The organism is Facklamia sp. P12945 (assembly GCF_050409485.1).
Taxonomy (GTDB): domain Bacteria; phylum Bacillota; class Bacilli; order Lactobacillales; family Aerococcaceae; genus Facklamia.
Genome location: NZ_JBNUPJ010000010.1, coordinates 1 through 57,671, shown reverse-complemented (window position 1 = coordinate 57,671; position 57,671 = coordinate 1). Strand labels below are relative to the sequence as shown.

General features: G+C 35.7%; 51 protein-coding genes and 1 pseudogene (1 of these 52 running past the window's edge). 46 read left to right on the top strand and 6 right to left on the bottom strand.

Going from position 1 to position 57,671, the window contains the following annotated elements; all coding sequences use genetic code 11:
- From pepA to ACQV2X_RS04595, 19 genes and pseudogenes are all read left to right on the top strand, one after another.
- Positions 1 to 385 carry the 3' end of a glutamyl aminopeptidase gene (pepA, locus tag ACQV2X_RS04685; RefSeq protein WP_428885022.1) on the top strand. The gene continues 689 nt to the left of window position 1, outside the view, so the window shows 385 of its 1,074 coding nt (coding positions 690–1,074); its start codon lies off the left edge, out of view; it ends in the stop codon at positions 383 to 385.
- A gap of 13 nt (positions 386 to 398) precedes the next feature.
- Complete coding sequence (gene ytpR / locus ACQV2X_RS04680) at positions 399 to 1,028, top strand: YtpR family tRNA-binding protein (RefSeq protein WP_428873611.1); 630 nt, start codon at positions 399 to 401, stop codon at positions 1,026 to 1,028.
- Between the two features lie 29 nt (positions 1,029 to 1,057).
- The gene (locus ACQV2X_RS04675; RefSeq protein ID WP_428873612.1) at positions 1,058 to 1,726 is read left to right on the top strand and encodes a hypothetical protein; all 669 of its coding nucleotides are present in this window, start codon (positions 1,058 to 1,060) and stop codon (positions 1,724 to 1,726) included.
- A complete protein-coding gene (gene murC, locus ACQV2X_RS04670; RefSeq protein WP_428873613.1) occupies positions 1,726 to 3,060 on the top strand; it encodes a UDP-N-acetylmuramate--L-alanine ligase in 1,335 nt (444 codons plus the stop codon). The genes ACQV2X_RS04675 and murC overlap by 1 nt, the downstream gene beginning before the upstream one ends.
- A 63-nt stretch (positions 3,061 to 3,123) precedes the next feature.
- Entirely contained in the window at positions 3,124 to 5,799 is a 2,676-nt protein-coding gene (gene polA, locus ACQV2X_RS04665; protein ID WP_428894279.1) for a DNA polymerase I, read from the top strand.
- Between the two features lie 214 nt (positions 5,800 to 6,013).
- Positions 6,014 to 7,168 (top strand): DUF819 domain-containing protein, encoded by a 1,155-nt coding sequence (locus ACQV2X_RS04660; RefSeq protein ID WP_428874854.1) that lies wholly within the window; start codon positions 6,014 to 6,016, stop codon positions 7,166 to 7,168.
- A 225-nt stretch (positions 7,169 to 7,393) separates the two neighbouring features.
- Positions 7,394 to 7,795, top strand: a complete 402-nt coding sequence (locus ACQV2X_RS04655) for a GtrA family protein (protein ID WP_428873616.1) — start codon at positions 7,394 to 7,396, stop codon at positions 7,793 to 7,795.
- Positions 7,792 to 8,733, top strand: a complete 942-nt coding sequence (pgfS, locus tag ACQV2X_RS04650; RefSeq protein WP_428891864.1) for a glycosyltransferase PgfS — start codon at positions 7,792 to 7,794, stop codon at positions 8,731 to 8,733. The genes ACQV2X_RS04655 and pgfS overlap by 4 nt, the downstream gene beginning before the upstream one ends.
- Positions 8,730 to 11,510: a YfhO family protein gene (locus ACQV2X_RS04645; RefSeq protein ID WP_428891865.1), complete on the top strand. Its 2,781-nt coding sequence runs from the start codon at positions 8,730 to 8,732 to the stop codon at positions 11,508 to 11,510. The genes pgfS and ACQV2X_RS04645 overlap by 4 nt, the downstream gene beginning before the upstream one ends.
- An 8-nt stretch (positions 11,511 to 11,518) precedes the next feature.
- Positions 11,519 to 13,534 (top strand): DUF2079 domain-containing protein, encoded by a 2,016-nt coding sequence (locus ACQV2X_RS04640; protein WP_428891866.1) that lies wholly within the window; start codon positions 11,519 to 11,521, stop codon positions 13,532 to 13,534.
- Between the two features lie 128 nt (positions 13,535 to 13,662).
- Entirely contained in the window at positions 13,663 to 14,514 is an 852-nt protein-coding gene (gene mutM, locus ACQV2X_RS04635) for a DNA-formamidopyrimidine glycosylase (RefSeq protein WP_428876501.1), read from the top strand.
- A gap of 37 nt (positions 14,515 to 14,551) precedes the next feature.
- On the top strand, positions 14,552 to 15,145 hold the full coding sequence (coaE, locus tag ACQV2X_RS04630; protein ID WP_428873621.1) for a dephospho-CoA kinase: 594 nt from the start codon (positions 14,552 to 14,554) through the stop codon (positions 15,143 to 15,145).
- A 49-nt stretch (positions 15,146 to 15,194) separates the two neighbouring features.
- Entirely contained in the window at positions 15,195 to 15,686 is a 492-nt protein-coding gene (nrdR, locus tag ACQV2X_RS04625) for a transcriptional regulator NrdR (protein ID WP_428876502.1), read from the top strand.
- Entirely contained in the window at positions 15,670 to 17,205 is a 1,536-nt protein-coding gene (locus ACQV2X_RS04620) for a DnaD domain protein (RefSeq protein WP_428876503.1), read from the top strand. Before nrdR ends, ACQV2X_RS04620 begins: the two co-directional genes overlap by 17 nt.
- A gap of 1 nt (position 17,206) precedes the next feature.
- Entirely contained in the window at positions 17,207 to 18,136 is a 930-nt protein-coding gene (dnaI, locus tag ACQV2X_RS04615) for a primosomal protein DnaI (RefSeq protein ID WP_428873624.1), read from the top strand.
- Positions 18,137 to 18,161: 25 nt separating this feature from the next.
- A complete protein-coding gene (locus ACQV2X_RS04610; RefSeq protein WP_428894278.1) occupies positions 18,162 to 18,359 on the top strand; it encodes a hypothetical protein in 198 nt (65 codons plus the stop codon).
- 330 nt (positions 18,360 to 18,689) lie between these two features.
- A complete protein-coding gene (gene thrS / locus ACQV2X_RS04605) occupies positions 18,690 to 20,630 on the top strand; it encodes a threonine--tRNA ligase (protein WP_428873626.1) in 1,941 nt (646 codons plus the stop codon).
- Between the two features lie 152 nt (positions 20,631 to 20,782).
- A complete protein-coding gene (locus tag ACQV2X_RS04600; RefSeq protein ID WP_428873627.1) occupies positions 20,783 to 21,031 on the top strand; it encodes an FtsX-like permease family protein in 249 nt (82 codons plus the stop codon).
- A gap of 21 nt (positions 21,032 to 21,052) precedes the next feature.
- Positions 21,053 to 21,588, top strand: a pseudogene (locus tag ACQV2X_RS04595) (ABC transporter ATP-binding protein).
- A gap of 18 nt (positions 21,589 to 21,606) precedes the next feature.
- On the opposite strand, the gene ACQV2X_RS04590 reads toward ACQV2X_RS04595, so the two are convergent.
- The 3 genes from ACQV2X_RS04590 to ACQV2X_RS04580 form a co-directional block, all read right to left on the bottom strand.
- Positions 21,607 to 22,845 carry a D-alanyl-D-alanine carboxypeptidase family protein gene (locus ACQV2X_RS04590; protein WP_428874549.1) on the bottom strand — a complete coding sequence of 413 codons (1,239 nt, stop codon included), beginning with the start codon at positions 22,843 to 22,845 and terminating at the stop codon, positions 21,607 to 21,609.
- Between the two features lie 235 nt (positions 22,846 to 23,080).
- A complete protein-coding gene (locus ACQV2X_RS04585) occupies positions 23,081 to 23,248 on the bottom strand; it encodes a hypothetical protein (RefSeq protein WP_428874550.1) in 168 nt (55 codons plus the stop codon).
- Positions 23,249 to 23,485: 237 nt separating this feature from the next.
- On the bottom strand, positions 23,486 to 23,644 hold the full coding sequence (locus ACQV2X_RS04580; RefSeq protein WP_428874555.1) for a serine hydrolase: 159 nt from the start codon (positions 23,642 to 23,644) through the stop codon (positions 23,486 to 23,488).
- A gap of 600 nt (positions 23,645 to 24,244) precedes the next feature.
- On the opposite strand from ACQV2X_RS04580, the gene ACQV2X_RS04575 reads away from it, so the two are divergent.
- A complete protein-coding gene (locus tag ACQV2X_RS04575) occupies positions 24,245 to 25,423 on the top strand; it encodes an O-antigen ligase family protein (RefSeq protein WP_428874552.1) in 1,179 nt (392 codons plus the stop codon).
- Positions 25,424 to 25,504: 81 nt separating this feature from the next.
- Here ACQV2X_RS04575 and ACQV2X_RS04570 read toward each other — a convergent pair whose 3' ends face one another.
- Positions 25,505 to 26,773, bottom strand: coding sequence for a serine hydrolase (locus ACQV2X_RS04570; protein WP_428892037.1), 1,269 nt, complete (start codon positions 26,771 to 26,773; stop codon positions 25,505 to 25,507).
- Between the two features lie 411 nt (positions 26,774 to 27,184).
- On the opposite strand from ACQV2X_RS04570, the gene infC reads away from it, so the two are divergent.
- The 4 genes from infC to ACQV2X_RS04550 all read left to right on the top strand — a co-directional run bounded on the left by infC (position 27,185) and on the right by ACQV2X_RS04550 (position 36,570).
- On the top strand, positions 27,185 to 27,685 hold the full coding sequence (gene infC / locus ACQV2X_RS04565; RefSeq protein ID WP_258436502.1) for a translation initiation factor IF-3: 501 nt from the start codon (positions 27,185 to 27,187) through the stop codon (positions 27,683 to 27,685).
- Between the two features lie 34 nt (positions 27,686 to 27,719).
- On the top strand, positions 27,720 to 27,917 hold the full coding sequence (gene rpmI, locus ACQV2X_RS04560; RefSeq protein ID WP_258436501.1) for a 50S ribosomal protein L35: 198 nt from the start codon (positions 27,720 to 27,722) through the stop codon (positions 27,915 to 27,917).
- A 21-nt stretch (positions 27,918 to 27,938) separates the two neighbouring features.
- The gene (gene rplT / locus ACQV2X_RS04555; protein ID WP_428874468.1) at positions 27,939 to 28,295 is read left to right on the top strand and encodes a 50S ribosomal protein L20; all 357 of its coding nucleotides are present in this window, start codon (positions 27,939 to 27,941) and stop codon (positions 28,293 to 28,295) included.
- A 2,065-nt stretch (positions 28,296 to 30,360) separates the two neighbouring features.
- The gene (locus ACQV2X_RS04550; RefSeq protein ID WP_428892039.1) at positions 30,361 to 36,570 is read left to right on the top strand and encodes a Spy0128 family protein; all 6,210 of its coding nucleotides are present in this window, start codon (positions 30,361 to 30,363) and stop codon (positions 36,568 to 36,570) included.
- 293 nt (positions 36,571 to 36,863) lie between these two features.
- Here the strand turns inward: ACQV2X_RS04550 and ACQV2X_RS04545 are convergent, their stop codons facing one another.
- Positions 36,864 to 37,526 carry a DsbA family protein gene (locus tag ACQV2X_RS04545; protein ID WP_428874466.1) on the bottom strand — a complete coding sequence of 221 codons (663 nt, stop codon included), beginning with the start codon at positions 37,524 to 37,526 and terminating at the stop codon, positions 36,864 to 36,866.
- 256 nt (positions 37,527 to 37,782) lie between these two features.
- On the opposite strand from ACQV2X_RS04545, the gene ACQV2X_RS04540 reads away from it, so the two are divergent.
- The 5 genes from ACQV2X_RS04540 to ACQV2X_RS04520 all read left to right on the top strand — a co-directional run bounded on the left by ACQV2X_RS04540 (position 37,783) and on the right by ACQV2X_RS04520 (position 42,838).
- Positions 37,783 to 38,427 (top strand): GTP pyrophosphokinase, encoded by a 645-nt coding sequence (locus tag ACQV2X_RS04540; protein WP_428874465.1) that lies wholly within the window; start codon positions 37,783 to 37,785, stop codon positions 38,425 to 38,427.
- Positions 38,428 to 38,448: 21 nt separating this feature from the next.
- The gene (locus tag ACQV2X_RS04535) at positions 38,449 to 39,264 is read left to right on the top strand and encodes an NAD kinase (RefSeq protein ID WP_428874464.1); all 816 of its coding nucleotides are present in this window, start codon (positions 38,449 to 38,451) and stop codon (positions 39,262 to 39,264) included.
- 28 nt (positions 39,265 to 39,292) lie between these two features.
- On the top strand, positions 39,293 to 40,186 hold the full coding sequence (locus ACQV2X_RS04530) for an RluA family pseudouridine synthase (RefSeq protein WP_428874463.1): 894 nt from the start codon (positions 39,293 to 39,295) through the stop codon (positions 40,184 to 40,186).
- A gap of 13 nt (positions 40,187 to 40,199) precedes the next feature.
- A complete protein-coding gene (mgtE, locus tag ACQV2X_RS04525) occupies positions 40,200 to 41,567 on the top strand; it encodes a magnesium transporter (protein WP_428892043.1) in 1,368 nt (455 codons plus the stop codon).
- Between the two features lie 200 nt (positions 41,568 to 41,767).
- Positions 41,768 to 42,838: a M42 family metallopeptidase gene (locus ACQV2X_RS04520; RefSeq protein WP_428874840.1), complete on the top strand. Its 1,071-nt coding sequence runs from the start codon at positions 41,768 to 41,770 to the stop codon at positions 42,836 to 42,838.
- A gap of 30 nt (positions 42,839 to 42,868) precedes the next feature.
- On the opposite strand, the gene ACQV2X_RS04515 is transcribed toward ACQV2X_RS04520, so the two are convergent.
- On the bottom strand, positions 42,869 to 43,111 hold the full coding sequence (locus ACQV2X_RS04515; RefSeq protein WP_428894277.1) for a hypothetical protein: 243 nt from the start codon (positions 43,109 to 43,111) through the stop codon (positions 42,869 to 42,871).
- A gap of 606 nt (positions 43,112 to 43,717) precedes the next feature.
- Here ACQV2X_RS04515 and ACQV2X_RS04510 point away from each other — a divergent pair.
- The 17 genes from ACQV2X_RS04510 to rpmF all read left to right on the top strand — a co-directional run bounded on the left by ACQV2X_RS04510 (position 43,718) and on the right by rpmF (position 57,584).
- Positions 43,718 to 44,377 carry a DivIVA domain-containing protein gene (locus tag ACQV2X_RS04510; RefSeq protein WP_428874480.1) on the top strand — a complete coding sequence of 220 codons (660 nt, stop codon included), beginning with the start codon at positions 43,718 to 43,720 and terminating at the stop codon, positions 44,375 to 44,377.
- 76 nt (positions 44,378 to 44,453) lie between these two features.
- Positions 44,454 to 46,031, top strand: a complete 1,578-nt coding sequence (locus ACQV2X_RS04505) for a peptide chain release factor 3 (RefSeq protein ID WP_428894276.1) — start codon at positions 44,454 to 44,456, stop codon at positions 46,029 to 46,031.
- A 169-nt stretch (positions 46,032 to 46,200) separates the two neighbouring features.
- Positions 46,201 to 46,467, top strand: a complete 267-nt coding sequence (locus ACQV2X_RS04500; RefSeq protein ID WP_428874483.1) for a phosphocarrier protein HPr — start codon at positions 46,201 to 46,203, stop codon at positions 46,465 to 46,467.
- The gene (gene ptsP, locus ACQV2X_RS04495; protein WP_428876604.1) at positions 46,467 to 48,188 is read left to right on the top strand and encodes a phosphoenolpyruvate--protein phosphotransferase; all 1,722 of its coding nucleotides are present in this window, start codon (positions 46,467 to 46,469) and stop codon (positions 48,186 to 48,188) included. The genes ACQV2X_RS04500 and ptsP overlap by 1 nt, the downstream gene beginning before the upstream one ends.
- Before the next feature lie 179 nt (positions 48,189 to 48,367).
- Positions 48,368 to 49,579 (top strand): glycosyltransferase family 4 protein, encoded by a 1,212-nt coding sequence (locus tag ACQV2X_RS04490; RefSeq protein WP_428874485.1) that lies wholly within the window; start codon positions 48,368 to 48,370, stop codon positions 49,577 to 49,579.
- The gene (locus ACQV2X_RS04485; protein ID WP_428894275.1) at positions 49,579 to 50,457 is read left to right on the top strand and encodes an NAD(P)-dependent oxidoreductase; all 879 of its coding nucleotides are present in this window, start codon (positions 49,579 to 49,581) and stop codon (positions 50,455 to 50,457) included. Before ACQV2X_RS04490 ends, ACQV2X_RS04485 begins: the two co-directional genes overlap by 1 nt.
- 120 nt (positions 50,458 to 50,577) lie before the next feature.
- Entirely contained in the window at positions 50,578 to 50,805 is a 228-nt protein-coding gene (locus ACQV2X_RS04480; protein ID WP_428874487.1) for a YkuJ family protein, read from the top strand.
- A 217-nt stretch (positions 50,806 to 51,022) separates the two neighbouring features.
- Positions 51,023 to 51,556 (top strand): YqeG family HAD IIIA-type phosphatase, encoded by a 534-nt coding sequence (locus tag ACQV2X_RS04475; protein WP_428874488.1) that lies wholly within the window; start codon positions 51,023 to 51,025, stop codon positions 51,554 to 51,556.
- Entirely contained in the window at positions 51,519 to 52,667 is a 1,149-nt protein-coding gene (yqeH, locus tag ACQV2X_RS04470) for a ribosome biogenesis GTPase YqeH (protein ID WP_428892066.1), read from the top strand. Before ACQV2X_RS04475 ends, yqeH begins: the two co-directional genes overlap by 38 nt.
- Positions 52,668 to 52,699: 32 nt before the next feature.
- Positions 52,700 to 53,017 carry a ribosome assembly RNA-binding protein YhbY gene (gene yhbY / locus ACQV2X_RS04465; RefSeq protein ID WP_428874490.1) on the top strand — a complete coding sequence of 106 codons (318 nt, stop codon included), beginning with the start codon at positions 52,700 to 52,702 and terminating at the stop codon, positions 53,015 to 53,017.
- 19 nt (positions 53,018 to 53,036) lie between these two features.
- Entirely contained in the window at positions 53,037 to 53,714 is a 678-nt protein-coding gene (locus ACQV2X_RS04460; RefSeq protein ID WP_428874491.1) for a nicotinate-nucleotide adenylyltransferase, read from the top strand.
- Positions 53,715 to 53,731: 17 nt separating this feature from the next.
- Positions 53,732 to 54,349: a bis(5'-nucleosyl)-tetraphosphatase (symmetrical) YqeK gene (gene yqeK, locus ACQV2X_RS04455; RefSeq protein ID WP_428874832.1), complete on the top strand. Its 618-nt coding sequence runs from the start codon at positions 53,732 to 53,734 to the stop codon at positions 54,347 to 54,349.
- 8 nt (positions 54,350 to 54,357) lie between these two features.
- The gene (rsfS, locus tag ACQV2X_RS04450; RefSeq protein ID WP_428874831.1) at positions 54,358 to 54,720 is read left to right on the top strand and encodes a ribosome silencing factor; all 363 of its coding nucleotides are present in this window, start codon (positions 54,358 to 54,360) and stop codon (positions 54,718 to 54,720) included.
- Positions 54,705 to 55,490: a class I SAM-dependent methyltransferase gene (locus ACQV2X_RS04445; RefSeq protein ID WP_428874495.1), complete on the top strand. Its 786-nt coding sequence runs from the start codon at positions 54,705 to 54,707 to the stop codon at positions 55,488 to 55,490. The genes rsfS and ACQV2X_RS04445 overlap by 16 nt, the downstream gene beginning before the upstream one ends.
- Positions 55,491 to 56,711: a nucleotidyltransferase family protein gene (locus tag ACQV2X_RS04440; RefSeq protein ID WP_428892065.1), complete on the top strand. Its 1,221-nt coding sequence runs from the start codon at positions 55,491 to 55,493 to the stop codon at positions 56,709 to 56,711.
- Between the two features lie 124 nt (positions 56,712 to 56,835).
- Positions 56,836 to 57,375: a YceD family protein gene (locus ACQV2X_RS04435; protein WP_428874497.1), complete on the top strand. Its 540-nt coding sequence runs from the start codon at positions 56,836 to 56,838 to the stop codon at positions 57,373 to 57,375.
- A 29-nt stretch (positions 57,376 to 57,404) separates the two neighbouring features.
- Positions 57,405 to 57,584, top strand: a complete 180-nt coding sequence (gene rpmF, locus ACQV2X_RS04430; protein WP_428874498.1) for a 50S ribosomal protein L32 — start codon at positions 57,405 to 57,407, stop codon at positions 57,582 to 57,584.
- Positions 57,585 to 57,671 lie beyond the last annotated feature (87 nt).

Here is a 57,671-nt window from a genome sequence, read left to right as displayed (position 1 = left end):
TCTTTTTGTAGCGGTGGACTGTTCACCAGCAAATGATATTGAAAAAGCGACTCAAAGTGAAGGGCAATTAGGTGGAGGGTTCTTACTGAGAATCCAAGATCCTGGTATGATTACTCACAAAGGCTTGCGCGAGTATATTGAAGATACTGCAAACACCCATAATATTCCCTACCAATGTTTCTTCTCTAAAGGTGGTACTGATGCTGGAGCTGCTCATACTATGAATAAGGGTGTTCCTAGTGCAGTGATTGGAGTTCCAGCACGTTATATTCACGGCCATCAAACTTTATTTACTATCTCAGATTATGAAGCAGCCAAAGAAATGCTCTTGCATTTAGTACGTAATTTTGATCGCACGACTTATGAAACGATTATTAAATCATAAAAGGAGCAATTAAATGAAAAGTTTAGCATTTTATAATAAAGAAGGAATTGGCGATGTACTTCTTTTAACTAATGGAATAACGGATGAAGATCATCTCAGCTACGAACGCAAAGGGGATGTTACCATAATTAGAGATCAGACAAATGATCAAGTGATGGGTATTAATATTCATCGTTTATCTAAGCATTTTAAAGTGGAGGGTCAAGGTCTTGTTAAATTAAATAAAGAACAAGAAATGCTGGTTAAAAACCTCATTAAAGAGGCAGGCTTTGATTTAGAGGTCGAAATCGATCGAGAAGAAAAATTTGTGGTTGGATTCGTTGAAGAATGTCAAGCTCACGAAGATTCTGACCATTTAAATATTACTCAAACACGAGTGAGCGAAGATGAAGTCTTACAAATTGTTTGTGGAGCAGCTAATATTGCGCAGGGTCAAAAAGTTTTAGTGGCCAAATCAGGTGCAGTGATGCCTTCGGGCGCAATTATATGGCCTGGTGAATTACGAGGCGTTCCTTCTAGAGGTATGATTTGTTCTACCCGAGAGCTTGGTTTAGAAGATATTCAAAATGATCCAGGCATCTGGGTATTGCCGAATCATTTTGAAGTAGGAACAAGTTTAGCAGAAGTAATTCAAAGCTATTAATTTAGAGAAAAATCACAAAGGAGATCGCTATGACTTCTGAATATAAAGGTCCAGCTTTCAAAAAAGGTCATCACTTAGCTGGAAACAAGAAAAGAAAATTTCATCTTGGTATGGGGAGTCATCGTAGTTCTGAACACGCTTTAGAAGAGCCCGCTTTTAAAAAGGTTCAAAAGAAGATAGAATCTAATAGAATGTCAGATAGACCTTCTGATCGGTGGTTTGAATCCGGTTCAGGAATATTAGAAAGCTTTTCAGACAAACCACTATCATCCTCTTATCAAACAGCTTATGGACGGGAAGCAAAGCATTACCGACTTGAAAAAGCTAGTCAAGCCATGCAAAGCAAGAAAACTTTAGATGAACAGTTTGAAAATGAGCCAAATGAGACAAAGTTTTCTTATGCTTATGATATTCCTTTCTTGCATAATAAAGATTATCGTAGGAATAATATGGAAAACAAATTGCAAAAGGATTATAATAACTCATTGTCTACAAGCGAAAGAGAAAAAACTAAACAAGGCAATCAAGTAATAGAAGAACGTTTAGCCAATATTGATCATTCCTTGAAAGCAGTTCAACGGATGCAAGAAGGGCATCAAGAGTGTTGGACTATGAAAAAAGTTGACCGTCAGATACTCAAACGTTTAGTGAAAGACAAGCAATCCTTTCTCTTGTTTACTAAGGAGGATAATGAATAATGTTAGATAAAAATACTGTTTATCACTTTGTGGGAATAAAAGGCTCTGGTATGTCTGCCCTTGCTTTGGTTTTACATGGTGAAGGATACCATGTACAAGGTAGTGATGTAGCTACTTATTTCTTTACACAACAAGAATTAGAAAATCAATCCATCAAAATTCTAGAATTTTCAGCCGATAATATCCAAGCGAGGCAAACGATTATAGCAGGCAATGCATTTAATGATGAACACCCTGAGTTAGTGAAAGCGAGAGAATTAGGTCTACCTATTTATCGCTACCATACCTTTATTGGTGACTTATTAAAACAATACACTTCAATTGCTGTCACAGGTTCACACGGTAAGACTTCTACGACTGGTTTGCTGGCCCATACTTTAAAAAAACTAGCTCCTCTTTCTTATCTCATTGGTGATGGTACGGGTTTTGGCGATGAAGAATCTACCTACTTTGCCTTAGAGGCTTGTGAATATCGCCGTCATTTCATGGCCTATCAACCTGATTATGCGATTATCACCAATATTGATTTCGACCATCCAGACTATTATCAATCCATTGAAGATGTCTTTTCAGCCTTTAATGACTTTAGCCACCAAGCAAAAAAAGGAATTATCGCTTGGGGGGATGACCCATTTTTATCTAAATTGCAATCAAATGTTCCTGTCTATCGCTATGGCCTCAATGATAACCAAGAGTTTTATACTGATAATATTCAACGTACGCCAAAAGGCTCTGATTTTGACGTATATATTAAAGGAGAAAAATTTGGACACTTTCACCTTCCTGCTTATGGCGAGCATAATATTTTAAATGCCTTAGCGGTTATTACCTTACTCTATTTAGAAGGATTTAAGGCTAAAGACATTGCTGAACAAATGGCAAGCTTTCAGGGGGTAAAGCGTCGTTTTTCAGTAAGACAAGTTGAAGATTTAATTATTATTGATGACTATGCCCACCATCCAAGTGAGATAAAAGCAACAATTGATGCGGCTCAACAAAAATATCCTAATCGACGGGTAGTAGCAATCTTTCAACCCCATACTTTCAGTCGTACCGTAGCTTTGCTTAATGAATTTGCTGAAGCTTTATCAATTGCAGATCATGTTCATTTAGTTGATATTTTTACTTCAGCTAGAGAACAATCAGGTGATGTCAAAATTGAAGATTTAGCTAGAATGATTAATGAAAAAGTTGAAATTATTTCGAAAGATCATCTTTCACCGCTTATGGATTACAAAGATGAAGTCCTTTTATTCATGGGAGCGGGAGATATCGACCATTTAGCTCGTCAATTTGAAACAGCCTATGCGAGTCTTCATGTAAAAAATTTATAATGTAATTTGATTCTTAAAGCCAGCGAATTCGTTGGCTTTTTGCATAAATAAAGGAGTGACATAATGTCAAAACGTACCATACTTTTAATTGATGGATCGAGTTTAGCCTTTCGTTCTTTCTTTTCAATCCTTGATATTGAACGTTTTAAAAATCGATCAGGTCTTCATACTAATGCTCTTTTCACTTTTAAGAGAATGTTAGATAATGTCTTGAGTCAATTTAAGCCAACCCATGTTTTAGTGGCATTTGATAAGAGTGGTGGCACTTTTCGGACAGAAAAATATCAAGACTATAAAAGTGGACGCCAAAAGACACCTACTGAATTCAAAGAGCAGATGCCATATTTTCGTGTGCTGTTAGAAGCCTATGGGATTAAACATTATTCTTTAAGTAATTATGAAGCGGATGATATTATAGGAACTCTTGCTTATCAAGCAAACCAAGCAGATCAAGTTATTGTCCTATCTGGAGATAAAGATTTAACTCAATTAGCCAGTGATAAAACAACTGTGTATATTACGCGTAAAGGTGTTTCTGACCTAGAAGCATACACCCCTCAATCAATCCAAGAAAAATGGGGGATTGAGCCTTTACAAATTATTGACATGAAAGGTCTTATGGGGGATTCGTCTGATAATTACCCAGGTATTACTAGAGTGGGTGAGAAGACAGCACTTAAATTACTTCATCAGTTTGGTTCAGTAGAAGCCATGTATGATCGCTTAGATGAGTTAAAAGCTTCTAAAATGAAAGAAAACATTATTAATGATGAAGCTAATGCAAGGATGAGTAAAGATTTAGCTCGTATTCTTCATGATGCACCGATAGAATTGACAATTGAGGAGACTCTTTTGCACCAACCAGATTATCAAGCTTTAGCTGAGTTCTATCGTCAAATGGACTTTCAATCCTTCTTGAAAAACTTGCAAGTTGAGCAAGGGGAGTCGAGTACGATTAATCAAGCAGCAGAAGATTTACCTGAAATTTCCATCCAAGTAATCGATTCAGCAGACCGGATTGAACCCACTATCTTACCTGATCAAGCAGTGTATTACAGTGAAATCTTACAGGACAATTATCACTTTGCCCCTATTAAAGCGGTCGCTTGGTTAGACTTTAAACAGAATCAATTGTACATCCTTCCTGAAGACTTAGCTTTTAGCAGTCAAGTTTTTAAAGAGTGGTTAACTAACGAAGACAAGCAAAAAATCTTTTTTGATTATAAACGTGAAGCGGTCATAGCTTCCCGTTACGATACACAAATTAATGGCATAATGATGGATGTTTTGATTGCCACTTATTTAATTGATACAAAAAACAACCAAGAACTTGCGGATGTGGCTAATCTTTTAAATCTGCCAGTGACAGTGCAATACGATGAAACGATCTATGGTAAGGGAGCAAAAAGAGCTTTACCTGAAAATAAGGATCAGTTTTACCAACATTTAGCCAATAAATTACAAACTCTAAAAGCAGTTCAACAACCATTAGAAAATCGTTTAGAAGAACTAGAGATGACAGACCTCTATCATGAAATAGAGTTACCTTTGGCTCAAACCTTAGCCAAGATTGAAATCGGTGGCATAAAGGTTGATCGTTCAACTTTAGATGAAAAAAATGAGCAAGTTCTAATTCGTATGCAAAAAATGGAAGAAGAAATTCATAACATGGCTGGCTCAACTTTCAATGTGAATTCTCCTAAACAATTGGGTATTGTTCTTTTTGAAGATTTAGGCTTGCCTATTATCAAGAAAACAAAAACCGGGTATTCTACAGCAGCTGATGTTTTGGAAAAGTTGAAAGACAAGCATCCCATTGTCCCAGCTATTTTAGCCTATCGACAGATTGCAAAATTACAGTCGACCTATTTAGCAGGGCTTCCACCCTATATTAAAGAAGATGGTAAGATTCACACACGCTTTGTCCAAACTTTAACTCAAACAGGACGTCTTTCATCCACTGATCCTAACTTACAAAACATACCAATCCGAATCGAAGAAGGACGGCTAGTGCGTCAAGCTTTTGTACCAAGCAAGAAGGGCTGGAAGTTATTTGGGGCGGATTATTCACAAATTGAATTACGCGTTTTAGCTCATATTTCGCAAGATCAACACATGCAAGAAGCGTTTAGAAATAATGAAGATATCCACTCTGCTACGGCTAGAAGAGTCTTTAACCTAGAAGATGATCAGGCAGTAGATGCAGACCACCGTCGCCAAGCCAAGGCAGTTAACTTTGGAATAGTATATGGAATTTCTGATTATGGTTTATCACAAAATTTAAACATTACCCGTAAAAAAGCCAAGGCTTTTATTGATCGTTACTTTGAAATGTTTCCGGGCATCAAAACATTTATGGAAACGATTGTGGAAGAAGCTAAAGAAAGAGGCTATGTAAAAACACTCTTCAATCGCCGGCGTTATTTACCGGATATTCACGCTACCAATTTTAATGTTCGTTCCTTTGCAGAACGAACTGCTATGAACTCGCCAATTCAAGGAAGTGCGGCTGATATTATTAAAGTTGCCATGGTTAATTTAGATCAGCGCTTGAAAGAGGAAGACCTTCAATCACGCATGATTTTACAGATACATGACGAATTGATCCTTGAAGGACCAGAAGAAGAAATGTCGATCTTAGAAAAAATAGTTCCACAAGTGATGGAGGAGGCTGCTGATTTGAGTGTTCCACTAAAAGTAGACTATCATTATGGAGATTCTTGGTTAGAGCTTAAATAAATAGAAATAAACTCACAACAAAATGTCTTAGAACTTGAAAATTCTTAAGAATTTAACTTGTGAGTTTTTGATTTATCATATGTAAAAGTTTACTAATTTTTTTTATATTGAGAAACTTAAATTTTTCATTGACGCACTTTTAAAATTAATATAAAATAAAACTAGCCACTTTGAAAGCGTTATCAAACAGTGGTAAAATAAAAGGAGGTTTTTTATGATTACGAATGGATTTCACTTTATCGCCTTCATGTTACTTTTCATAGGTGTAATGGTTTGGCTTGAAAGCAAGTATAAGGATTCGAAGTTCTTTACTTATGTACCAGCACTGATAATAGTTTATTTTGGAACGATGTTATTTTCAACCTTTGGTTTTTGGCAAGGGGAGGAAGTCTTGGGTGCAAGGGGAGCGATTAAGGATGCTATTCTTCCAGCTATGATCTTTCTAATGCTTCTAAGAGCTGATTTAAGAGATATTGCCAAGTTAGGCTGGAAAATGATCCTATCATTTTTCTCAGCAACAATCACGATTACAATAGGTTTTGTAATCGCTTTCACCCTGTTCAAAGGCATCCTATCGCCGGATGCTCCGCTCACGCTTGGTGCCTTAGCAGGTAGTTGGGTAGGTGGCGTCCAAAATATGTCTGCTGTTATGGAATCATTAAATCTTAATAGTGAAAGTATGGGATACACTCTTTTGATTGATTCGATTGATTATTCAATGTGGATAATGTTCTTGTTAGCTATGGTACCTTTTGCTAAAAAGTTTAATAAATGGACCAAGGCTGACACCTCTGTCATAGATAAAGTGAATGAAAATTTAACTATTAAATTTGATAAAATTAGTACAGCCATTGAGCATCATCATATTCTACTGTTATTAGGTTTAGCTTTTAGTTTTACTGCTCTAGCACAAACGATAGCTGGCTACTTACCTGGTAACTTTGAAACAGGCTGGACAATCATTATCGTTACTTTTATTGGTTTAGCGTGCGCTATGACACCTTTAGGTAAGATTCCGGGTGCCCCACAGCTATCTAATGTTTTGTTATATTTATTAATTGGTTTAATTGCAGCTACTTCAAATTTTGCCGAATTAACCCAAGCCCCAGCTTATATTTTAACTGGTTTTGTTATTTTGTTAGTTCACGGCATATTAATGTTAATTATAGCTAAGCTTTTTAAGTTGGATTTATTCACATGTGGGGTGGCTTCATTAGCTAATATAGGTGGAGTAGCATCTGCACCAGTTTTAGCAGCGGCTTATTCTCAATCTTTAGTGCCTATTGCTGTATTAATGGCCTTAATAGGTGTAAGTACGGGAACATTTATTGGAATACTAATTTCAAATCTTTTAGCATTTTTAGCTTAAAATCTTTAAAAACTGTATCTTTTAAGATGTGACAACAATAGACGATTGTTTGAATGATATTTTATCTGTCTACTTGACAGGGGGCATATCAGAAATTCAATCGTCTTTTTTGTGTCCTTATTAAGACAAAATCTTTAAAATAGCTTGAAGCTTCTAAGCTAGGATGAAAGTCCCCCCCTCTTAGTATATAATAATTGGTGTACATAAAAGAAAAGGACGGAAATTATGATAAAATTAATGAAGCAAATCACTCGTTTTGTTTTTGTTGGAGGGACAGCGACCCTACTAGATATGGGGATCCTCTATTTGCTTAATTATCAATTTGGTGTTAATCACCATATTGCCGCAACCATTGCTTTTGTAGTAGCTACCTTTTATAACTATTACCTGTCTATGAAATTTGTTTTTAAAAGTAAGTTTGAAGCAGGAGAACGACATAAAGAATTCCTGGCTTTTTTCATTTTAAGTGTTATCGGATTGCTAATCACCCTAATCGGCTTGGTAATCTTTGTAGATTGGCTCAAGTGGGATGTAATGATTTCTAAGGTGCTGATCGGTATTGTTGTGATGATTTTTAATTTCGTGACACGTAAAATTTATTTTGAAGGGGAGGCAGACCTACATTGAAAATAACAATTTTGATTCCCTTTTATAATGAAGAAGAAATGATCGAAAAGACTCACCAAGTTTTAAGTAAAGAATTGAAAACAATGGTTGAGTTCGAATTTGAATTACTTTATGTGAATGATGGCTCCTCCGATCACACCTTAGAATTGATGCGAAAAATTGCTGAACAAGATGAGCGAGTTAAATACCTTTCATTTAGTCGCAATTTTGGTAAGGAGGCTGCAATGTTAGCGGGCTTTGATCATGCCAGTGGCGAAGCAGTTATTATTATGGATGGAGATTTACAAAATCCGCCATATTTAATTAAAGAAATGATTGCTAAATATCAAGAAGGCTATGATGTGGTGAATGCCAAGCGAAGTCGAGATGGCGAACGAAAAACAACCAGTTTTTTTGCAAAAATCTTTTATAAAGTTGCCAACACCATGATGGATGTCGAATTGACGGATGGTGTTTCGGATTTTCGTCTGTTATCACGGCCAGCCATTAATGCTATTATCTCATTAAGAGAGTATAATCGTTTTTCTAAAGGATTATTTTCTTGGATAGGTTTTAAGGAAACGGTCATTGAATATGAAAATGAATTACGACAAGCAGGACAAACAAAATGGTCATTCAAAAAGTCTTTAAACTACGCTTTAGATGGAATCCTATCCTTTTCTAATCATCCCTTAAGAATGATTTTTGGCTTAGGTTTAACTTGTATTGCAATTGCCGGACTCTATATTATATGGTTACTTTTTAACTACTTTAGTGATCCGAGTCAAGCAGTATCAGGTTACTTCACCACTATTTTTACAATTGTATTTTTTGGAGGCGTTCAATTAGTCTCCATTGGGGTTTTAGGTGAATATATTGGTAAAATATTCTATGAGGTAAAGGGAAGGCCTCATTATATTATTGAAGAAAGCAATATTAAGAAGGGGGACCAGGAATGAAGAAAAAAACATGGATTTATGGAATGAGCGGCTTGGCTCCTTTGGCCTTAATGCTAGTAGGGTGGTTTATTAATGATTTCTTTCCTTTTGGAGAAAAGTCTTTCTTAGCTATCGACTTTAATCAGCAATTTATTGATTTATATATATTTATGCGAAATTCTTTTTATTCAGGTGATTTTGGCGCTTTGTTTTATTCTTTTACCAAATCAATTGGAGGAAATATGATTGGGGCTTGGGCTTATTACTTAATGAGTCCTTTCAATATATTTTATTTAATTTTACCCATGAAATGGATAACCTATGCTATATTTTTATCGGTATGGTTGCGGTATGGGGCTATGGGCTTATCCATGGCTTATTATCTTATTAAACGCCATGGTGGCCAAAAAAGACCTTATTTGACTTTGATTTTGGCTACCACCTATGCCTTGAATGGTTTCGCTGTGTCTTATCAAATGACACCTATTTTTATGGATGCATTATGGCTAATGCCTCTGCTGCTTGTAGCGCTAGAAAATGTACTGGATGGTAAAAAGCCTTACACCTACATTTTTCTTTTGGCTTCGACTATGATCATTCAATATTATATGGGCTATATGATTTGCTTGTTTATTTTATTCTATAGTTTTTATTATTTGTTTGTTCAATATTACCAAGTACATAAAGACCATTATTTTAAATTTTTAGGACAAAATGTTGTTCGCTTAGGTATGTTTTCTCTAATAGGAATTGGACTGTCAGCTCTATTATTAGTGCCTAACATTTATAACTTACTCTTTTCAAAAGCTGCTTTGGAATCGACTCTATCTTTTGATTGGGAATTACAAATAAATCCATTAGATATCTTTGCTAAGTTAATGATAGGGGCTTTTGATAATGAGTCATGGTCTGCGGGACCGAACTTACCCAACATATATGTTGGGTCCTTAGCTATGGTGGGGGTAATCAGTTATTTCCTATCGAAAACAATTAAAACCAGCCATAAATGGGCGAGCGCTACTGTTTTAACTATCTTCTTCTTTTCTATGACCCATGAATTCACTAGCAAGATTTGGCATATGGGACAAAATCCAGCAGGCTTTTTCTATCGTTTTTCTTGGATTCTAGTCTTTTTCCTTATCTTATTAGCTTATCAAGGACTCAAGGATAAAGTGATTGAAAGCCAGGAAGTTTTCATTGGAATAGCTATTGCCCTCTTAATTCAGTCTGTAGTGATGGTCAAGGAATATTCTTTCCTGACTCCTGAACAAAGACAAGCTTCCGCCTTTATTTTTGGGCTAATGTGGTTGGTTCTTTATTTAGTAAAACAGCCTCACTTTAAATGGCTGCTAGTTTTATTATTAAGTTTTGGAGAGTTAAGTGCCAATGCCTATCTTTCCCAGGGAAGACTAAATCATAACAATGCTTTTAAATTTGAAAATGCACTGGATGTCATTGACGAATCTATTGATAAAATTCGTCCAGACAAAAGCGATTTTTACCGTATCTCTAAAACATTCTATCGGTCTAAAAATGATCCGATGACTTTTAGTTATCCTGGAATGACAACCTTCACCTCTAGTTTAGAAGGCTCTACACGAGATTTGTTCGAAGAACTAGGGAATTCAGCGATTGATGCATCTATTTATTATTATGGTACTCCTTTAACTGATGCTCTATTCGGAGTGAAGTATTTTGTAAATAATGAACCCTTTTCAAGTGATGATCAAGCTGTTATTGATCAGACTTATATTTTTCCAACGGATGTGACACGCCTAGATATTACTAATGAGGCGAATAAGGTAGATGAAACCGATCGATTTACCATTTTCCAAACGCCTAAAACATTGCCGATTGCTTTTGGAGTAAGTAATCAGTTGGCTCAATTGAATTTAATTGAAAACCGACCGATCGCTAACCAAAATGCGATTGCTCAAGCTCTCCTATCAGATGATACAGAAATTTTCAAACTGGTTGAGACCGAGGTGACTTTAACCAACTTAATTCATGGAGCGACACAATCAGGAGGTCAAATCTTTTCTCGTGAAGATAATACACTGGATGGTTCAATGAAGTTGATTTTTACGCCAACTACTGATGATTCCTACTTTGTCGATATTCCGCGCAGTTTATCAACCTATAAGGGAGAAGTCGACATTTTATTAAATGGACAGAATTACGATTATCGCTCTAAATTCGGAGCCAATCAAGTCTTTAATATTGCCCATCAAGCCAAAGGTCAAGAACAAGAGTTGGAGATCATTATTAAGGCTGACCGACAATTCAATTTGACAGATCTGAAGATTTACCAAATGGATCAAAATAAGGTTAACCAAATAATCGAAGACCGGCAGTCAGAGGCCATACAAATAGAAGAGTGGGGCTCCAACTATGTGAGAGGTTCGATTACAATTAAAGATAGCCCTTGGGTGTTTACTTCTATTCCGTACGACCAAGGATGGCAAGTGAAGGTCGATGGAGAACTTGTAGAAGACGAAAAAATATGGGATTCTCTTTTGGCCTTTCAAGTAGAAGCTGGCGAACATCAACTTGAAATGATCTTTCAGCCGAGAGGCCTTTTATTGGGAGCAGGCATTACTAGTTTGTCTGCCTTAAGTTTAATTGCTTGGGCTCTTCTAGAGCAAAAGTACGGCAAGTTCTTAATGTTTCATCGAAATGGTGAGTCGTTAAATAAACGACAAATTGGTCGCTCAGCCAAAAAGTCTCCTACTGACCAGCAGGTTGAAAGGTTCAAAATTACAAAAGATCCAACGAATGACATTAAAGTAGAGGAGTAAATTTCAAGATGAGTCAGAAAAAATCTTTAATTATTTCTTGGTCACTTGGCTTTCACTTTCTATCAGCTTATCTAATAACGGCGATTTTAAACATTATGATGTGTCCTGAACTCAATGTTTTGGTCATTCTGGATAATCAAGTGTCCATATTTTCTTTTTTAAGTATGCTTGTTTTAGTTTTTTCACTTTTATTAGCGGGCGATTTTCATTTTTCAAGAGAAGATTTAAGAGGAGAATTTTTTACTATTGTCTTAGTAATATTTTGTCTATTCTTTACATGGCAAAACTCATCCTTAGTAATCGTCTTGGGTGTGTTTTTTCTTTTAATGACCTACTATTGCTATCTCTTTTTCAATAGACTTAAGAAACAATTCATTGTATTGGGAGGAGCTTTTATCTTAGCGATACGCTTCATTTATCTGGCTGTTTTTTTGAATGAAGAAACATTTGTAACAAATAGTTCATCAATGGATAAAAAATTATTAATCTTATTTATTTTAAGTGCTATTTTAGCTTACTTCTTAACTCGTGGAAGTCTTCTGGAACGATTAAATTTAAGAATGAGGTCAGGGAGTTTATGGGCAATATTCTTTCTGTCCATTATATTGTATGCATCAACAGTTGGCTTATGGGTAATTGCTAGAGTTTTAGTCTATGCTTCACCGACTTATGATATGGGCATTTTTTCGCAGATGTTTGAGAGTATGGCGAATGGGATGGGGCCTATTACAACTTTAGAAAGAGGAGAAAAGTTGTCACATTTTGCAGTGCATCTCTCTCCTATTCATTATTTAATTCTGCCTGTTTATTGGCTATTACCGAGTCCTTTGACTATTCAAGCGCTTCAAGTTCTCATTGTAATGTCAGGAGTCATACCTTTATATTTAATACTTAATCAGTTAAAGTGGAGTGTGAAGTATCGAATTGTCTTTCTTTTGCTCTATTTATGGATGCCATCATTGACTAGCGGTCAATTCTATGACTATCATGAAAATTGTTTTTTAGCACCATTAGTTTTATGGTTAATTTATGCCGACTTCAGTCAATCGAGCTGGAAGATGGCGGTAGCAACCCTATTATTATTAGCAGTCAAAGAAGATGCGATTGTTTATGTAATAAGTATCGGGGCTTTCTTTTTATTACAAAATCTTTGGCCCCAAACGTCTAAGGTAAAAAAAGTAATACTGGGGCTTCAGATTATTATACCAATAGCTTATTTTTTCTTTGCTATTACTTGGTTAAGACACTTTGGCACTGGGGCAATGACTAGTCGCTTTGCCAATTTTATGCTGACAGACCAAGAGGGTTTAATCCATGCGGTCTTTAATGCCATAAAAAACCCCGCATTCACATTAGCAAGTATTTTTACTTATGAAAAGTTAAAGTATCTCTTGATTATTTTTGCAAGCCAGGCCTTCTTACCCTTGCTACAAGTTTCATGGCGCCCGTATATTTTATTGTTACCCCTTTTGGTCATCAATCTTGTCAGTGACTGGCCTTATCAAGTCGACTTATTTAAACAATATCACTTTGGGTCGAGCACGCTTATTCTTTTTATGTCTATCATAACCATTGAACATTGGCAAAGAAGAAAAGTGTATCTGTTTCGAACCAAAAAAATCTCATTTGAACAATTATCTAGCTTTTTCATCACCTTATCAATATTAGCAAGCCTTTCGTTTTTTGTAACAATGATAGGCCCTAGAAAGTATGATTATCAATCCTATCAAAACGACACTGAATTTTATCAATCGATTCAAAAGACCTTAGCTAAAATACCAAAAAATAGTAGAGTTGTGACGGTATCCTCATATACGACACCTTTATCAAAAAATTCAGAACTCTATGATCTTTTCTATCATAATAATCGAGAAGTAGACCTTACTATTGATTATGTTGTTTTTAATCGCTCAATTTTAGAAGGTCAATCAGAAGAAAAACAAGTAATTGAAAAATATCTTGCTTCAGGCTATATTGAAAGTGATCTTTCAGGTAGGGATGTTGTTATTTTAGAAGCTAGATAAATTTTTGAACCACCTAATCCTAGGTGGTTTTTAAAATAGGACGATATCATCTTTACTATTCGACATAACCGACAAAGTTCTTCTTTCATGATAAAATAAAAATAGATTTCAGTTTAGGAGTGGGTTAAATGCCAGAATTACCAGAAGTAAATGCTGTCATGATTGGATTGAATCAGTTGGTTCAAGGAAAGACCATAAAAAAAGTAAATGTTTATTGGCCTAGAATAGTAGGGGCTGAAAATGCTGAAGAAGTAAAATTGTTTGCTAATCAGTTAATCGACCAACAAATCATTGAAGTCAAACGAAGAGGAAAATATTTAATATTTATTCTTAGCGATAAGGTTATGATTTCGCATTTGCGAATGGAAGGTAAATATCAATACACTCCTCAAGATCAATTGACATCCTATCAAAAAGATAAGCACACTCATGTCGAATTTATGTTCTCTGATGGAACTTTATTGAACTATCATGACGTTAGAAAGTTTGGTCGGATTGAAGTAATAGCGAAAAATGAGCTAGAAAATTATTTTCTCGCCAAGGACTTAGGTCCAGAACCCACAGAAAATGAGTTTGATTTAGCAAGTTTTCAAAAAGACCTATCCAAAATTAATCGTATGATTAAACCTGTTCTCTTAGATCAAAAAACAGTGGCAGGTTTAGGAAATATTTATGTTGATGAATCCTTATTTAGAGCAGGAATCCATCCAGCTAGTTTGGCCAGGTCTGTTCCACTAAGTAATATGCAAGATCTACATCAATCAATCATTGAGGTGATTGATGAAGCGGTCAAGGCAGGAGGCTCATCCGTTCGAACTTACCGCAACAGTTTAGGACAAGCAGGAGAATTTCAACAACAATTGCAAGTGTATGGGCGCAAGGGACAGCCTTGTTTTCGATGTGGTACTACCGTAGAAAAAACTCAGTTGGCTCAACGAGGCACACATTACTGTCCAAGGTGTCAGAGATATTTTACTTAGTAAAAACAAACATGATCGACTAAACAGGAGGTATAGTATGACGTTTTTGATAGCATTAACAGGAGGAATAGCAACCGGTAAATCAACCGTGGCTCAAATAATTAAAAATTTAAACTATCCAGTTATTGATACGGATCTAATTGCAAGGAAAGTAGTTAAGCCTGGTAGTAAGGGATTAAATAGACTGGTTGAAAGATTTTCTGAAAAAATCCTATTGGGCTCAGGTCATTTAAACCGTCCACTTTTATCGGCAATAGTCTTCAATGATTCTCAAGCTTTAGAAGCCCTTAATCAAATTTTACACCCTTTGATTCTTGAAGAGCTAAGACGTCAAATTAAAACGTTATCTGAACCATTGGTATTCGTTGAAGTGCCCTTGTTATATGAAGTGGGTTGGCAAGCTTTCTTTGATCAGGTGTGGGTGATCTATGCGCCTTATCATAAGCAATTAGAACGCTTGACTCAAAGAGATCAAATCGATCTAGAAATGGCTCAAAGAAAAATTTCTAGTCAAATCCCCACTATCGAAAAAATTGAGCAAGCTGATTTTGTCATTGATACTGAGTTTGACAAAGAGACAGTTGCTGAACAAGTTAATCAAGCATTACAAGATTTATTAAATAAGCTATAATAGAATTAGGAATTACTTTAATATATTTATATAGAAAGGGGGAGCTTTGATGGAATGTCCAAAGTGTCATCAGCAACAATCCAAAGTAATTGATTCCCGACCCGCAGAAGATGGTGCATCTATCCGACGTAGAAGAGAGTGTATGACTTGTGGTTTTCGTTTTAATACTTATGAACGTATTGAGAGAACACCTTTATTAGTAGTTAAACGTGATGGAACACGTGAAGAGTTTAATCGTGATAAACTCTTGCGTGGTATTGTTAGAGCGGCAGAAAAACGACCGATTAGTCGTGAGCAAATGGAAGAAGTGGTCGGTCACGTTGAAAATAAAATTCGAGAAGTTTGTGAACAAGAAATTGCTAGTAAAGATATCGGTGAATTTGTAATGCCTTTATTAATGGAATTAGATGAAGTGGCCTATATTCGTTTTGCTTCGGTATACCGTGAATTCCAATCACGTGAAATGTTTATTAAAGAACTTGAAGCCCTAACGCTACAATCAAAATCATCGGAGCAAGAGGACCATGGTCTTACAGATTAATCCTTATCAACCTTATCAAGTCAAATTAGGCCTTCCTTTATCATTTCAGCAACTTCAATGTTTAACTCAACTTTATCAACCGATTATTGGGGCCGATGCAGTCAGTTTATATTTAACTTTGGCTCACCAACCGAGAGAAAAACTTAATTGGACCTATCGGACGATGCACTCTCGATTATTACCTGTTCTTAATATGGGTATAGGGGATTTCAATCAAGCACGCATTCATTTAGAAGCTGTGAATCTTATAAGGACTTATCGAGATGAAAAGTCACATGATGACTATACACGGCAAACTATTTTCTATGAAATGCAAATGCCTTTGTCAGTGGAACATTTTTTTAAACATCCCCAATTATCATTAGCTCTTTTTAATCAAATAGGTGATGAGTCTTATTATGGCTTGATTCGTCTGTGGAAAAAAGAAGACCTAGGGCAGACAGCATTAAGCGAAATCACCTTACCTTTCGCTGAGGTTATCAATGCTAAAAGCGAAAACTTTCGTCGTAGTGAATTATTTGAAGCGACCGAAGGCATACAATTCCAAGACCAATACTCAAATTTTGAGCTTGATGAAGACAACTTTCAAGATAGATTTGATTTATCTTTCTTTTATCAGATACTAGCCAGTAAACAAGTTGCTAAAGAATTGATAAGCCAAGCTGTCTTGAACCAAATAGCTAGCTTAAGTCAGTTTTATGAACTAGATGAGGAAGCTATGGCGCAAGTTGTTAAACTCGCTCAAAGTCCAGTCACACAACAAATTGATCTTGAATTGTTAAGAACTTATGCAGCAAAATATCAGTATTTTAAGAAACGCGAATATTATGATCAATTAGTCGACCAGTCAGTCAAAGCAAGTCACGAAGAACTTGCTAATTTGAAAAATGATTTAAGAACGAACTATCCAAGCTTTACCGATCAAGAAATTGAAATTATACTTATCTGTCAGCAAATGAATCCAAGTGAATTTTTAAATCAAATTAAAGAAGAAGCAGGCGGATTTGCGACGAGTTCTGAACATTATTATTTAAAAGAACTAATTGAGAAATCACGTCTGCCACAAGCTGTCTTGAACTTTTTAGTTTATTATTTAATCGTTATGGAAGGGCACGCCAATTTTGAAAAAGGAAGATCGAATCGATTGGCTAATGAGTGGCAACAAGTGGGACTATCCAATCCTGCAGAGGCCTTGGAGTTCTTACATAAGCAGAGACTCTTTAAAGAGAAACAAAGTAAAATTAAAGACAAGCAAAAAGCACAATCATCAAAGAACAATTGGACTAACAAAAAAAAATATCAAGAGTTGGTGCCTAGTTGGTTGAAGGAACAACAAAATCCAAAAGCCACTTCTCAAGAAAATGCTAGCAGTAAACCAGTTGAGACAAATGGTAAGAACGCATTGTCAAAGGAGATAGATGATGACTCTATAGACAAAGGCGCAAAACCTTCGTCACAATTAAAAGAAGAAGAAATTCGCAAACGACTAGAGAACTTATTAAATAAGGGGGAAGATTAAGATGCAATCCATCAAACAGCTGATGAAAGATTTTGAAAATCAAACACCCCAATCTGCTTCAAGTCAAGAAATGACAAAAGTGCTTCTCAATTATCCTGCTATTAAGGATTTTATCAATGCTAATCAGGACAAAATTTCACTAGAAATGATCATGAATTCTCTATCCAAACTCAACGAGTATCGGATGGAAAAAGAAGCCATGGCAGCAGGTAAAGAAGGGCAAAACCCTGGTTTTACACCGGAACTTTTTATCAACTATAACTATATAGATGTTACCTATGTGCCCACTCAAAGTTATTTACATCAACAGGCCCAAAGAAAAACAGCTGCTTTAATTGATAATCGGATGATGGCTCTAGATGTTCAAAAAGCAAGGCTTGAAGATTACGACTTAACCAGTCCGCAACGTTTAGTGTTGATGGAAGCTGTCACAACTTTTATTGAAGAGATTAAAGTGAATATTCGTCAAGCCAGAGGTATGTATATCGCTGGACCGTTTGGTGTTGGAAAGACCTATTTATTAGGGGCCTTAGCCAATGCTCTAGCCAGTTTGGGTTATCAAGTATCGATGATTCATTACCCAACCTTTACGATGGAAATGAAGGCTGTGATTGGGCAAGACAATCAATTATTTATGATGTTAGAGCAAATTAAGAAGAAAACAGTTCTAATTATTGATGATATTGGGGCGGAATCGAATTCAGCTTGGTTAAGAGATGATTTATTAGGGGTTATACTCGAACATCGGATGAAGGAATCCTTACCAACATTTTTCACTTCCAACTTCACAATGGCAGAGTTAGAAGTTCATTTAGCTTCTAGTCGTAATGCTTCCGACGTGACGAAAGCGGCAAGAATCATGGAAAGAATTAAATTTTTAACTAAGGAATGGCAATTGACGGGAGAAAATCGCCGCTTATCTAACCGTTAATTTATTAAAGAGAGGAAATCGATGTATGAGAGATGGATTCAAATCAACAGATTTTAAAAAAGAGCAAAGGTTTATATTGCTAGTCCTTGCTATTGCACTGATTATTCAAATAACGGTGGCAGGGTTGTATTTCTTTGTGGAAAAGCAAACTGTTTTATTATTTCCTATGTTTTTAGGGATTTTAGCTAATTTGACTGGCATTGGCAGATTAATACAATTATGAAACTAATTCTTGCATTTTTTTAAGATTGATGGTTTAATGAATTTAACTCAAGATAAGAAATTAATGAGAAGTCACGAAGTTTAATTCCCTCATTTCAAGAGAGAGGTCGTTTGCTGGAAGACCTTAATGATAATTAGCTTTACCCCTTCTTGAATGCTCGATCCAAGCATGAGTGGTAAGTCGAGACGTCGGAGGCGTTAACTCTATGAGATTATCTTATAAAAGATAATGAACTTGGGTGGAACCACGTCGAATACACGTCCCATTGGTTAGTAATAGCCAATGGGACGTTTTGTTTTAAGTTTCAGTAGTACGGAGGAGGAATCTTATATGTCAACAATTCATTTAACATTACCAGATGGTGCTGTAAGAGAATATCAATCAGGCATCACACCCATGCAAGTAGCAGAATCTATCTCTCGTTCTTTAGCTAAAGCAACCTTAGCAGGTAAATTTGAAGGAGAGATTATTGACCATAATCGACCAATTGAAAAGGATGGGTCAATTGAGATTATCACTAATAAAAGTGACGAAGCTTTACAAATTATGCGTCACTCAACCGCTCACTTAATGGCTCATGCTATGACTCGTTTGTATCCAGGTATTCACTTTGGTGTAGGACCTGCCATTGATTCAGGATTCTATTATGATACTGACAAACCAGATCCAATTACCGAAGAAGAATTGCCAAAAATTGAAAAGGAAATGAAAAAAATTATTTCAGCTAATTATCCAATTGAACGGCGAGTAGTATCGCGTCAAGAGGCTTTAGAGATTTTTAAGGATGATCCTTACAAGCAAGAGTTAATCAATGATTTACCTGAAGACGAAATTATCACCGTCTATACGCAAGAAGATTTTACTGATTTATGTCGTGGAATTCATGTGCCTTCAACTGGTAAGATTAAGACTTTTAAACTCTTGTCACTCGCTGGAGCTTATTGGCGTGGCAATTCTGATAATAAGATGATGCAAAGGGTTTATGGAACAGCATTCTTTAAACAAGAAGATCTAGATGAATTCTTAAGATTACGTGAAGAGGCCAAGGAGCGCGACCACCGTAAATTAGGTAAAGAATTGAACATATTCATGATTAGTCCGGAAGCGGGATCAGGTTTACCTTTCTGGCTACCTAATGGAGCAACTATCCGTCGTACCATCGAACGCTATATTACTGATAAGGAAATTTCATTGGGTTATCAACATGTTTACACTCCAATCATGGCCAAGACGGATCTTTATAAGACCTCGGGACACTGGGATCATTATCAAGATGATATGTTCCCGCCTATGGATATGGGTGACGGTGAGATGCTTGTTCTAAGACCGATGAACTGTCCACACCATATGATGATTTATAAAGATGATATTCATTCCTATCGTGAACTACCTATTCGAATTGCAGAATTAGGGATGATGCATCGTTATGAAAAATCGGGTGCTTTATCAGGCTTGCAGCGTGTTCGTGAAATGACACTTAATGATGCGCATATTTTCGTTCGTCCTGACCAAATTAAAGAGGAATTTAAGCGTGTGTTACAGTTGATTTCTGAGGTATATGAGGACTTTGGCATTACAGATTATCGTTATCGTTTATCATACCGTGATCCTGAGGATACTAAGAAATACTTTGATGATGATGAGATGTGGGAAAAAGCCCAAGCTATGCTTAAAGAAGCTATGGATGAATTAGAATTGGATTACTTTGAAGCGGAAGGGGAAGCAGCTTTCTATGGGCCTAAGTTAGATGTTCAATTCAAAACAGCTATTGGCTTAGAAGAAACCATGTCCACAGTACAATTAGACTTCCTACTTCCAGAACGCTTTGACCTAACTTATGTAGGTGAGGATGGTCAAAATGACCATCGTCCGGTTGTTATCCACCGTGGTGTAGTTTCAACTATGGAACGATTCGTTGCCTACTTAATTGAAGAGTACAAGGGATCCTTCCCTACTTGGTTAGCTCCAGTTCAAGTTGTTCTTTTACCAGTTAATCTCGCAGCCCATGGTGAAAAAGTAGAAGAAATCTATCATGCTTTGAGAAATGTTGGTGTTCGCGTTGAAATGGACTTGCGTAATGAAAAACTTGGCTATAAGATTCGTTCAGCTCAAACTTCTAAAGTTCCTTACCAATTAGTAATTGGGGACAAAGAAGTTGAATCTGGTAATGTGAATGTTCGTCGTTACGGTCAAGAAAATTCAGAATCAGTTTCGGTTGAAGATTTCATTGCAATGATTTTAGCGGATATTAATAATAAATCGAAAAAATAAAAAATTATAATTCTAAACACTTATCGCCCAAATTGTCTTTATTAACTACTTAAAGGCAAATTTGAGACTAAGTGTTTTTTTAATTCACAAAAATTATTTTCTAATAAGGCGGCAGTTATTAGCAATGATCATAGCAGTCTTGTATAGGTGTCATGAAGGCACAGGGTATTTCAAGCTTCGTTATCGGTAGCTCAGTCGTCTACCAAACTTTACTAATGGCGGTTATAGGAGCCACGCTCGGTTTGATATTTACTCTTTTAACAGCCCTTTATTTACCAGCAAAAGTACCTTTTGCTTTTTCATGGGAATTAATTGGAATTACAATGATCTTAATGATTGTCTTTGCGGTTTTAGGTGGATTGCTTTCAGTTAGACAAATTGTACGCATTGATCCAAGTTAAGCGATATCTTAGGAGATAAACGTGAAAGCCAAAGAAATTAAAAATATTGAAAAAAGTTTTAAAGATGGTGACAAAACAATTCAAGCTTTGAAACAGACTAATTTTGTGATTGAACCAGGCGAATTTGTGGCCATAATTGGCCCAGCTGGTTCTGGTAAAAGTACTTTATTATCGATTATTGGAGGGCTCCAAAGTCCTTCAAAAGGTCAAGTCTACTTAAAAGAAGAAGATTTTTCCGCTTTAAGTGATAAAGAACGTACTAAACGCCGCTTTGATAAAATAGGTTTAATTTTACAAGCCTCGAATCTTATTCCTTTTTAAAAGTTAAAGATCAATTCCGCTTAGCTGATGAACCGACGGCTAGTTTAGATAGTGAACGTGCTTTCGAGGTAGTGGATCTCTTAGCAAAAATGACTAAGGAAATAGCATAAGCAACAATTATGGTGACGCATGACACGCGGCTAATATCTAAATGTGACCGATTTTTTAAAATGATAGATGGAAAATTAGAAGAAGCCGATAGCAATGAATATTTAAAAAGCAGATTTCCTTTTTAAAGGAGATCTGCTTTTTAATCATCTAAAATTGTCAAATATTCTTTTAATAAAGTTAGTTATTGGATTATCTCTTCGATTTTCTAAAGTGTTTTTTTCTTGTTCGGTTTGAGACTCATTATCTTCTTCACCATCTATGGAAGTTTCATTAAGCTCTTCTTCAACTTTGGATTGAGTGACTTGATTAAGGGGTAAGTTTTCATTTTGATATAAATCAGGATGTTCAGCTAAAGCATCAAGAATCAAGGTTAATTGATCATAAGAAGAAGAATAACTTCCATCTTCTTGGATAAAGTTCCCCATGGATAAGGCAATAATTTCACGCCCATTTTCCTTGCCTGTCGCTACAAAACTATCTCCTGCACCATCTGTGAGACCGGATTTAAGGCCATTAATTCCTTCTCTTCCTAATGATTGACCAGGTAAAAGAGGGTTAGGGGTATTAAAAACTTGGCTAAAGTCGCCATCTTCCTGGAAAACATAAGTTTTAGCAGAAGAAATATTTAAAATTTCTGGAAATTCTTTAATGACATTTTGAGTCATCAAAGCTAGGTCCTGAGCAGACATTGCGTTTTCATTACTAGCTAGAGACCCAGCCATACGCCAATCTTCAGGTATAAATTCATTAGGGACACCAGAAGTTGTGTATAAATCGAAATCTACAAAGCCCCAATTATTAAGTTGGTCGATCATCGCTTGAACAGCTGCAGTTTCTGAACCATAGATTTCTCGCATCAGTAAAGAGGCTGCATCATTCCCTGAACGCATAATTAAAGCATGAAGTAAATCATCTACAGTATATTTTTGACCAGCTATTAAAGGGGTGCTAGTTAACTCAGGGTTATCAGAGAGTGCTTGAGTTAGATCACTGGGAGCTTCAATTTCACTTGTAATTTTTATTTTCCCATCTTCAATTGCTTTATAAGTAAGATAGGCTGTAAGAATTTTAGTTGTAGAAGCAATTGGATAGGGGATATTACTTCCTCTTTGAGCTAAAATTCGATTTGTTTCAACATCTACCACAATGAAGGATCTTGAACTAATTGAACTATCAAAAAAGCTGGTTAGCTCCTCTGGGTAATCATCTGGCATGACGACCGTCTTGTATTCTTTGGCCTTATTAATATCTCTAGACAGATCAGGTAATTTAGATAAATTTTCAACTTGGGCTGAAATAGCTTGATTGAATAAATTGCTAAAAAGCATGACTAAAACAAGTTTTTTAAAAAATTTTTGCCAATTTATTGAATGTATAGGCATAGGCTGTCCTCCTTAAAATGGGTGTGACTAACGTTAAAACTAGTCAATAAACTATTCTTTATTATAGCGAAATCTCAATTTAAGTCCAATTGAGATATGAAATTTAAAAAATCAAAGAAGCATCAAATTTCGTTCACAGTTATGAAAAGCGCAATTTTAAATGTTGATTGTTAAAAATGAAAGAGATTACAACATAGTAATTTTTGATGAAATAGTTTTATTTATTGGGAGAAATTTAATAGAGAGACCATTCATTGATAATAAGGTTAAGTTTTCCCATAAATTGATCCACTGTCCCAATTTCTCTTTTCATTAGAACCAGAGCATAGATAGGGTGTCCATTTTCAAAATAAATAGCTGTACCGTGATAGGCATAATCCAGTTGTCCATATTTAGCAGCCATACCACCTTTGATATAAAACTTAAAGTGTTGATCTTTTTCAGAAATGGATATGTATCTAACTAGAGGTAAATATTCTTTATCTTGGGCAATTTGTTTTAGTTAAACTAATAAAGTATTAGGAGTAGCATAGTTATATTGATCATAAAGACTTTCTGTCTTTTGACTAGCCCCTGATTTTTCAACCAAATCACGTTTAAAGTCTCCAAAATTGTTTTGATAATAATTAATCAGAATGTTTCAAGCGATGTTATTTGAATACACTAATAAATTTTCAATCAGCTCTTCTAATTGGTATTCAGACTGAATGGGACTATGGGTATTTTTTTCTGCACCTGATTCAAAATCAACATTGCTGGCAGGCAATTGACTTTTCCAGTTAAGTTTTCCCTCTTCAATTAATTAGATGTAAAGAACAGCCGTTCCAACTTTATTGCTAGAAGGAGCATATTGGCCGATAATTTCGTTTAAAAAGTGAGATTCTTTAGTGAAAAAATTATAGTAGGAAATGCCTAGACGAGAAGATGGGGAATTATAGTCATTTATTAAATCATTCACTAAATCAGTAACTGAACGATAGGAATCATAATTTCTTGAATAGGATGTAACTTGATGTTCTTCAATCCGATTTTTTCATCCATGCTGGTTTCTTGAGTCTCAATAGTTGTACTTAGTCTTTCTGACGCAGTTGTAATAGATTCTTCGCTATCAGAAGGAGAATGAGAGTCCTGCTGACAGTCAACTAGAAATATCATAAAAAAGCTAATAAAAAGTTTTTTATCGACATGAGCATTTCCTAAGATAATGTAAGAAATACGGTGTCAACCACATAAACATTGAACTTATTTCTAAATAACGAGTCCATTTAAGCTTTGAGATGAACTGTATTTGGTTAATAATAACTACTTTATGAATAATCTTCAAGATAAAATCTGTTTTTACTTAATGAATATATATAGCATCTTTTGCTATAATAATAAATATTAGTCATGGAGGTGGATGGTAGTGAATTTGAAATCTTTGACTCAAAGTGAAAATCTTGAAGGTAATTTATTCTTATTGGTGTCAGTTTCAGTCTTATTACCTTTTTATGTTGGTAGCGCTGTTATTTTTTTAACAACCTTATATCTTCTATTTCAACACCGTCGAGACTTGAGACAGATAATGCGCAAACAGAGTTGGTTATTTATCTTTTTGATATATAGTTTAATCATATCAATCTACTTTAGGAATTATATCGGAGTTGCCGTCACATTTGTTCTTTTTTTACTTTTTTTACTATTTAATTTTTATTTTCAAATAATTACTCCTCAGCTTTTTTTAAAACAGATAAAAATTTTCACATGGGGGTCTATCCCGTTAGCTTTGCTAGCGTTTGTAAGATATACTTACTATGTTTTTATGAATGGTTACGATTTATTTTATATTTTTAAGTATCATAATCCGCAAATTCGTGCAGAAGCAACGTTTTTTAATCCTAATTATTATGGACTATATATTGCCATGGTTTTAGTAATGGCTATTTATTTAATGGCAAAAACAAAGCGACCACTTGATCGTTGGTTATCGATGATAGTCATCTTCTTAAATTTAATTAGTTTATTTTTAACTGCTTCGAGATGGTCTATTCCTACTTGTATTGTAGGGATTGTCCTTATGGTATTTTTCTTAAAGCCTAAAATAGCATGGGGGATTGGTTTTGCTTTAGCAGGAGGTTTTTTAACTTTGTTTATAAAACCTGAATTATTACCTAGGTTTACTACTTTGGCGCATGCTTTTGATGACCGTTTTGCAATTTGGTATACTGGATGGCAAATATTTATAACAAGCCCCTTAATCGGAAGAGGGCCTATGGCTTATGTTACCTTTTATTATTTGTTTGCAGATCAAGGAAAAATGCATGCCCACCAGTTATTGATTGATACACTAGCTAATTACGGTATTGTAGGTCTAATGGTTTTAACAATGGCTTTTAGTCATTACTTTAGGAATGTAGTTGAACGAGTCTTCCAACCTAAAATTAGACTAGAATTAGGTCTCATTGTGTCAATATTAGTAATCGTTCTTTTTCACGGTATGATGGATGTGGGAATTTTTTGGATACAAACAGGCTATATCTTACTAAGTATTCTAGTGGTCCCTTTTTGTGTTCTCGAACAATTGGAAAATGAAGTTTAAAAGTATGTTGATCAAATAATTTTGAATACAAAATTCACCCACGCAACTTTTGTTGAAGAAGTTGCGTGGGTGATGTGATTATTATTGAGTCTGTTGGTAATGGTACCATTCATTTACGCGTAAATTTAAATCCCCCATAAAATTATCGAGTGTACCCAGATCGTTGGTCATTAGCACTAGACTATATATAGGCTTTCCATCTTCGAAGTATATACCTGTATCGTGATAACCATTACCATACTGACCATATTTAGTAGCCATTCCTTTATCAACGTACAGCTTGAATCGTTGTCCTTTTTGTGCGATTAACATGTAGTTTATAATAGGTTGATAGCTATCATCGAAAGCAATTTTATTAAGATAACCGATTAGCATATTGGGTGTCGCATAGTTCATATTTTGAGTTAAAGCAATCGGTTTATTATTAATGCCTGATAGTTCGATTAAGTCATTGCGATAATCACCATAATTTTCGTAATAATAATCGATTAAAATGTTCCAGGCAGTATTATCTGAATAGACTAGAAGGTTAGAAATCAATTCCTCTAAGCTATAATATGAGCGCAAGGGATTATTGGTGATTCTACCATCACCTTCTTCTAAATCCTTTTCGCTAGCAGGCAGTTGACTATCCCAACTTAGGACACCTGCTTCAATTAGGTCGAGATATAGGACGGAGGTTCCCACTTTGTTGGTAGAAGCTGCATGACGTGCTTCATTTTCGTTTAAGTAATAGGATTCTTCACTTACAAAATTTTGATAAGCAATACCTAGCTTAGAAGAATCAAAGCCATATTCATCAATTAAATCTTCGATAATTTCTTGAACGGAGTCATATTGATCGTAATCTAAGGAAAATGATGAAGCGGCTGGTTGTTGTTCGGTATCATCTTCTTGTGTAGTTTCAATAGTTGTTTTTCCACCACTTGCAGAGGTGGTTTCTTCTTTATCGGTTGTTCCGTCATCTTCAACTATTGGTTTATCTTCTTTAACTGTTTCGGTACTTTCGTTAGGCTCTATGGAAGAAACTTCTAAGTCTTCGTTTGTCTCTTCTTTATCATCGTTTGACTTGTTTTGCTTTTTTATAATTGCTTTTCTTAATTTGTCAGTTTTGGATAAAGTTGTTTCTCTACTCTCTTCTTTAGTAGAAGATATTTGATCATCTTCATCAGCAACTGACTTTTCAAGTGAGGAAGAAGGTTGACTTTGTAATGATTGTGAATCCTCTAATGAAGCTTGATTGTTAGATGAGTCAACTGAAGAGCTTTTCACTTCAGGGGATGAGGTATTTTGGCAAGCTGTTAACAGCCCTATCATAATCGTTCCTATTATAAATTTTTTTAAGTCCATTAAAAAACTCCTAATATTTAGATTTCTGCAGTATTATATCATCAATTATGATTAATAGCTAAAGGAAATTTGCGCTCTAAGAATTTGAGGGCTAGACGCTAAGACATAAGCATGCCCATTTAGAAGCACCTTGTGTAACATATGTTTGACAACTCTAGACACTCTAGAATGCTCTAAGAATTTTAACTTGATTTATCAAATGAAGTGTGATACACTGTATAAGTTGAGAAAACAAGTAGAAACAAACCGTTTCTCGCCGGACATTAGAAGATGTAGGGCAAATCATTTATGGAGCAGAAAATTCTGTTTTTGTAAATTGATAGAGACGGCACGTATACAAACGGGCTGTTTTTTGTTTTTATTTGTCACTCATAAAAATTATGGAGGTGGACTCATATCGCTAAAGAAGCATTGATTAATGGGCAAATTCGCGCTAAGGAATTGCGCGTCATCGGTGATAATGGAGAACAAATTGGAGTTAAATCGCTACAAGACGCTTTAACGATTGCTGAATCTTTTGATTTGGACCTCGTGCTCGTTTCACCGCAAGCTAATCCGCCAGTTGCACGGATTATGGATTACGGTAAATATCGCTACGAGTTACAGAAAAAAGAAAAAGAACAACGTAAGAATACAAAAGTAGTCAGTGTTAAAGAAGTACGTCTCAGTCCTTCAATTGATGACCATGATTACCAGACGAAATTACGTCAAGCAATCAAGTTCTTGGAAAAAGGCGATAAAGTGAAAGCAAGTATCCGGTTTAGAGGACGGTCAATTACCCATAAGGATTTAGGTTTAGATGTTTTGGAAGACTTTATTGAAGATACAAAAGAAGTTTCGACCGTGGAGTCAAAACCTAAAATGGAAGGCCGTAGTATGTTTACCATACTCGCACCCTCGTCAGAATCATAATACGATTAATAAGTAGGAATATAGGAGGATTATTATGCCAAAACAAAAAACTCACCGCGGTTTAGCAAAACGCGTTAAGAAAACAGGTACAGGTAAATTGAAACGTTCACGTGCATTTACTTCCCACCGTTTCCACGGTAAAACTAAAAAGCAACGTCGTCAACTACGTAAATCAGCTTTAGTTTCTGCTTCAGATATGAAACGTATTAAGCAACAAATTTCAGCTTTATAGGAATAAAGGAGGAAGAAAATCATGGCACGCGTAAAAGGTGGATATGTTACACGTCAACGTCGTAAACGTACATTAAAATTAGCTAAAGGTTATTACGGAGCAAAGTCAAAATTATTTAAGACAGCTAAGCAGCAAGTTATGAAGTCATACATGTATGCTTTTCGTGACCGTCGTCAAACCAAACGTAATTTCCGTCGTTTGTGGATTACACGTATTAATGCAGCAGCTCGTCAAAATGATATGAGTTACTCTGTATTAATGAATGGTTTGAAAAAAGCCGGAATCGAAATTAACCGTAAAATGTTAGCAGATATTGCTATCAATGATGCAGCAGCATTTACTGCTTTGGTTGAGGAAGCCAAAAAAGCATTAGTTTAAAAAATAGACTCTATATCAAATAGGGCTGATGATAAATTAAGGAGACTAAGCAGTTAATATCTGTTTGGTCTCTTTTTCTTTTTCTTCGGATACAAATTGTCTCGCGTTAAAAGATTTTATCTTTAAAATGACAATAGTTTCGGGAGTCATGGACATTGCGCTTAAGCACTTTAAATTTATTGATCACCCCTTAGTTAGTTCAGGATGGTTGAAGGTAATCTCAAGAAAGTTGTTGGGATTCCGAAGGTTCTTCTTAACCTAGATGATAGCCGGGAGGTTGAATTGTCACGGAGTAAGACCTTAAATGCTTTGTGACTAAATTTTTCTAAGGGATAGTGTAGCTTTTGTATCATTTGATAGGTGCTTTTAAACACTTGCTTCTGATTTTATAGGTCATTGTCCCTATTGTCGGTATTGTTCAAAAACAGTCCCCCAATATCTTTTGATTTATTGTAGAGCGCCTGTCTCTATGATGTACTTGATTTATCCAATGAATGTGCAACCGATTTAATTCAGGATTAAGGGATTGAACAACGATATGAAACCGTTCAATAATAATCAAAGTATTAGGGCTCAATTGGCAAGTTAAGGCAATGTAGGCTGTGTATCAGTCAATGAAAATAGTTTTTACCTTATTTTATTCATGATGACTATAACGGTAAAAGTACTTTTTTAGATATTTTAAGTGACATCTTCTACAACATCTATGACTTGATGGGGAATGACATTGCACTAGCAAAGCTTACAGCCCCCTTCACTGTTGGAATTGACTTAAACTTATCAAACAAATCTTTTAAGGGAGGGTAGGTGGCCGTTTATGAGAAACGGAAGCGAAGGCAATTATGACATGATGCACTTATAGATAGATATGTTTGATAAGCAATCATCTTTTTTGAGGGCGTGTGAATTGTTAAACACGCTATTTTTGTTTGGTAGCACTAGAGATGAAACAATGTATCTACAAGGGCTTATTCTGAGCAGGAAAGTGTGGTGATCAAAGCTTGTTTGTTCAGACAAAAACAGACCTTTCCTAAGCCTTATAAGGAGCTAATAATAGGTAAATAGTTAGCCTTTTAATGACAGTCTTTTCCTTATGATAGTAGGAGCAAGGATGAAAAGGGTGAACAGGAGAACTTAAGGCGCAAGAAATATAGTGATTATTTTTGACTTGTGCGACTCAATTATGAGAGAAATTAATGTTTGGGTCTTTAGTATTGAGGACTGTTCTATCTTATTAGTCATGTACAGACTTCTTTCTATATAGTAGAACATGCTTTTAATACATTAAATGTCTGTGTTTTTGTGAATGATCCCTATAATTTATAGAATCATAATATGTTGAAGCCAAAGTCAAGGGAATCTTGATTTTGGTTTTTTGTTTTATATGGAAGTAAACATTTTGAAACATAATTAAATTTAAAAAGAATAGTTTCTTGATACTAATAGAAAAGTTATTTTTCTTTTACGTTCAATTAGTTAAAAGTTAATTAGTAGGAAATTTTCAATCTGAAATTTAACCATAACACTACTACAATTCACAATATTGTGGTAATATGGGATAAAGTCCATGTAATTGTGTAGATTATGAAAGTCCATATAAAGCCCCTTTTACGGCGCGATGTTTTTGCTATAAAACATACCTAGTAGATTTTTATAGAGGCTAAGAACATCTTACATTGAATAATGAAGAGTTTAAAGCATTATTAAATAATCGATAAAGGGGAATGTCTCTAAAACATTTAATAACCATGTTTAAAAAAAGTAATGAATAATTGACAAAAACAATTTATTCAAGCTGATGGTTACAGGTGATTCAAAAGGTGTCAGAGTCAAAGGATATATATGACAATGGCTCAGTTCGATAAGAAAGCGTATTAAATTTGATCAACAAGAGACTGTTAAAACATTGCAGTGTAATTCACACAGGATTATGGGCTTGACTTAATATTATGGGTATAAAGACACTAATGTGAGAGATTTTATGAATTAGAAAGGAGTTATATGAAGAAATTATCAGCAAGGATAAAGTGAGCTTGAGCAAAAGTTAATAAGGAGGCGAATTGTAATGAATAAAAAAATAATGGTTAATTTAGTGTTGACAATGATGCTTGTGTTGAATATCGTTTTCTCACCACAAACGATGTACGCAGTTTCGCAGGTGTTTGATACAGATTCTACTACCATGGTAAAGAATGAAAAAATTGTCGATGGCCAAGTGCTCGAAACTAGGACTAAGAATAAAGCTGGCGAACAAAAAGATGTGGATAATAACATTTTAAAGGATGAATCCCTTCTGGAAGAGATAGGAGATGATAATCTAAACGAAGAGACACAAGTGGATAATTCAAACAACTCAGAAGATGATGCAGAACATCTTCCTCAAAAGAAAACAGAAATCTCAATGGATAAAGCGTCAGAAGGCATCAACAATATTGATCCTCCAATAGATGAAGCGGCTGTAGAGAATGAAATGGTTCCTGAAAACGCTACTTTTAGTGTCCTTCAAGGCAACTGGGTGAAAAATGTTGTTATGACTGTCACCACAACAGACAATAACACATTCATTTTACCTGATGGGGAATCGATAACTTTTACTCCATCAGAATTAAATGCTTTAATACTTGATTATACTCTAGTTAGTCCTCCTAATACGGTAATAAATGCTGGGGACACTTATACTATTGTTTTGCCAGAAATTTTTGAAGGAAGTTCCGCAGCTGTTTCACTTCTGGTGGAAGGTACAGAAGTGGGTACTTATACTGTAACTAATGGGGAAGTTGCCATTCTTTTTAATGATAAGGCTAAGGAATTTGATGATTTAAATATAAACATAAAGATTTCTGGACAGTTCGATACAACACAATTGATTGAAGAAGAAGTTATTGAGGTTGTCATTCCATACGGTGAAGGAGGGTTTTTTACAACAACTATCATTGCTGAGGAAATACCTTATGACGGGGAAGATAAAAAAATAGCAGGACAACCCTATATTATTGATGAAAACGGAGAAAAAGTATATAAAGATGTAACTGGACAACCAGTGACAAACCCTACACATATAGATTGGACCGTTCGATTAAATGATAGTATGGCCACCGTTTCAGAGGCTACATATACCGATTATTTTGGTGATGATTTAGAGCTTTTACCAGAAAGTATCTTAGTTGAAAAGCTCATTCGTAATTACGAAAACCAAGTGATAGGCCAAGAAGAAGTAGTGGTTGCACCGTTAATAAGTGATTCGCGCTTTGAAATTGACTTAGGGTCAATTGAAGATGCCTATGATATTAGCTATACGACATTAATTAATCGACCGAATGGGGGAGGAGCTAAAACTATCAGTAATACTGGATTAATTTTCCTAGATGGTTCAGAAACTCCTGTTTCTGATAGTTTTGAGGGAACGTGGTATGAAGATCTACCGACTATTACTAAACAAGGTTCAATCTCAGAGCAAGATCCCTCGATAATTGATTGGGAAGTTACTTATAATTATGGCCAGGAAGATCTTGGGACAGTAATTTTAGAAGATTTAATAAGTGGAGTGGACTCTCAAACGAAGAATATTACAGAAAAAATTAAACTTTTAAAAGATACGATTAAAGTGCGTAAGGTTGTTCCTGATAGTAACGGCAATGTTTTAAACCCAGAAGATTTCACACCAGTTAGTGGAAGCTTTCCTTTAGAACTTAATGCTCAAGGACAAGCCTATTATATTACTTTTTCGACAGAAGTAGAATTGGGTGTTCAGGGGACAGTCACTAATATTATCTCTGATAATCTAGATCCACAAAATAGTGCAACCGACTCGGTTGTTATAAATACTATTCCAACTTTTGGTAAAGCTGGGGAGCAATTGGTAGATGATGAAGGTAAGCCATATATTGAATGGAAAATTACCCTTAATTCGCAAAGAATCAATATGGGTAGCATGACAATTCGAGATGTGTTTGATCAAAGTTTATTAGACTTTAATGTTGCAGATTTATCTTCATATGAATTATACCAAGATGAGATAACAACAGAAAAGTTAATTGATAATAGTAATTACTACATTCGTAATTATACACATAGCGATAATCGAGAAGGATTTGCTCTGACTGTCCAGAATGCAGGACCTCATAAGTATATATTTGTTTATCGAACATATTACACGACAGCAGGACTGCAAGAACCTAATATAGCTAATAATGCTGAACTCGTTTACTTATTCGGTGAGGAAAGTGGACCAGGAATTTCTTTTGATGTTAACTTAGCAGGTCCTAAAGCAGGAATAAAAAAAGTTGGTTCTTATGTAACTAGCGAAGATAAAACTGAGCAATTTATTGAATGGAAGATTACTTTTAATGAAAGTAATATTAATCTTACTAAACCAATAATTGAAGATAGTTTTAGTAGTGGCAATTATAAGTATGTAAATGATTCTTTTGAATTAACTTCTACAAATGAAGGTGCTTTGGCTTTTGATCCTACTGCATTAATAATGAATCCAAGTCAAGGATTTACCTATCAATTTGGTACTGATACCAATGCTACTTATACTATTAAATATCTTACAACCGTAGATGACGCCAATAACCTCGACCAAATAAATAAAGTTACTTTAGATTGGCAAGGTGGTAAGGAAGAAGCAACAGCTAATGTTTATAAACGTCAAGCAGGTATTAATAAGAAAGCTAACATTGTGATTGATGCTGAAGGTAATAAACACATTAATTGGATTATTAATTTCAATACAAAAAAAGCCGTTTTAGCTAATGTAGTAATCACTGATCAATATTCTCCGTCAACAGCAGACATGTCTAATATTCTTCTATATAGAGACGGAGAGGAAGTTGATCCTAGCCAATACCAGGTCATTGAAGAAAGTCAAGGATCATTTGAACTTATATTAGGAGACATTGATGCAGTTCCGTATACGCTCACATATACAACTAGTCTTTCGTCAGGAGAAGAAGTAAATCTTATTCAAAACAAAGCGTTATTAACTTATACAAACGGGAGTGAGCTAGCCTTTATAAAAGTTCCGAGCCCTGCTTTATCGGTTAACAAAGAAGCAGTGAGCCTAGACAAGACTCCAGATAATCCTGTTATCTCATGGGAAATAACTGCGAATGCGAACACATCAAATCTCATTAACTTAGTAGATCCTGTTTTAACAGACACAATACCAGGCGATCAAGCTTTAATTCAAGATAGCATTAAAGTTTATGATCAAAGTGGCACCCTTATTACCGACAATCTTAATGTGACAATTAACACTGATTCCAATAGTTTCGTCATTCAACTACCAAACGGATCTTATCAATACAAAGTACAATATGACACGGAAATTTTGCAATTCCCATCATTCCATGAAAGTGTTTTGGACAGATATACTAATTCAACTACTTTATCAATGATATACGAAAAAGAAGATGTTGTCGCTAGTGTATCAGATACAGCCTACTTGGATTATTTTGCAAATAACAACAGTGGATTGGTTGCTAAAACAGGGACACAGAACCAATTAACCGAAAACATTGATTGGACAGTTACTGTGAATGAGGAAGGTCTGACAATCAAGAATCCAATAATAGAAGATCAACTTTCGGATAAACATAGTTATCTAACTGATTCATTTAAAGTTAGAGATAGCGCAAATAATCTTTTGAATATTAATGAAGACTATTCAATTTCTTTCGCTGAAGATGACAGAAGTTTCAAGTTGACTTTAAACGATACAATAACGCAAGCTATTACAATTTCTTACTCCACACGATTAAATGATAATTTAATTGGTACTTATCAGGTTACTAATACCATTACATTAAAGGGCGGAGAAGAGAGAAAAATTATTAAAGAAACAGTTACTGAAACAACTGCTCAACAGTATCAATTTGGTGGAGGCGGAACAGGGAGAAAACTTGATTTTAAAATTCTCAAAAAGGCTAAAAGTGGAAAAGCTATACGAGATGTTGGATTTAAGATTGAAAACATAGACATTCATGGAAATGTCGATACGGTAGTATCGGAAGTATTTACAAGCGAGGAAGGTATTTATATTTCAGATAAATTGAGAGCTGGAAAATATATTCTCACTGAGACATCAACTCCTGAAGGTTTTAAAACACTTGCATCATCAATTTATTTTACAATTAACTATTCGGTTGATAATCCACAGTCTTACGAATTACAATTACTTAATTCAAATGGAGAAGTTGCCGAGATACCTAATGTATCAACCAATGGTAATGTAATAACAATCATCAATGAACCCAAAGAGGTTAAGACTCCATTAAAAGCAAAGAAGATTTTAAGAGGTCTAAATTTAGCTGACGGACAGTTTCATTTTGAATTACTAAATGAGGATGGAGAGATTATTTCTCGAGCTAAGAACGATGTTAATGGTAATATAGTGTTTGAAGCGCTTACTTTTGACACAGTAGGTGATTACCAATATATGATACGTGAAAAAATAGATCAACAGGCAGGGGTAACTTATGATACAAATCAATATAATGTATTAATATCAGTCACCTACGATGAACAAGGGCACTTAGCAACTAATATCCAATACGAAACAGATGATCTACCTACCTTTAAAAACTCTTATACGCCTAAAGTTGGAAAACTATCATTATTGGCTGAAAAAAAATTAGAGGGTCTTTCTCTAGAAAAAGACCAGTTTAATTTCCAAGTATTTAATGAAAATGAAGAAGTTGTTGCAACAGGTACGAATGATAGCAATGGAAAAGTTGTTTTCAGTGAATTAACCTTTGATAAAATTGGAGTATATAAGTATAAAATTGGTGAAAAGAAAGATAACCAGCTAGGTATTGCGTATGATCAAACAACCTATGATGTGATCGTTAAGGTAACCGATGACGAGAAGGGTCAATTACAATTGGTTGTAGAATATCCTAACAATAAGGTTCCTGTCTTTACCAATGTATATACTACTCAACCAGGAAAAGCTTCATTAATTGCTAAAAAAGAATTAACAGGTCTTGATTTAATAGCTGGTCAATTCAATTTTGAAGTCCTAAATTCTGATGGTGAAATTATTTCGACAGCATCGAATGATATAGATGGGAAAGTAGCATTTACTGATATATCTTACGAAAATGTTGGAGAATATAATTACACTATTCGTGAAACCCAGGATGATCAAGCAGGTATCACTTATGATGATTCAACATATGATGTTACAATTATAGTAACTGATAATGGAGCAGGACGACTTGTTCATGAAACAGTTTATCCTGATCAAGCTATCCCTGTCTTTAAAAATAGTTACACAGCAGCAAAGGGTGTACTTTCATTAGTCGCAGAGAAAAAATTAGAAGGATTAGACTTAGTAGCGGGTCAATTTAACTTTGAAGTTGTGGATACCAACAATGCAGTCGTAGCAACAGGTACGAATGATAGCAATGGGAAAGTAGTCTTTAGTGAATTATCATTTGATACGGTAGGCGAGTATACGTATACCTTACGTGAAGTGTCAGACAATCAAGCAGGAATTACCTACGATGATTCAGTGCATGAAGTAGTAGTTACAGTAACCGATGATGAAAAAGGTCAGTTACAGATGGATGTAGCCTATCCAAACCAAACAGTTCCTGTCTTTAAAAATAGTTACACAGCAGCAAAGGGTGTACTTTCATTAGTCGCAGAGAAAAAATTAGAAGGATTAGACTTAGTAGCGGGTCAATTTAACTTTGAAGTTGTGGATACCAACAATGCAGTCGTAGCAACAGGTACGAATGATAGCAATGGGAAAGTAGTCTTTAGTGAATTATCATTTGATACGGTAGGCGAGTATACGTATACCTTACGTGAAGTGTCAGACAATCAAGCAGGAATTACCTACGATGATTCAGTGCATGAAGTAATAGTTACCGTAACCGATGATGGGACAGGTTTATTAAGGTTAAGTGTCACCTATCAAAATGATGCAATAGCTGTTTTCAAAAATATTTATACTGAAATTTCAGAAAACCCTAAAGATCCTGAAAAACCTCAGGAACCAGAAAACCCTAAAGATCCTGAAAAACCTCAGGAACCAGAAAACCCTAAAGATCCTGAAAAACCTCAGGAATCAGAAAATCCTAAAGACCCAGAAAAACCAGAAAAACCGAAAAACCCGGATAACCCTAAAAATCAAGAAAACACTAAGGATACTTTACCTATAACCGGTGAAGAAACTACTTATTCATTATTAGCTCTGACAGTTTTGATTATTGGTTTGATGATTTATCTTTTGGGTAAAAAAGGTTTAAGTAAGAAATTTTAGGAATAGATACCCTTAAGACATTTGTAGATTATAATTTACCGAACAAATGAACGTTATGGAATCACTTTTAAGGTAAGTAAAACAGACGAATCGCTTGATTCGTCTGTTTTATTCTTATAAAAGGGTGAATTTTTATGAAAAATAGCCTCCCAAAAGGTCTACTCTGTGAGACTTGAGAGGAAAATTTTATGAGGGAAATAATTGTTGATAGTTAAGTATTATAATAAAAGTCATTCAAAAAACTATTGAAAGAAATAAGCGGTCAATCTCTGAAACGAAAGCCTCTCGACCTCTTATTTCAATAAATTAAAATGGGTAGAACATTTAACAGAGTGATCTAAATGTTGTGAATGTAATAAATCTAGATGATCAATAACGGATTCATAAGTAACATTATCCTCGAGCAAAATCCCTTCATCTTCACGGGTAGAATCAAATATCACAAGACTAGGGGTTGAATGAACACCCATGGCTTTAGCAATTTTAAGGTCATTAAAATATAATTCTCGTGTGAAATCGGAATAGAAATCCTCATAGAACAAATCTGAATCTAAACCATTGCTTGCAGCAAGGTCCATAATTAAGTTTTCGTTCAAAAGAGATAGATCGTGATAAATTTTTTGTTGTAAATCTTTTAAAAAGCATCTGCCTTTACGTTTGCCTTGAAAGTGTGCAGCTTTTACGGCTAAAGCAGCTTTATAAAGTTTACAGTAGAGGTCATTACGGACTGCTAAACTAGGTTGAATAATGCCTAAACGCTGCATAAAGTCATTTAAAATCTCTTCATTATGTATACAAAGAATATTAATGTCAATCTTTGAAGAAATTAATTTACTAGCCTTATTAATCTCTTGCTCGGAATAGTAGCATTTTCGCCCTAAAGGATTGACAAACAAATAAAAGTCAAAATACTTTGCCTGACCATTAAAGTGATAATCAATCATATAATTTTCCACACTATTCCTCCTTCGTATTACTTTTTCTTAGTATAAGCTTATCATAAACATAGTGTAATCTATAATAATACGCCTAGAGTGAAAAACCTCACAAATAAATAGTATGCCGTAAAATGATAGATATTTCAACTAATGAACAGTTATATACGAAAACCCTTTGACTTATGGTAAAATATTTTCTGGATGATATTAATCAATTAGACTGATATGGGTTGAATATTTTGAAAACTTGTAGAGGGCTAGAAAGGGGGAAATCATGGAAAATAAATATGTATATGAAGAACCTTTTGTCGACAATTGGGCATTGTTCTTAGCCCCTTATGGTCAGGCTGTTGAAGAATTGAAGCTAAAATTAAAAAGTATTCGCCAAGAATATATTGATTTGGATAGACACGCACCGATCGAATTCGTTACCGGACGAGTAAAATCACCTGAAAGTATTATGGAAAAAATGGCTGTTAGACAAATCAAAGCCAAAGATTTCCTTTGTGGTGTTCAGGACATAGCTGGGGTTCGAGTGATGTGCCAGTTTGTTGAGGATATCTATGAAGTAGCAGATTTACTATTAAGACGGTCTGATTTTAAAGTCATTATGATTAGGGACTATATTAAAAATCATAAGCCGAGTGGGTATCGTTCTTATCATATGATCTTAGAGTATCCGGTGGAAAGAATTGAAGGAAACATTTCGGTTATTGTGGAAGTACAAATTAGAACTTTAGCGATGAATTTTTGGGCAACCATCGAACATTCGTTAAATTATAAGTATGATGGCAAGTATCCTGTTGAAATATTAGAAAGACTTCAACGAGCTTCTGAGGCTGCCTTTCTACTTGATGAAGAAATGAGTCAGATTCGTGAAGAGATTCATGAAGCAACCAAACTGTTTGACTCGCGTTAAGAGCAAGAGTAAGGAGAAACTATGAAAAAGATTGGATTAGTATATAATAAAAAAGCTTTATCAGTTGCCTATGCTCAACGACTTAAAACTAAACTCCATCACTATCAATTAAAAGAGCTCTCTAACGGGGAAACTCCTGACTATGTAATATCAATTGGTGGAGATGGCACACTTTTATCAGCCTTTCACCAGTACCAGGCATTTATCAATCATACTCAATTTATAGGGATTCATACGGGACATTTAGGGTTTTATACGGACTGGTTAGGCGAACAGATGGATCAAGTTTTACAGAGTATTGTTGAAAATGACGCTGAATCCATTTCATATCCCTTACTATCGGTAGCTATTACTCTCGGTAATGGAAAAAAGAGACATGTTCTAGCCCTCAATGAATGCAGTATTCGTTCGCATCGTAAAACAATGGTGTGTGATGTGGAAATAAAAGACCAATTCTTTGAAACATTTCGTGGGGATGGATTGTGTATTGCGACACCAACCGGGTCTACGGGGTTAAACAAATCTTTAGGTGGAGCGGTAATGCATCCACGAATTGAAGCAATACAGATGACAGAGATGGCTTCGGTTAATAATCGTGTTTATCGATCCTTGGCCTCGCCTATTATTTTACCGGCTGATGAATGGCTCACTTTAAAACCAGATCCATCCAATGAATGGATGGATATCACGACTGACCATCTATTTTGGGCGGACCAGACAATTGATACGGTGCGCTTGCAATTGGCTAAGGAGAGAATTCATTTCGCTAGCTTTAAGCATATGCATTATTGGAATCGTGTAGAATCCTCTTTTATCGCTAATCAAGTGAGAAAATAAGTTTAATCAATAAAAGGTGAGGTTTATAATGGAGTTGAAGTGGTTTTATGATCAATCGGAAGAAATAACGATTAAAGAATTTTTAAGACAACAACAGTTACCAAAGGCCTTTTTAAGAAAGGTTAAGCTTGAAGGTCAACTGTTATTGAACCATTTAAAAGTACCTGTTCGTTTTAAAATCCGTAAAGGAGACTGTCTTCATTTATTAGCTCCCATCGAGCGAGGGCATGAAACAGTTCCACCTTCAGATGACCCAATTGAAATCGTCTATGAAGATGATGATCTACTTATTTTAAATAAACAAGTGGGAGTAGTTTCAATTCCTTCTTTAGCAAATCCTTCGAGTTCAATTGCTAATCGAGTGAGAGGTTACTACCAAAAGCAAGGCTACTCGGATCAAGTAATCCATATAGTAACAAGGTTAGATCGTGATACATCAGGCTTAATGTTAATTGCTAAGCATCGATTAGCTCATGCATTGATGGATCGTCAAGTAAGAGCAGGTCAAGTGGTTAAATATTACCATGCTCTAAGCAGTCGCAGTCAATGGTCAGACCATGGTATAATTGAAGCACCTATTGCACGTACGGAGTCTTCAATTATAACCCGGCGTGTTCATGAAAGTGGAAAATATGCCAAGACCGAATATTGGTGTCAGCAAACTTATCCTAATGGAGCGCACTTAAGAATAAGGCTTCATACAGGACGAACACATCAAATTCGGGTACACTTAATGCATATGGGAGGTCCTTTAATTGGCGATGATTTATATGGAGGTCCTTTGACCGAAACGATCAGACGTCAAGCGCTTCACTGTGGCCAATTGGAGTTTAACCACCCCATGACTCAACAGCCCTTACATTTTGAGATGAATCTACCAGAAGATATGCAAGATTGGATTCAAGCCCAGCAAGTTAACTAAGAGAGGAATAGCAATGGAAGTATTTGAAAGAAGTTTTGAAGAAAGCGTCGCTAGTTTCAAAGCTATGCTGCAAAACAACCGTATGACACGCTTTCGTACTGAGTTTTTAGCGTTACATAATTATGATCAAGCCAAAATTTTTACTGAGTTTGTCAGTTCTGAGCGAAAAACAGTCTATCAATATCTTGCTCCCAGTGAACTCGCTGATGTCTTTGATGCCTTTGAATCAGATATTCTTCACTTGAGTGAAGAGTATTTCCTAGAGATGGAAAATGCCTATGCAGCTATTGTTTTAGGTGAAATGTACGCGGATAATGCGGTGGATATTTTAAATAATATTGATAATAAAGAAAAAGTAAATACTTACATGCATTTAATGCCTAATAAGTCTGCCCGTGAAATATCTCGTTTGATAAACTATATTGACGAAACAGCAGGATCCATCATGACGACTGAGTTTGTAACTGTCAAGGAAGAATATACAGTTAAACAAGCCTATGAACACTTAAAAACGGCAGCCGCTCAAGCAGAAACTATCTATTATGTGTATGTGATTGATGAAGATAGACGACTAAAGGGTGTTTTATCTTTAAGAGATCTCATTGTTCATGATGATCAAACCTTAATCTCAGAAATCCTTAATCCTCGTTTAATAACAGTTGAAGTAAATGATGATCAAGTAGAGGTAGCAAAAATGGTACAAGATTACGACTTATTGGCCCTACCAGTTGTAGGCTTTGATCGTGAATTACTTGGTATTATAACGGTAGATGATGTTTTAGACGTTATTCAAGAAGAAGCAGACAGTGACTACTCAGGTTTGGCTGCGGTTGATGTTAATGAAATTCATACTACTCCATTTAAGGCCTCTAAAAGTCGCTTGCCTTGGTTAGTTACACTGCTATTTATGGGGATGGGGACAGCCACTCTAATTTCTCAGTTTGAAGGTTTGATATCCTCAGTGCCTGTTTTATCTAGCTTTGTTACATTAATAACCGGTACAGCAGGTAACGCTGGAACTCAATCTTTAGCGGTTGCTGTTCGCAAGCTTACTAATAAATCAGAAGATGATAAATTTTTTGATTCCTTTAGTTTTGAATTACTAACAGGAGTAGTCACAGGATTGGTAGTTGGGTTAACCATAGCCCTAGTGGCAGGCTTTTGGAAAGGAAATCTCTTTTTGGGTATGATCATAGGGATTGCTATGGCTTGTGCAATCGTGGTGGCTAATATTGCCGGTGCTTTGATTCCTAAACTCATGATGAAGATAGGCTTTGACCCCGCTGTGGCTAGTGGTCCATTTATCTCAACTTTAAGTGACTTAACTTCAGTCTTCATTTATTTTACAATTGCCCGAGTTTTTTTAACCTATTTACCTTAATGATAAGAAAAGCCTCTAGCTATAGACACCCACTTGTTTTAGAATTTCAATTTTCAAACTTTGGTCCAAGTATAAAAATCTAAAGGATTGTTATTTTTTCATAATTTGCTTTTGAATTTAAGGCTAATTGTTGTATAGTAGAATCAAGTGATTACAATGATTTATCTTTTAAGATGGATCAATATAAAGGAGAGAACAGAATGGTAGAATTGAATTATCAATTATCAGAATCAGATCGTGCACGTTTAGAACGTGTGAAAGAATTAACCGAGATTCCTTCACCAACTGGTTATACTGGTGAAATTGTGTCGCATTTAATGAAAAAATTTGACCAGGATAAAGTGGAGTATACTAAGACACCAAAAGGAGGTTTACTAGTAACTTTAGAAGGAAAAAATAAAGAACGTCAGCGTTTTATTACAGCTCACGTGGATACTTTAGGAGCGATGGTTCGTGCGGTAAAAGCTGATGGTCGTTTGAAATTAGATCTAATCGGTGGGTTTGTTTACAATTCGCTAGAAGGAGTATATTGCAAAATCCATTCTGCAAAAACAGGTAAAACTTTTGATGGAACGATTTTAATGCATCAGACTTCTGTTCACGTTTACCGTAACGCAGGGTCATTAGAACGCAATCAAGACAATATGGAAGTTCGTTTAGACCACCCTGTTTTTAACCCAGAAGATGTAGCAGAATTAGGTATCGAAGTAGGAGATTTTATTTCTTTCCATCCACGTGCAGAAATTACTGACTCCGGTTATTTAAAATCACGCCACTTAGATGATAAAGTGAGTGTTTCCCTTTTATTAGAAGCTATTGAAGCAATTAAAGCTGGAGAACTTAAATTAGCACATACTACTCATTTCTATATTTCTAATAACGAAGAAATTGGCTACGGTGGAAACTCTAACATTGCTCCAGAAGTTGAAGAATATATTGCTGTCGATATGGGAGCATTAGGAGATGATCAAACTTCAGATGAGTATACAGTGTCTATCTGTGCTAAAGATGCTTCTGGCCCTTATCATGTTGGCTTACGTAATCAATTAGTTGGATTATGTGATGAAAATAAGATTCCTTATAAAGTAGATATCTATCCATACTATGGTTCAGATGCTTCTGCAGCTATGCGTGCCGGAGCAGATGTACGTCACGGATTGTTTGGTGCTGGAATTGATGCTAGTCATGCCTTTGAAAGAACACACATCACCTCAGTAATTGCCACATATGACTTAATTCATAAATACTTAGAAGCAGAGATGGTAGATTAATCGTTTTTAGGTAATAGACCTAGTCATTTCTTATAGATGAGAAATGACAGGTCTTTTTTTGTTGACGAATTGTCCAATCAAATGCAACACCGATAGTAAGAAACTAAAAAGTTCTTCTTTAGGTGGTTTATATTTTATACCTTTCCTTGGTCTATTTTTCATTAACTCTAGGTTATTGTGTAAACCATCTTTACTTACTTTTGACAAATCCATTTCTTCAGGATAAAACTCTCTTAAAAGCTCATTGCTGTTTTCATTTGTACCTTTTGCCAAGCACACTAAGGATCATAGAAATATGTCTTACAGCCTAATTCCTCTTCTGTTTCCTCAAATTCTGAACATTCTTCGCCTCTGTCAAATGTTATTGTTTTTACAAGATCTTTTAGCGCATTAATGATTGCCGATGTGACATTTTCCGACTTTCTATTTTCTACTAATATTGCTATGTAATATCTGGATCTTCTTTCTGCAGTGTTACAAAACAATACTTGCTTTTTCTATGTCTCTCTTTTCGTCTACGAACCTTAATGTTTGAAGAATTGCTTTTTATTTCTCTTGAAATTGTACTAAGAGATCTTCTTAATGTTTTGGCAATTTTTATGATACTCCTTCTTAAATTTAAAATTGATAAATACAAGATCTCTCTTCTATTGTAAGATGGTTATAACTCATAGTTAATGGCTCCTTTTAATCTGTTTTGTTTGGTTATTTACCTATTAATATAGCTAATGAACTCTGCGTTTATTGAACGTTGCACTTGTTATGATAATTTATCTGTTTAAAAAGTCATTAAATAAGGGATATCGCAATAGGACCTATTCAAAACAAGTATTTTTTGTTAAAATTAGTTGATGGAAAAGAAAGTTATGAGGTGACTAAATGGACCGTATCAGCGAAGTGTCTGTTAATCTATTTGGCTATAATCGCAAACAAGTTAACCAATTAGTTGAATATAAAGATGAAAAAATTAAATCTTTAGAAAGAGACGTTGCTAATTTAAACCAGAAAGTACAAGCTCTAGAAGAGAAAGTGGTTTATTTCCAGTCGATTGAAGCCGCTCTAAAAGATGGTTTAGTGGACGCACGAAAGACAGGAAATGAAATTATTGCCGATTCAGAAGCAGAAGCAGAAAAGCTAATAAATCGTACTAATGAGCAAGTGGCCCAATACAAAGAAAACTTTGCATATTATAGTAAGGAACTAGCCAATACAGGAACAGATTTAAAAGATCAATTAAAAATGATGCAATCACAAATGCTAGATATGATTTCAGACTATGAAAAATTTGTTTCATCAACTAATTTTGATGAGGTTTTTCCTAGCAAGCAAGTGGATCGTTTTAGGAATCAGATTGAAGATTATGAGCAAGATGACTTACAACCAAACAGTCATCGAAAGAATCTTTCGGCAGAAAAACAATTGTCAGATAAAGAAAAAGAGGAATTACAACGTTTAATTCAAGATGTTATAAAGAATGAAGAAACGGCAGAAAAGACAAATGACAAAAAATTGGTTGATTTTAAGAAAGCTCATGGTTAACTAAATGATAAAAAAGGGCTGGGGGTAAACCCAGTTTTTCTTGTCTTTAAGTTATCAACAGAAATGAGGAGAAATAATGGTTAAAAATATAACAAAAGAAGTGGAGCGTCGTCGAACTTTTGCAATCATTTCCCATCCCGATGCTGGAAAAACAACTATCACCGAGCAACTTTTATTATTTTCTGGAGCTATACGTGAAGCGGGAACGGTAAAAGCTAAGGGAAAAAAATCAAATAAATTCGCTAAATCAGATTGGATGGAAATTGAAAAGCAAAGAGGCATATCAGTCACGTCTTCTGTCATGCAAGTGGATTATGATGGCTATCAAGTTAATATTCTTGATACTCCAGGTCACGAAGATTTTTCGGAAGATACCTACCGTACTTTAATGGCAGTCGATGCTGCTGTTATGGTGGTCGATTCTGGTAAGGGAATTGAGCCTCAAACTAAGAAATTATTTGAGGTCGTCTCAAAGCGTGGAATTCCTATCTTTACATTTATGAATAAACTAGACCGCGATGGACGCGAGCCAATGGATTTAGTAGCGGAATTAGAAGAAGTCTTAGGAATTAATGCCTATCCAATGAATTGGCCAATGGGTATGGGTAAAACATTACTAGGTCTATATGATTTATACAATCAGCGCGTGGAAATTCGTCAATCAGATGATGAAGATTATTTTATAGCACTGGATGAAGAAGGACATGCCCAAGGAGACCACGCTTTTAAATCATCATCTATTTATAGTCAAGCAATTGATGATGCACAACTTTTACATGAAGCGGGTAATAGTTTTGATCGCCAGGCTATTTCACGAGGAAAATTAACGCCCGTCTTTTTTGGGTCCGCTTTAACGGGTTTTGGCGTACAAACTTTCTTGGATGCCTTTGTCGATTTGTCTCATCAGCCGGCGCCGGCTTTAACAGTTGACGAAGAATATATCCAGCCAACAGATGAGCGTTTTACAGGCTTTGTTTTTAAAATCCAAGCTAATATGAACCCAGCACACCGTGACCGCATTGCCTTTGTAAGGATTGTTTCTGGCCGTTTTGAAAAGGGAATGACAGTTACTTTAAACCGAACCGGCAAAACCATTCGAATGGCACATACTACCCAGTTCATGGCCGACAGTCGAGCAGAAGTCCAAGATGCTTTTGCAGGCGATATTATTGGCTTATATGATACGGGGAATTTTCAAATAGGTGATACCATCTATGCAGGTAACCAAGCCGTCCAATTTGAAGAACTACCACAATTTACGCCGGAGATTTTTATGAAAGTAGCGCCAAAGAATGTAATGAAGCAAAAATCTTTCCATAAAGGAATTGAACAACTTGTGCAAGAAGGAGCCATTCAATTATATAAGACCTATCATACAGAAGAGTATATACTAGGAGCGGTCGGACAACTGCAGTTTGAAGTTTTTCAATATCGTTTATTAAACGAATATAATGCAGAAGTTGAAATGACACCAATGGGGTCAAAAATTGCACGTTGGATTGATGATGAGGACTTAGACCCTAAGATGTCTTCCTCACGAAACCTTCTGGCAAAAGATCGTTTCGGCCAAGCTGTTTTCCTTTTTGAAAATCAGTTTGCTGAAAATTGGTTTAAAGACAAACACCCTGATGTTAAACTTAAACAGTTGATGTAAATCTCTTATTAAGGGTTACTGGTATTTAATAAGTAAATAATCTTAGCTTTTAATTTTGGTTTTGTGTATAATAATGATAGCGTTTGCCTGGGTTTTTATTTGCCTAGAATGAATAGCTATTCAGCGCATAGCTTAATATTAGAAATAATGTCTTTAAGGAGATGAACATATGGAAAAGAAAGAATTTCACGTAGTTGCTGAGACTGGGATTCACGCAAGACCTGCAACTTTATTAGTGCAAGCAGCTAGTAAGTTTTCATCAGATATTAACTTAGAATATAAAGGTAAATCAGTAAATTTGAAATCAATTATGGGAGTGATGTCTCTTGGCGTAGGACAAGGAGCTGACGTTACAATTACAGCTGAAGGTTCTGACGAAAAAGAAGCTATTGAAACGGTAACAGAGACCATGAAGAAAGAGGGCTTATCTGAATAATGACTAATAAACTAACCGGTATTGCGGCTAGTGATGGGATTGCAATTGCACCTGTTTATTTATTAGTGGATCCCGACTTAAGTTTTGACAAAAAGTCAATTGAAGATAGTGAACAGGAACTTATGCGTTTGTCTGTCGCTGTTGACCAAGCAAAAGTGGAACTTGAAAATATTCGCCAATTAGCTGCTGACCAATTAGGTGAAGAAGAGGCAAAAGTTTTTGATGCACATCTTTTAGTTTTATCAGATCCAGAATTCCTAGCCCAAGTAAAAACTTTGATTGAAGAAGATAAGATGAATGCAGAGGCTAGTCTTGAACAAGTTGCAGATATGTTTATTGCTACATTTGAAGCGATGGAAGACAATCCTTACATGCAAGAACGTGCAGCAGATATCCGTGACGTGAAACAACGACTTTTAGCTGCTTTATTAGGAGTGGAATTACCGACTCCAGCTACTATTGACCATGAAGTAATTGTGGTGGCTAGAGACTTAACGCCAAGCGACACTGCGCAATTGAATAAAAAATATGTGAAAGCCTTCGTCACAGAGATTGGCGGAAGAACATCTCACTCTGCTATCATGGCAAGGTCGTTAGAGATACCTGCCGTTGTTGGGATTGAAGGTGTTTCTCAAGCGGTTAAACAGGGAGAAAACTTAATCGTAGATGCCTTAGAAGGTCAAATTATCCTGCAAGCAAACGAGGAAGAACTAAAAGAGTATCAGCATAAAGGCGACCAATTTAAACAAGACCAAGAAGAATTAAAAAAATTGGTAGCATCGCCATCCATAACTAGTGATGGTAAAACAGTAGAAATTGCTGCCAATATTGGAACCCCTAAGGATGTTGAGGGAGCTATTGATAATGGAGCAGATGGAGTAGGCTTGTATCGAACAGAATTCCTTTACATGAATGCTTCTGATTTTCCTAGTGAAGATGATCAATATCGCGCTTATCGTCAAGTGCTTGAAGCTGTTGATGGTAAAGGGGTGGTCGTTCGAACCATGGATATAGGTGGCGATAAGCATTTGCCATATATGAAGTTGCCACAAGAAATGAACCCATTTTTAGGTTACCGTGCTATTCGTATTTCTATAGATAAGCCAGAGATGTTCAAAACACAATTGAAAGCATTACTGAGAGCATCGGTTCATGGTGATTTGAAAATCATGTTTCCCATGATTGCTACAATTTCAGAGTTTCGCCAGGCTAAATCTTTATTAGAAGAGGTTAAAAAAGAACTTCAACAAGCGCAGGTTGAATATTCAGATTCTATCGAAGTTGGAATAATGATTGAAATTCCAGCTGCTGCTGTTTTAGCGGACCAATTTGCAAAGGAAGTAGACTTCTTCTCAATTGGTACAAATGATTTAATCCAATATTCAATGGCTGCTGATCGAATGAATGAGCGAGTTTCTTATCTTTATCAACCCTATAATCCTTCTATTTTGAGATTAGTCAAATTTGTAATTGACGCAGCTCACCAAGAAGGTAAATGGGTTGGTATGTGCGGTGAAATGGCTGGTGACCAAATGGCGGTACCTATTCTACTAGGTATGGGATTAGATGAGTTTTCAATGTCTGCTTCGTCAATCTTAAGAACACGTCAGTTAATTTCACGCTTAGATAGTAAAAAGATGCAAGAATTAGCTGATCGCGTGATCAAGGAATGTAATTCATCTGAAGCAGTAGAAGAGCTTGTTAATCAATATTTAGCCTAAAGTGTATTTCATAAATAGTTAAGACCCTAGGAAAAGTTTGTCGCCATTTAAGCATAGCCATATGTTTGTGGAACAAATCGTTTCTAGTGTCTTTTTTTTACAAAAAACACTGTTGTTAAGGTAGTAAAATATTTACTATAATAGATGAGAATAGAAATAAGCTCTAGGAAGGAAGCATTATGAAGATAGGCATGTTTACGGATACCTACTTTCCTCAATTAAGTGGTGTATCAACTTCAATCAAATTATTAACAAAAGAATTGCGAGCTAGAGGACATGAGGTAGTTATCTTCACTACTACTGATCCGAATGCAGAAGCAGAGCCAGATGTTGTTAGGATTTCAAGTGTTCCCTTTTTAAGTTTTTCTGATCGAAGAATTGCATATCGGGGATTCGATCGCTGTTTGAAAATAGCGCGTTCCATGAACTTAGACCTTATTCATACGCACACCGAGTTTAGTATGGGTTTAGCTGGTAAGTATGTTGCTAGCCGTTTGAAGATTCCTAATATACATACTTATCATACAATGTATGAAAATTATACCCACTATATTTTAGATGGGCTCTTAGTTCAAGCCAATCATGTAAGAGTAATTTCACGTCAGTATTGTAACCAATCAAATGCAGTCATTGCGCCCAGTCAATTAACTAAAGATACTTTAGAATCTTATGGTGTTCATGTTCCTATACAGATAATAGCTACTGGAGTAAACATTCCAAATTTTAAACCAGAAGAAGCTAAAACTTTGCGGAAGACTTTAGGTTTTAATAGTAAAGACCGTGTATTATTATCTTTATCACGTTTATCTAAAGAAAAAAATATAATTGAAGTCTTATATTCTTATTGTGAATTGAAGCAAAAGGATCCAAATCTAAAATTAGTGATTGCTGGGGATGGACCAGAAAGAGATAGTCTAGAACAATTTAGTCGTAAACATGATTTAGATGTGCGCTTTGTCGGATTTGTCGATCATGATGAAGTTTGGCGTTATTACCAAATGGCTGATTTATATGTAAATGCCTCAGAGTCGGAATCGCAAGGGTTGACTTATCTAGAAGCAATTGTTAACCGCTGTCCAATCATTGCTAAGAGTAATGATTACCTCAAGACTGTGATGCAAGAAGAGGCTTTTGGCGCCTTATTTGATGAAAATTACACACTTAATCAAGCAATTAGAGACTTTTTGGAGAAAAAAGACTCAAAACAAGTTGATCCAATTGATACAGATAACTTATATGAAATATCAGTAGAAAAGTTTACGGATCAAGTTTTAACCTTTTACAAGCAAGTATGTGAGCGATATATTGAAGAAGAAACTGGCCTTTTTGATCGTGTCTTTAGTAAAGTAAAAAATGTTATTCGTGAAATTGTAATAGGAGGAAAAATATAGTGGATCAAACACTCAAAGTAGGTTTTATCGGACTAGGTGTTATGGGACAATCAATGGCTAGACACATATTAAGAGCTGGTTATCCGCTTTATGTTTATAATCGAACGAGGTCTAAAGCCAATCAATTGGTTGAAGAAGGGGCTATTTGGCAAGCTTCACCTGAAGAAGTTGCTCAGGCATGTGACTTAGTCTTAACAATAGTTGGCTATCCTGAAGATGTTGAAGCGGTATACCTAGGTGAAAAGGGCTTGTTTAAGGGTGCTCACTCAGGTCAGGTTTTTATTGATTTAACCACCTCTAGACCAAGTTTGGCTCAGGAACTCACTAAAAAAGGACAAGCTTTGGGTGTTACTGTTTTAGATGCACCTGTTTCTGGTGGAGATTTAGGAGCAAAAGCAGGACGCCTAACAGCTATGGTTGGAGGAGATGCAGCAACTTTAGATCAAGTTCGTCCTATTCTTGAAACATTTAGTGCAAGTATTCAACTCCATGGTTCTGCAGGTTCTGGCCAACATGCTAAGGCAAGTAATCAGATTATGATTGCTGGGACAATGACCGGCATGGTCGAAACATTAAGGTATGCTAAAGCAAATGGGTTAGACTTAGAAAAAGTTATTGCAACCTTGACTGGTGGAGCTGCTAATAACTGGTCATTGGCCAATTATGGCCCTCGTATTTTAAGATCAGACTATTCACCTGGATTTTTTGTTAAGCACTATATCAAGGATTTAGGTATTGCTTTAGAAGAAGCTGAAAAAGCCAATTTAAATTTACCAGGTACAAAACTTGCCTATGATTTATACCAAGAATTAGCAAAAGAAGGTCATGAAAATGATGGTACTCAAGCTTTGATTAAGCTTTGGTGGGATCAAGCTTAATAGTCCTCCTCACTCTAAGTTGGGAAGCAACTTAAAATTTATTTCTTGCAATTTTATCTCAGTTTGTTAGTATACCTTGTATAAAATAAATTATCTTCTTAGTGAAGAATGGAGGAAATCATGAAAGCATCTGTACTTACTGGAATTATTCAACGACTAGAAACAATGACTAAGGCAAAAGATGAAGTTGAAATTCGTCGATTTGAATTGGATGGGATTGAAAAATGCCAAGTGACTTATTTACCAAATGATGATGCTTTTGAAATGACAGAATCAGAAACGGGAACTGTTTTCCGCTTTGACAACATTGATCTAGTAGCCATTGAAATATTTGATCTGTTGGGTTAATACAAACAAAAAGAGGTCTGAGGATAATCGAAATCCTAGACCTCTTTTTATTTATCATAAACATATAATCTTTTCATCAGTTAAAATCCTAAGCAAGATAATTATAAATATTAGAGCCAGTGAATCATGAGTATAAGAATACAAGAATGTGCTATAATGACTTTAAGTAAAAAAAGAAATAAGTTAATGAAGATAATAAAAAAGTATAGGAGGAATCATGAGAAAATTGATTCAACCCACTTGGTGTCTTAATTCAGTTTATCGTCTTAAGCCATCTGATCTAATCAACCAGCAAATTAAAGGCCTAATAGTAGATCTTGATAATACACTCTTGGCATGGAATTGCCTAGATCATACCCAAGAATTAGCAATATGGGCAAAGAGTATGCAAGATGCAGGTATAAAATTATTTGTTTTATCCAACAATCATCCCGAACGAGTACATAGGGTGGCGGATCCTTTAAAATTACCTTATCTCGGTCATGCCTTAAAACCGCTCAGACGTAGTTTTCGCTTAGCAATGAAAAGAATGCAAGTTAAGCCGGAGCATGTCTTAGTGGTCGGTGACCAGATAATGACCGATGTAATAGGAGCTAAGAGTTTAGGTTTGAAAGTACTTTTAGTTAAACCTATTGTCAATAATGATAATATTTACACCCTGGTCAATCGCACTTTAGAAAAAATGGCACTGAAATGGATTGGGATTGACCGACATGGAGACTGGGGGGACCAACTTGAAAGACCAAACTAATTTACAAGAAAACTATCAATGCATTGGATGTGGGGCTGAAATTCAAAGTGAAGATCCTAATAAGATGGGGTATTTATTGGCTTCTATCTTGGAGAAGAAAAAAATAGAAGGCGATTTTTATTGTCAGCGCTGTTTCAGACTGCGTCATTATAATGAGCTACAGGATGTGCAAATTTCAGACGATATATTTCTGGATCGCCTTTCTTCCATTTCAGAAGACGATGCTTTTGTAGTGAATGTTATTGATATATTTGATGTTGAAGGAAGTATGTTATCTGGCTTAAATCGTTTTATTGGCAAGCAACCCTTTGTTTTAGTCGCTAATAAAGTAGACTTATTACCAAAATCAGTCAAACAAAATCGAATCGTTCATTGGTTGAAACAGCGTTTCTTTGAAAATAGTTTAAAACCAGACGAAGTGTTTTTGCTGTCAGCCAATAAGCCAGCTAGCTTACAAGCTCTAATTGATCGGATTGACCGCGAGGTAAGACAACGTAATGTTTACATAGTGGGAGTTACTAATGTTGGAAAATCTACCTTAATTAACCAACTACTGAGACATTATGGTGGAAACAAAGAAATAATCACAACCTCTGATCATCCGGGCACCACACTCGATACGATTCGTATACCATTAACAGAAACAACGGGTATCATTGATACTCCGGGAATTATCAAGGAAAACCAACTGGCTCATTACTTAGATCGTCAGGGAATGAAAAAACTATTACCCAATAAAGCAATTAAGCCTAGAACTTTTCAGTTAAATGCTGGTCAAACACTCTTTTTAGCTGGAGCAGGTAGAGTTGATTTTATAGCAGGAGAAAGGGCAGCCTTTACTTTTTATGTCTCCAATGAGACATATATTCACCGGACTAAAACGGATAAGGCAGATGACTTTTACATTGAGCACAAAGGACAACTCTTAAGTCCTCCATATCTCAATCAAGCAGTTAATTTTCCTGAACTACAAGGAAGGGATTATCAATTAAAACCCAATCAAGATTTAGCGATTGCTGGACTAGGATGGTTAACAGTTAATGAACCTGTTCAAGTAAGACTATGGGCTCCAAAAGCTGTCCAAGTTACACAAAGAGAAAGTATGATTTAGGTTAAACAGATCTAGTTAGAAAAGGAGTCAATATGACCGTATTAAATAAAAAACAAATTAAGTTTCTTAGAAAAAAAGCGCAAAAAGAAAAAGCAATTTTTCAAATCGGAAAATTAGGAATTACAGAAGTCTTTATTCAACAAGTGGATGAAGCCATTGAAAAAAGAGAATTAATTAAATTTAATATTCTGCAAAATTCTGATGAAGAAATTGATCAAGCGGCTGAACAAATTGCTCAAGCAATTAATGCAGTAATTGTTCAAACCGTTGGACATACAGCTGTTCTTTATCGCCCTTCTCACAAAGAAAAATATCAAAGAATAAGTGAAGAAATAGCCACTATTCAATAGCAACAGAAAGGAGACCTCCATGCGGACGATCGTCAGTGAACAAACTATTTTGAGGCTTGAGCGAGAATATGCCTCGATCACCTTAGGACAAATAGCGGATTTAACAACCGACCGTGATCGCCAACGCATCGGTATTTTAGGAGGGACTTTTAATCCGCCTCATTTAGGTCATTTAATGATGGCTGAACAAGTAGGAAAACAATTAGATTTAGATGAAGTTTGGTTTATGCCAACCGCAAAGCCACCTCATGCGCCGGGGAAGCAGACCATTGCTTCTCAACACCGGCTGCAAATGGTTCAAAGAGCGATCGAAGGTAATCCTTTGTTTAAACTCCAAGCCTACGAAGTTAATCGTGGTGGGAAAAATTATACCATTGATACTATGAGGCATTTCGTGAAAGCTTACCCTGAGTGCGACTTTTACTTTATCATTGGGAGTGACTCAGCTAATGAACTAGAGACTTGGCGTGACATTAGTGAATTGGCTTCAATGGTTCAATTTGTGGGTGTGCGACGTCCAGGCGAAGAAATTTATGGGGGGCAATATCCAATCATCTGGGTAGACAGTCCTTTGGTAGAGCTTTCTTCAACGGAAATTCGTCTAAGAGTCTACTTGGAACAATCCATTCGTTATCAAGTTCCTGATGCGGTGATAGACTACATTAACCGCCACGACCTATATCGACGTTTGGATTGATGAAAGAAGGAGTTTTTATGACAGAAGAACTTATTTACCAACAAGACTTTATTAATATGAGCCGTCAAGAGTTGATTAATCAATTAGAAAAGCGTTTATCAAAAAGACGGTTTGATCATGTAATGGGGGTTGAAAAAAAAGCGCTTGAGTTAGCGAAGCTTTATGAAGAAGATATCGAAAAAGCATCAATCGTTGCTTTAATGCATGACTATGCCAAAGAAATTGAATCCGAGGCAATGTTAAATTTAGCTCAAGCATTTTGGTCAGACGAGCGGCTTGAAGACGCAACAGAAGGAATCTGGCATGGTTTTGCTGCTGCACAAATATTGAAAACGGATCTAGCATGTCAAGATGATGAAATTATTCAAGCGGTAGCTGCTCATACTACGGGCTGGCACCAAATGTCAAAACTTGCAAAAATACTTTATATCGCAGACTATACAGAAGAAGGACGTAATTTTAAAGGAGTCAATAAGGTTAGAAAACTAAGTCAAATTGATTTAGATAAGGCCTGTTTTTTGAAGATGCGTATGACAGTAAAGCACTTGATGAAAAGGCAAGAATATCTTTTCCCCTTACAAATTGAAGTCTATAACAGTTGGATTAAAAATTATAAAGCAAATAAAGTTATTTAGGAGGAATTATGACATTATCAAGTAAAGAAAAATTAGAAGTAATTGTAAAAGCGGCGGACGATCGGATGGGCCAAGATATTATGGCTTTAGATGTAAGTCAAATGACACCCTTGGCAGAATATTTTGTAATCATGCACGCCAAGAATGAACGTCAACTTAATGCGATTGTGGACGAAATCATTGAAAAATGTCATCAAGCGAATATAAATATCAAGGGTTCTGAAGGAAAAGATGGCGGACGCTGGATTTTAATTGATATTTATGAAATCGTTGTTCATGTCTTTCATTATGAAGAGCGTAGCCATTATAATTTAGAAAAAATCTGGCGAGATGCGCCATTAGTGGACATTTCTGCATGGGTGAATCCTTAATGAGTTTTACCGATGTCGCTTTGGTTTATGACCGTTTTAATGATTTGAGCGCCTATGATCAGTGGCTAGATTTTACTTTAGCTCATGCAGGAGAAGCTGTTGAAAATGTTTTGGATATGGCATGTGGGACAGGTTATTTTAGCCGTTTATTAGCTAAGAATTATCAGCAAGTTAAGGGTATGGATTTAAATGAAGCAATGATTGACCAAGCTAAAAAACAAGCAGGAAATGAATATGAAAACCTCATCTTTCAACAAGGTGATATGCTCAATCTAGAAGCAGAAGAGGGAAAGTATGATTTAGTGACTTGCTATGCAGATTCTTTATGTTTTCTAAAGAATGAAGAAGAGCTTAAACAGGCTCTTTTTTCAATGGTTAATTGTCTAAAAGATAGTGGTCGATTATTGTTTGATGTATGGACCCCTTATCAATTGAGTCAAGGATTTGATCAATTTTCTTATCAGGATGAAGATGAAAAGGGAGCTCTATTGTGGACATCTTTCACTAAAGCTAATGATTTAAGTGTAATTCACCAGTTAACTGTCTTTGATCGCGTTGAGTCTGAAGCTGATCAAGATTTTTATAGACGTTATCAAGTCGACCTAGAAGAAAAAACCTATCCCTTAGCTACTTATAAAAATTTTTTACTAGAAGTAGGCTTGCAACCACAACAAATTCAAGTTTTGGTCAATTTTGGTGAACGTCAGTATGACGAATCTCAAGATCAAAAGACTGATCGTTGGTTTTTTGTATGTCAAAAGGGGGAATAAATGTTGAGAACCTTAGGCATTATTGCAGAATACAATCCTTTTCATTATGGCCATCTCTATCAACTCAAAAAGGCAAGGACCTTAACTCAAGCTGAATGCATTATCGTTTTAATGAGTGGGAATGTTGTGCAAAGAGGGGAGTTTCCTATTCTGGATAAATGGCATAGGGCAGAGCTTGCCTTAAAAAATGGAGCAGACCTAGTCCTCGAACTTCCATTGAATGCTAGTCTGCAGGCAGCGGATTTTTTTGCCGGAAGCTCCGTTGACATCATGAAAGACTTGGAGGTTGATTATTTAGCTTTTGGAAGTGAATCGGCTGAATTAGCAGATCTTCAAGCCTATTTAGATTTTATTGAGTTAATTGATGCGGACTTGCAAAAAAATATCCGTCTTTTACTTAAAGAAGGAAAGGCCTACCCAGCCGCTTATCAAACGGCTGTCGCTCAACAATTGAAACAGCATGAATACAGTTTAAGTTTCGATCCATCTGCTAGCAATCAAATGCTAGGCATTCTGTACTTAAAAGCACTAAAAGGTTCTAAAATTCAACCAATTGTTATCCCTCGTCTTAAAGAAACTCAAGAGCTAGAACAGTGGATTGAGCTACCACATGAGCTACAACCAATATCTATCCTTTCAGGCAGTCAAATCAGAAAGGAAGTTCAAGAGGGTGTTCTAAAAGCTCGAAATCTTCCGATAATGACTTGGCAGAAGTTGCAAATGCATTCCTTAATCGAATGGCAAGATTATTATACCTTACTCAACTATGCTATCTTAGCGTTGGGGAAAGAAGGTCTTGCTAAAATTCAAGGAATGGTCGAGGGGATGGAGTCGGCTATCTATAAGCAAAATCTCAAAACTCAGTCTTGGGAGGAATTAGTGGATGCTCTTACTTCGAGTCGGTGGACACGGTCAGCTGTACAACGTCTATTGATGATGGTTTTATTGCATATTGATCAAACAATGTGGCAAAGTTATTTAACAAAAAATAAAAAGCAGAAAGTGCTTCGTATCTTGGCTTTTAATCAAGTGGGGCGAGCCTTTTTAAGCAGCTTTAATTCGGAAAAACTAAAACTTTTTTCTAATTTATCGCAAGAAATAGCAGACAATTATCACTTGGCCTTGCAAGTAGATAGTATTTTGCAGGCCAATCCTAATAAAAAAACTGAAGAACAAGTGATAGCAAAGCATCCCATTTATTTAAATGAGCCTTATTTATAGCAAGCTAAACTAGTAATATGAACGTCAATCAGCTATACTAATATTGGTTTAGAATTGATTATTGTGATTGACAAGCTGTCTTTTCTTAAGTATAATTTATTTTGTCGTTTTAGAGGTGATATATATGAAATGGACCCTTCGTCAATTACGTGAGGCCTGTCGTGACGGCATCTATTCTTTTGATGAGCGAATAGATATCCAATCACAAATAAGTGAACGCAAGTCGGATATAATCCACATAGATGAAGTGCATTCTAAGGGATACTTCCTTTTGCGTGATGAAGAGTTTGTGCTCCACTGCCAATTTGATGTGGACGTGACATTGCCTTCAACTCGTAGTTTGAAGCCTGTAGTTGTCCCTTTATCAATAAAGGTGAGAGAACGCTACGTTGATAAAAGTTTAGACTTTAATGCTCAAGACTATGAGGAAACCACTATTGTTCTTGAACATGACTATATTGACCTCGCAGCGTCTGCTGTTGATAATATTCTTTTGAATATTCCAAGACAAGTCATTGCAGAGGATGATACAGATCTTCCTTCAGGCAAAGACTGGACAGTCGTAACCGAAGAAGAATATAATCTTCAAAACCAAGCAGAAGAGGATCAAGTTGATCCAAGATTTGCAGCCTTAAAAACGTTATTATCAGACCAAGATAAATAATGGTCATCAACTACCAGGAGGTGTAAAACATGGCAGTACCAAAAAGAAGAACATCTAAAGCAGTAAAAAGAAAGCGTCGTACTCACTTCAAATTAAACGTACCAGGAATGAATCCTTGTCCTGAGTGTGGCGAAATGAAATTAAGCCACCGTGTATGCGGTAATTGTGGTTTCTACGCAGGAAAAAATGTAGAACAAGTAGCAAAATAATAACAAGAAAGATCGGTTAATCGGTCTTTTTTGGCTCTATGTCCAATAGGGTTGATGCTATCCAAGGAGATTAAGCAATTAACGGTT

Excerpts from the sequence above, each read along its gene's own strand:
- ACQV2X_RS04475 (WP_428874488.1), top strand. The coding sequence starts at position 51,023 with ATGAGAAAATTGATTCAACCCACTTGGTGTCTTAATTCAGTTTATCGT.
- yhbY (WP_428874490.1), top strand. The coding sequence starts at position 52,700 with ATGACCGTATTAAATAAAAAACAAATTAAGTTTCTTAGAAAAAAAGCG.
- ACQV2X_RS04435 (WP_428874497.1), top strand. The coding sequence starts at position 56,836 with ATGAAATGGACCCTTCGTCAATTACGTGAGGCCTGTCGTGACGGCATC.
- ACQV2X_RS04530 (WP_428874463.1), top strand. The coding sequence starts at position 39,293 with ATGGAGTTGAAGTGGTTTTATGATCAATCGGAAGAAATAACGATTAAA.
- ACQV2X_RS04655 (WP_428873616.1), top strand. The coding sequence starts at position 7,394 with ATGATAAAATTAATGAAGCAAATCACTCGTTTTGTTTTTGTTGGAGGG.
- polA (WP_428894279.1), top strand. The coding sequence starts at position 3,124 with ATGTCAAAACGTACCATACTTTTAATTGATGGATCGAGTTTAGCCTTT.
- rpmI (WP_258436501.1), top strand. The coding sequence starts at position 27,720 with ATGCCAAAACAAAAAACTCACCGCGGTTTAGCAAAACGCGTTAAGAAA.
- ACQV2X_RS04510 (WP_428874480.1), top strand. The coding sequence starts at position 43,718 with ATGGACCGTATCAGCGAAGTGTCTGTTAATCTATTTGGCTATAATCGC.
- nrdR (WP_428876502.1), top strand. The coding sequence starts at position 15,195 with ATGGAATGTCCAAAGTGTCATCAGCAACAATCCAAAGTAATTGATTCC.
- yqeH (WP_428892066.1), top strand. The coding sequence starts at position 51,519 with ATGGAGACTGGGGGGACCAACTTGAAAGACCAAACTAATTTACAAGAA.
- murC (WP_428873613.1), top strand. The coding sequence starts at position 1,726 with ATGTTAGATAAAAATACTGTTTATCACTTTGTGGGAATAAAAGGCTCT.
- coaE (WP_428873621.1), top strand. The coding sequence starts at position 14,552 with ATGACGTTTTTGATAGCATTAACAGGAGGAATAGCAACCGGTAAATCA.
- ACQV2X_RS04640 (WP_428891866.1), top strand. The coding sequence starts at position 11,519 with ATGAGTCAGAAAAAATCTTTAATTATTTCTTGGTCACTTGGCTTTCAC.
- ACQV2X_RS04550 (WP_428892039.1), top strand. The coding sequence starts at position 30,361 with ATGAATAAAAAAATAATGGTTAATTTAGTGTTGACAATGATGCTTGTG.
- ACQV2X_RS04540 (WP_428874465.1), top strand. The coding sequence starts at position 37,783 with ATGGAAAATAAATATGTATATGAAGAACCTTTTGTCGACAATTGGGCA.
- ACQV2X_RS04440 (WP_428892065.1), top strand. The coding sequence starts at position 55,491 with ATGTTGAGAACCTTAGGCATTATTGCAGAATACAATCCTTTTCATTAT.
- ACQV2X_RS04460 (WP_428874491.1), top strand. The coding sequence starts at position 53,037 with ATGCGGACGATCGTCAGTGAACAAACTATTTTGAGGCTTGAGCGAGAA.
- ACQV2X_RS04490 (WP_428874485.1), top strand. The coding sequence starts at position 48,368 with ATGAAGATAGGCATGTTTACGGATACCTACTTTCCTCAATTAAGTGGT.
- ACQV2X_RS04610 (WP_428894278.1), top strand. The coding sequence starts at position 18,162 with ATGAGAGATGGATTCAAATCAACAGATTTTAAAAAAGAGCAAAGGTTT.
- ACQV2X_RS04585 (WP_428874550.1), bottom strand. The coding sequence starts at position 23,248 with ATGGCTGCTAAATATGGACAACTGGATTATGCCTATCACGGTACAGCT.
- dnaI (WP_428873624.1), top strand. The coding sequence starts at position 17,207 with ATGCAATCCATCAAACAGCTGATGAAAGATTTTGAAAATCAAACACCC.
- ptsP (WP_428876604.1), top strand. The coding sequence starts at position 46,467 with ATGACTAATAAACTAACCGGTATTGCGGCTAGTGATGGGATTGCAATT.
- ytpR (WP_428873611.1), top strand. The coding sequence starts at position 399 with ATGAAAAGTTTAGCATTTTATAATAAAGAAGGAATTGGCGATGTACTT.
- ACQV2X_RS04590 (WP_428874549.1), bottom strand. The coding sequence starts at position 22,845 with ATGCCTATACATTCAATAAATTGGCAAAAATTTTTTAAAAAACTTGTT.
- ACQV2X_RS04535 (WP_428874464.1), top strand. The coding sequence starts at position 38,449 with ATGAAAAAGATTGGATTAGTATATAATAAAAAAGCTTTATCAGTTGCC.
- thrS (WP_428873626.1), top strand. The coding sequence starts at position 18,690 with ATGTCAACAATTCATTTAACATTACCAGATGGTGCTGTAAGAGAATAT.
- ACQV2X_RS04575 (WP_428874552.1), top strand. The coding sequence starts at position 24,245 with ATGGTAGTGAATTTGAAATCTTTGACTCAAAGTGAAAATCTTGAAGGT.
- rpmF (WP_428874498.1), top strand. The coding sequence starts at position 57,405 with ATGGCAGTACCAAAAAGAAGAACATCTAAAGCAGTAAAAAGAAAGCGT.
- ACQV2X_RS04620 (WP_428876503.1), top strand. The coding sequence starts at position 15,670 with ATGGTCTTACAGATTAATCCTTATCAACCTTATCAAGTCAAATTAGGC.
- ACQV2X_RS04660 (WP_428874854.1), top strand. The coding sequence starts at position 6,014 with ATGATTACGAATGGATTTCACTTTATCGCCTTCATGTTACTTTTCATA.
- mgtE (WP_428892043.1), top strand. The coding sequence starts at position 40,200 with ATGGAAGTATTTGAAAGAAGTTTTGAAGAAAGCGTCGCTAGTTTCAAA.
- rplT (WP_428874468.1), top strand. The coding sequence starts at position 27,939 with ATGGCACGCGTAAAAGGTGGATATGTTACACGTCAACGTCGTAAACGT.
- yqeK (WP_428874832.1), top strand. The coding sequence starts at position 53,732 with ATGACAGAAGAACTTATTTACCAACAAGACTTTATTAATATGAGCCGT.
- ACQV2X_RS04570 (WP_428892037.1), bottom strand. The coding sequence starts at position 26,773 with ATGGACTTAAAAAAATTTATAATAGGAACGATTATGATAGGGCTGTTA.
- ACQV2X_RS04505 (WP_428894276.1), top strand. The coding sequence starts at position 44,454 with ATGGTTAAAAATATAACAAAAGAAGTGGAGCGTCGTCGAACTTTTGCA.
- ACQV2X_RS04520 (WP_428874840.1), top strand. The coding sequence starts at position 41,768 with ATGGTAGAATTGAATTATCAATTATCAGAATCAGATCGTGCACGTTTA.
- ACQV2X_RS04600 (WP_428873627.1), top strand. The coding sequence starts at position 20,783 with ATGAAGGCACAGGGTATTTCAAGCTTCGTTATCGGTAGCTCAGTCGTC.
- ACQV2X_RS04500 (WP_428874483.1), top strand. The coding sequence starts at position 46,201 with ATGGAAAAGAAAGAATTTCACGTAGTTGCTGAGACTGGGATTCACGCA.
- ACQV2X_RS04445 (WP_428874495.1), top strand. The coding sequence starts at position 54,705 with ATGGGTGAATCCTTAATGAGTTTTACCGATGTCGCTTTGGTTTATGAC.
- ACQV2X_RS04645 (WP_428891865.1), top strand. The coding sequence starts at position 8,730 with ATGAAGAAAAAAACATGGATTTATGGAATGAGCGGCTTGGCTCCTTTG.
- ACQV2X_RS04480 (WP_428874487.1), top strand. The coding sequence starts at position 50,578 with ATGAAAGCATCTGTACTTACTGGAATTATTCAACGACTAGAAACAATG.
- rsfS (WP_428874831.1), top strand. The coding sequence starts at position 54,358 with ATGACATTATCAAGTAAAGAAAAATTAGAAGTAATTGTAAAAGCGGCG.
- mutM (WP_428876501.1), top strand. The coding sequence starts at position 13,663 with ATGCCAGAATTACCAGAAGTAAATGCTGTCATGATTGGATTGAATCAG.
- ACQV2X_RS04675 (WP_428873612.1), top strand. The coding sequence starts at position 1,058 with ATGACTTCTGAATATAAAGGTCCAGCTTTCAAAAAAGGTCATCACTTA.